Here is a 57,671-nt window from a genome sequence, read left to right as displayed (position 1 = left end):
TATAATCGAGAACAAGAGCTATAATCTGTTCCGCCGACACTTCCGGAGTCGTTTGCGCTTGTTCATCCTTCTTACCATGCATATAAGTCTGCAGCCAGCCAGGATGGAATACCATCACTTGACCGCCAAGCGTTGTTAGATGATTATGCATCAAGGAGGACTGCATATTCAGCGCTGCCTTCGACATACAATAGCCGTACATGTTGATACGCTTATTTCGGGCAATACTGCCCGCTTCCGAAGAAATATTGACGATTAATTTATCCTTGCTTTGCAGCAGCAGTCCCATCAGTGCATTGCTGACTCTTAACGCGCCAAGCGTATTTACATTATATATTTCTGCCATGGCTTCATCATCCAGCTCCACCAGCACAGTAGCATTATCAGCAGAACGAATAATACCTGCATTATTAATAATAATATCGACATACCCAGTTTTACTGGCTATTACTCTTGCGGCCTGCTTTACACTGTCTTTATTGCTGATATCTAGGGGGATAAGCTCTAACTGTTCATGATATTGTTCTTTAAGCGCTTTCAAATCTTCTGATTCTTTCAAAAACTGTCCTGCAAATACTGAGAACTGTTTGGCCAGCAACGAACGTACAAGCGACAGTCCGAGCCCGCGATCAGCTCCAGTTACACATGCAACTCTCTTCATTCTTCTGAACACTCCTATCTCGTAGCGATATGGTTAGGCATGTTGCTTCTTTTCACCTTAGCATGCTGTACTCTTTTTTTCAACGGGATTGGTTCCAGGTATAGCGCCCTCTTATGCAAGCTCTTCAGAATCCTTTTTGTTTTAATTTTGATATATGTTACAATCATGATTACAGGTTGTTAACAACACAATTGTTAGCAAAATAACGATCCCAGGAGGGTGATATCTATGTCTATTCAACAACTCCATACGCTGGAGGATCTTGAGCAATATGTAGCTAAGCCTGGCAAGAAGCTGCTGTTCAAACACAGTACGACCTGCCCGATTAGTGCTAAAGCTAATGAAGAGTTTCAGGCTTATCTGAAGGATGCGGATACTGCCGCTGCAGTGGTCTTAGTCATCGAGGATCGTCCCGTTTCCAATCAAATTGCTGAGGATTTCGGCATCAAACATGAATCTCCACAACTTTTCCTGCTTGAGGACAATGAGGTTCGCTGGAACACTTCCCACTGGAAGATCACAAGAGATGCTATCAAAGAGGCTGTGAACCAATGAGTGAGTCAGTGATTGTCTATTCAACCGCAGGATGCAGTGACTGTACTTTGGTTAAAAATTATCTTACGGAGCAGGGTGTCCCTTTTGAAGTAAGAGATGTTATGACCAGCACAGTCTATCAAGAGGAAGTTGAGAAGCTTGGATTCATGGGCGTTCCTGTCACCGTAGCAGGGGATCAAGCGATCAAGGGATTTAATCTTCCTGCGCTCAAAGCACTCATCGAAGCTGCCCAATAATTCACCCATTAAACTATTCAGTATCTGATGTAATTCATAGCTGCAAAAAAAGAGTATCCTCACAGCCGATCGGCTTGAGGATACTCTTTTCATTCGGCATAATCTATGGTTCCTCACGAATGAGATCCGCCACAACCAGTACATCCACGTTTCTGGCAGAACGTAGAATCTGCTTAGTAACATCCCCGCGTAGCCATTTACGCAGCCATGAGCGTTGAGACTGGCCGATAATAATCTGAGTGCTCTGTAAAGCCTGAGATCTCTCTAGCAGCAAGGACGCCACTCGTGCGGGAAGCCCGCTCTCAATCATCTTAAACGTTCCACCCAGTCGTTCCGTCAATTCTTTTAAATCATTTATACGTTTATCGTAAATGGGTCCATTCTGCTTAATTTCCTGCACATACGTGACATACCAGCAGGCTTTTAGACGATATGCAATCCGAAAACCACGCCGAATTAAGCGCTCCGCATGATCCCCCAAGGTGATACATACATAAATGACTTCCTGACGCCGCCACGGTCCCCGTAGCGAACCGACACGCTCCCAAGCTTCCAGCCGCTCATCCACATCATCAGCAATTTCCCGCAGTGCCAGCTCTCGAAGAGCGATCAAATTCCCGATTTTGAAAAAAGCCCCGAGCGCCTGATCCACCTTGGCCATGGCATAGATTTTCCCGTCCTTCATCCGCTCTTGAAGCATCTTGGGTGATACATCGATAAGCTCTACCTCATTAGCCCGCTGTAGAATACTGTCCGGAAAAGTCTCTCTTACTCTAACGCCTGTAATTTGCTCTACGGCATCATTCAGACTTTCTAAATGCTGAACGTTCACGGTAGAGATCACAGATATTCCCGCATCCAGCAGCTCCATAACATCCATATAACGCTTCTTATGTTTGCTGCCCGGCATATTGGTATGAGCAAGTTCATCCACTAGCACGACTTCAGGATTACGCTTAATAATAGCTGCCGTATCCATTTCCTCCAGGACGGTCCCGCGATACTCCATACGTAGACGCGGAAGGATCTCCAAATCACCGATTTGTTCAAGGGTTTCTTTACGGCCATGCGTTTCCAAGAGTCCGATCACGACATCGATCCCTCTCTTCAAGAGATCATTCCCTTCACGCAGCATCTTGTAAGTCTTGCCCACACCGGGCGCTGCCCCGATATATACCTTAAAGGTACCTCCGCGAATCGCATCGATTTTATCCTGTACTTCCTGATTGCTTAACCTGTGATAGACATCCGCTTTCCGTTCATTACGACTCTGCCGGGTTGGAAGTACACGTTCTCCCTCGCGGTCAGCACGGTCCGCCACGAAGAACACATCCACACCTCGAATTTGCTTCAGTAACGAATTGGCAATCGAGCCCTTCCATAATTCCTGCCAAGCGGTCTGCTTGGAGTGTCCCATAACGATTCGGGTTATATTGTGCCGGGTTGCGTATTTTACCAACAGACGAGGGATCTCCCGCTTCGAGCGATAGGTGATCTCCTCCATAGAGGCATCAATCTTTTCGGTCAGCTTCCAGAGAGATCGCTTAAAGGTGGCTGCTTCCTTAGAAAAGGTGAGACCCTGCTTCCAAAATGACACAACTGAAAGATCCCCATTTAACCTTTTGGCGATTTGCTGTCCACGGCGGATATGGATCGAGCCGTTCCAATAATACTGTGCAGAGACTAAGACTTTCTCGGCAATCCCTGACGCTCCCTGCAGCCCTTGCTCTTCCCGATGTTTCTCCAGCGAATCATTAACATCCTCAGCAACCATCCGAAGTGCCAGCTCCCGCAGCTTGCTTAAATTCCCCTTGTTAAAAAGCGATATCTGCTGGTGCTTACCTAAATGTCCGTCGGACAAGCGCTGAAGTATCTTTTCCGGTGTCACATCAATTAGAACAATATCATCGGCAAGCGTAAGCACTTCAGCTGGAAGGGAATGCTCAACCTCAATTCCGGTCCATTTCCGCGCCAGATCCGCGGCACCCTCTAGTTCATATACGTTTACAGTTGTGATGACACTGATCCCATTACTCAATAAATATTTGATATCGTCCAGCCTTCCTGACCTCTCTGCACCTTCGCGATTCTGGTGAGCCAAGCCATCAGTAAGCACTACTTCAGGATTACGTGCCACAATAGCTTCTACATCAAGATCCTTCTTTTCGATATCCTTCTGAAACCAATGAATACTTGGTATCCGTTCCAAATCGCCCAGCTGATCCCTTGTTTCAGGACTTTGGTTCGTCGAAACCGCACAGATCACGGCGTCAATTCCTTGCGCTTTAAGCGCTTGACCCTCACGCAGCATCTGATACGTTTTGCCCGACCCGCTGACCGGACCGATATAGATTTTCAGACGTCCCCGATGCAGCTCATAGATCGAGAGCAGCAGCTCCTCCGGCGTCTTCCTCCGGTATGTTCCCATCAAGACCACTCCTTAATAACCCCGATCATGCATGTACTCTTCTGTTCCAAGAAGAAACGACGTTGTCGTCCTTCAAAGATGACAGCCGTTTCCCGTAGAAATATAAGGATGATGTATAATGTGCAACTTATACTTTCTTATATTCTAGAAAGCAAGATATCCCTGCCCGATTCTAAGGAATCTGGCAGGGATTTTTGTTATATTTATTTGTTCGATAGTTTCAATAGATCCATGTTTAGCTTCAATACATTAACCCGTTCTTCACCGAACAGTCCCAAGTCACGGCCCTCAGTATGCTTATTCACTAGCTCTTCCAGCTGCGAAGCAGGAATACCCGTTAAATTGCTAATCCGAGGAATCTGCACGATAGCCGAGCCAGGTGTGATATGCGGATCCAGACCTGAACCTGAGTTGGTGATCAAATCGACTGGCAATTTGTTCACGGGCACATCCGGGTTATCGAGCTGCCACTGCGCAATGAAATCCTTGGTCCGCTGCAGCATATCCGGATTGGATGGAGCGTAGTTATTGGAGCCTGAAGCCTCTGCTTTATACTCAATACTCGACACACGTCCATGAAATAAAGCCGGGTTCGTAAAGTTCTGTCCGATAAGTTCCGAGCCTACAACTACTCCAGCATCGTTCTTAAGTAAGCTGCCGTTCGCTTGCGACGGCATCAGAACCTGGGCAAGCGCTGTAGTCGTCAGAGGATAGATCACTCCACAAAGAACAATAAATACTAGACTTAATCGTACAATAATAAAGAAATAAGAACTTTTCGATGATGACAACTGCTCATCAGTATCCTCCATGGAGTTTCCGTTATTCACGATGCTCTCACCCTTTCAATGATTAGTCAACACGTCATTAAATCCATACACTTACGATCATATCAATGAGCTTGATGCCAGCAAAAGGAACAACCACTCCGCCCAGCCCATAAATAAAAATATTGCGTCCGAGCAGCTTCGTAGAGCTCATAGCTTTATACGACACACCCTTCATAGCCAGAGGGATGAGCAGCGGAATAATAATCGCATTAAATATTAAAGCGGATATAATAGCTGAGCTTGGCGAGCCTAGTCCCATTACATTCAGGGCTTCCATTTCCGGTATGGCGAGCATGAACATCGCCGGAATAATGGCGAAATACTTCGCGATATCATTCGCGATACTAAAGGTTGTCAATGCGCCCCGCGTCATCAGTAGTTGTTTACCAATCGCAACAACCTCAATAATCTTCGAAGGGTCGGAGTCCAAGTCGACCATATTGGCCGCTTCCTTAGCGGCTGTCGTACCGCTGTTCATGGCTAAGCCCACATCAGCTTGGGCAAGGGCAGGGGCATCATTTGTACCATCCCCTGTCATGGCAACCAGCTTGCCCTCGTTCTGTTCGCGGCGAATGACTGCTATTTTATCCTCAGGTGTACTTTCCGCGATAAAATCATCTACACCCGCTTCGCGAGCAATTGTAGCTGCCGTCAGCGGATTGTCACCCGTACACATAATGGTCTTGATCCCCATTTTCCGCAGCTCATCAAACCGCTCTTTCATGCCCGGCTTAACCGTATCCTTCAAGTAAATAAGTCCATAGATCCGATTATCTACCGCAACCGCTAACGGTGTTCCCCCCATCCGAGCGATGGCATCAGAATTACTGTCGAGGTTGGCGGGAATGATTCCGCCTTTAGACTGTACCCATTTCTTCACGGAGTCTACCGCACCTTTACGTACACAGCGTCCATCTTGCAGATCAATACCACTCATCCGTGTTTCTGCCTTAAACTCTACGAATGCCCCACCTTCAGCAAGCTTACTGTCATAGCTGCGTTCCAGCTTCTTGGCCAGCTCAATAACAGATCGTCCTTCAGGTGTCTCATCCTTCAAGGAACTAATGGCCGCCCATGCTGTGAGCTCCGCTTCCGATTCATTTCCGACAGGTACAAATTCACTCGCCATCCGGTTTCCAAAGGTAATCGTACCGGTCTTATCTAAGATCATCGTATTAATATCACCGGCAGCCTCAACTGCCTTCCCCGACATCGCGAGTACATTAAACTGGGTCACTCGGTCCATACCCGCTATTCCGATTGCGGAGAGCAGTCCCCCGATTGTTGTTGGGATCAGACAGACCAACAAGGCGATCATGACGGGAATATCAAGATCAACACCTAGATACGTTGCAATCGGCCGCAAGGTCACTACTACAATCAGGAAAATCAGCGTCAGACTGATCAAGAGTGTATTTAGCGCGATTTCATTAGGTGTCTTCTGGCGTTTCGCCCCTTCCACAAGGGAGATCATTCGATCTAGAAACGACTCACCAGGATCACTTGTAATTCTTACTTTAATCTCATCACTGACGACCCGTGTACCGCCTGTAACGGAACCAAAGTCCCCACCGGCTTCCTTGATTACAGGTGCAGATTCACCTGTAATCGCTGATTCATCTACGGAAGCCAGCCCTTCAATCACTTCACCGTCTCCAGGGATGAGTTCTCCCTGACTGACGATGACGATATCTCCTTTACGCAGCTCGGAGGAGGATACTGTCTTCACCGACCCTCCAACGATTTTGTTTGCTGTGATATCTTGTTTTGTTTTCTTGAGTGAATCGGCTTGGGCTTTTCCGCGGCCTTCTGCCAGTGCTTCAGCAAAGTTCGCAAACAGCACTGTAAATAGCAGAATGAACAACACTGTGATATTGAAGCCTATCGATTGCTCTGCATTAAAATATCCAGGAGCCAGCACCATGAGGAGGACAATGATCGTACCGACCTCAACCACGAACATGACTGGATTTTTGATTAGCGTTACTGGGTTAAGCTTTATAAAACTATCCTTTACAGCGCTAAGGAGTATGGGTCCCGTTAGCAGCTTTTTTCTTTTTACAGTACTCATCTTATTCTCCCTCTTCCTACCGTAAGGTTAGATATTCTGCAATGGGGCCGAGTACAATGACCGGCAGGAACGTCAGCGCACCGATAATCACTACGGTACCAATCAGAATTCCCGTGAACAGACCATTGTCTGTGCGGAATGTACCAATGGTCTCAGGAACTGGCTTCTTCTGAAGTAAAGAACCTGCTACTGCCAGCATTGCGATGATCGAGACATAACGGCCTAGCAGCATGACAATCCCGGTTGTAACATTCCAAAAGGTTGTGTTGTCCGCAAGCCCCTCAAATCCTGAGCCATTGTTCGCGGCAGAAGAGACATATTCATATAACACTTGGCTGAGCCCATGGAATCCAGTGTTCGTAATCGCCCCTTGCCCCAAATCGGTCAGGAACGCAGCTGCGGTTGGCACTAGGATAATGAAAGGATGAACAAGGATCGCAATGGCAATCAGCTTCATCTCCTTGGCCTCTATCTTCCGTCCGAGAAACTCTGGTGTCCTGCCGACCATCAGACCGCACAGGAAGACACCCAGAATCGCATACATCAGCATATTGATCAGTCCGACACCTTTACCCCCAAAGACATTGTTGAGCATCATCAGTGCCAGAGGCGTGATACCTCCCAGAGGTGTCAGCGTATCATGCATATTGTTAACACTACCTGTCGTAGCTGCGGTTGTTACTGAAGTAAACAAGGAAGACTGCGGAATGCCGAAGCGGACCTCTTTACCTTCCATGCTGCCTTGCGAAGATTCGATTCCTAGTGCATTGATCGCCGGATTACCCTTTGATTCAGCATAATAGTTCAGTCCCAGCAGTAGTACGAACAAGGTCATCATTGCGGTAAAAATAACCCAGCCCTGACGTTTGTTCTTAGCAAACAGTCCGTACATATAAGGGAGCGAAGCTGGCAGCATCCACATAGAAAGAATCTCCAGCACGTTCGTAAGTGGATTAGGGTTCTCAAAAGGATGCGATGAATTGGCCCCGAAGAAGCCACCTCCGTTCGTGCCCAAATGCTTGATCGATTCCAGAGAAGCTACTGGACCGATAGCAATCTGTTGCGTTTGCCCCTCTAGTGTAGTGACTTCAAGTGATGGCTTGAGGGTTTGCGGCACATGTAGTCCTACCATTACCAATGAAACTAGCAGAGCCAGCGGAATGAACACACGAATATGTGCTTTGACGAAATCCTCGAAGAAGTTCCCGACTGATGTGCGTCCTGTGATCCCTCTGACAAAGGCAACCGCAACTGAAAATCCGCTCGCTGCAGACGTGAACATCATCATCGTGATGACAGCCATTTGTGAAAAATACGAAAGTCCCGTCTCCCCGCTGTAATGCTGCAGGTTCGTATTAGTCATAAAGCTGATCACCGTATTGAACGAAAGCGTCTGTTCCATATCCGCAATTCCATTCGGATTTAGCGGTAAACCCCGCTGCAATCGAAGAAAGATATAGCTGAAAGTAACCAGTACGATATTCGTTAAAACAAAGCTGAGCGCATACTTTTTCCAGGACATCCCTTCCCGTTTTTTCAGTCCGATCAGCTTATAAATCCCTTTTTCCACGCCTCCAAACCATCGATCCGTACGATTGGGTTCATTAGAAAATACATGATATAAATACGTGCCCATCGGCTTAACCAGCAAGATGAGAATGACGATTACAGCTACGATTTGCAAAATGCCCATGAATGCCCCTCCTTAAAATTTCTCCGGATGAATCAATGCGTAAACAAGATATAAAAACAGCAGTAGGGTAACAGCGATGACTAGAATCACAGCTTATCCCTCCCTGTATCCTCAACTACACCTGCGCACCAGCGCATAAATCCATAAAACAACCCGTAAATTACAGCTAACGAAGCCACCATATACAGATCCATCATATCTCCCGCACTCCTTCTTTTATCCTTGATGAGGTGATTTATCGATTAGAAAATCAGCATCACCACTGTGGGAATAGATTACATAACTTGCACCAAGTCTTTTATAGACCAATCTAGGATTTATTGAGCTTGTGATCACAAAAATCGGCTGCGTCGTCCAGGTGCGGCACATCTGAATGTAGCGGCAGCATAACGTAAAGCTGCTCTCGAACAGATATACCCGGCCTACCGGGAACGGGGGGCGAAACCAAGTATTCTGATGGCGGGTATCTACTAGAACGACTTTCTCAATCCCCATCTCTTCAAGTAGGGACTTCTCAGGCAAGTTGTTGGTCAATCCCGCCATCTTAATGCCTCTAAATTTTAGAAGCTTAATAAAATGTTCTCCTGCCTTCGTTGGCGCACATACCAGTACATATTCATTCTGATCTGTCATCTCTTATTCTCCTCAAATGCTTTGCTTGTAAGATCAGAGCTTGATCACCCTGGTCTTGAAAGAAAAGCTACCGCTAATGATGAATATAACGACCTCTTCGTGAGGTTTTCCATAAATGCTTTGCTTAAAAAAGCACAGCAAAAAGCCACAAAGGATTCTCCTCTGTGGCTCGCTAGCGGTCACATTGCACTCATCCTCTCTCCATACGCTTACGAGGTTAGCTGTCGGATTCGGGCGGTGAGAGTCGCCCTACCTGTATAGATGCGAGCTCACTCGTATCTTCTACAGGATTCACCCCATAACCGGCTTCCGACTCTCACATCGTCTGCCGATTGTTGGTTCCCCCGCTTTCCTTACCGGAAATTAAGCGGATCAAATATTCGATTGTTGTTGAAACAGGAGTAATCATACCCTTATGCAGGAAGTATTGTAAAACGTGATTGATGCCAAAATAATGCAAATTAAAAACTATTTTCGCATTGGATAGCGCTTACTTGATATTCAATCTCTCTATATCTCTTGTTTACTCGAATTTGAATCAATTAGCGAAAAGCGGACGGACTCTGTGATTTTATTCACCACAGCTGGAGAAATCACCAAAAATCGCCTATATAGGAAAGGAAACGAGAAGTCGAGATTAAACGAGGAAGAAGCTCGATAACACGCAATAAATACCTATTTGGCAGGATTTTTCGTCGTAGTCGGTAGGATATGGTTCAAATTGCGCTCAAAAGAACACTTTCTGCTTTTACAGAAACACCTTGAAAAGAGTATGATTCGGATTGAATCTATTTCACGAAATACAATCAACGCTGAGTTCCTGTATTTGCAGGGAACGGGGGAACCATCGGGCCACATGGCCTACTTGGGGTGAATCCGAAGGAGACTGTTCAAGTCTCACATAGGTAGGGCGACTCTCACCGTCCGAATCCGACAGCTAACCTCGTAAGCGTAAAGAGAGAGACCCTTGATCCGCCACGCTTTGGCACAGGTGTGTATGCCTGTATTCCAAAACCGCAGCAGAGGTCCTCCTCTTGCTGCGGTTTTTGCGTTACCTGAACCTACCCGGGTAATAGCATGCTGGACGGGGTGAAAGGAATGAAACACTATTATTGGGGAACTCAGCAAGGGCTGCTTGAGCCGATAAGTCTAAATTATGTTTGCTTTGGAGCGTTATGGTTCGAAGAGGATCATCACAGAACTATTGTCGGCTATGCATTTGGTCAGAACCAAATTGAATCCTTGCGCCATTTCAGCAGCCCTTCTACTTGTGAGTGCTGTATGGACCGAAGAATTATATACGAAATATATAAAAATATCAGAGAAAAGCAGCAGCTGCAGGATTGGTCGGCACACCAATGTTTTCCGTGGCTCGCCGCTTTTAAGAAACCTTGGAAGGACGTTGCTATTGGTTGGTACGTAATGAGATCCCGCAGCACCTTCCCCTTACATTTATCCATTATACGTAAACAGAAATTCCGACTATGGCTGGAGCATGCCGCAGTCTGTGAGAACGAAGCTGAAATGCTTGCCTGTATAGAGAAGGCTAACCTTACTCACCATGTTGAGCTTAAGCTTTTGGAAACCTAGGGAGGAGCAACTTGTCATGGACCAGCGAAGACTATCTCGCATTGAAGTATTCGTCTTTGATTCACCTGAGCCTATTCACTATGGAATGGAAGCTGATCCAGGCAGCCGGTATGGCATCCTGAAACTTACCTGTAAAGGGGGGAGCAGCTGGGGGGCATGTCTTATCTCAGCCAATACCAGAACCTTCGACCTTATTAAATGGAGTTCTTTTCTCAGAATGATATACCACTGCCGGCTTGAGGAAGCGATAGATAAAGTACGTACCCATGGTTCAGAGTGGGATCAGACTCAGTTTGAGCTAGTGCAAGATGCTTTACAGGATTTAAAAGCCAAGCTGCAGGGTAAATCATTGGCAGATCATATCCAGCAAGGTCGTCTGTACAGAGCTGTCGCCGGTGGAAGAGATTCCAGAGGGGGGCGGCTATACTATAAACCATCTAAGACCGTATCCAGTATTGCGCTTCAAAAGCATAGTTATCCAGAACCTGATACCGCCGAGCTTATCAACAAATCCATTTCTTACTTTTCTATATTATAGGTTCATCACATAACCCATTCTGAAAGGATCGTGTTTATCATGCCTGACCCCTTACCTGCCGAATCACCCCGTAGAACTATATTTGCAGAGTGTGTTCAAAAGAATACGAATGATATCTATGCGCTCAGTTCTATGTTGTTACAACAATCAGCAGAAGCCGAGAGAGTTACTATCCGTACTTTTAAAGAGCTTCATAAAATATTCCGTCAAAAAAGCTTCGACAGCCAGCTATTCTCTATCGAAGCTTACCGCTCTTGTATCCGACAATGCGCCGATTATTACGCACGCCGGTCTCTTCTGTCTGCCAAGGCACTGCCTTGGGAGGAACAGCTCGTAAAAGTGATGTGGTATGGCCTAAAGCTATCTTTACCTCAAATTAGCATTATCCTGCAAAAGAGCGTTCCTGTACTGAAAGATCAGCTTAGACATGTGCGGGAGCAAATGACTGCTCAAGAGGAATTGCTGCCTAGCGGTAATTTGTCTGTTGTATAGCCCTCGGAGCTCACTTTGGTCGAAAAGCTACCTAGCGTAGTTGGAGGGCTGACATTCAGCATTTCAACCCTCCCGTGGGAGTTACTTCATATATAATTGAATAAAATCTATGAGGGTATGACTAATGATTGGGACAAGGATATTATTATTTCGAGTATAAAGATAGACAAAATAAATATGCATAACCATCAATTGAATCATATACACCCAATTAGTAATTAAATAATCCATAAAGGTCATATTAACCATACTCATTTGAAAAGGAATATGCATCAACGCAAATAATAATCCAACCACTACAATGGCAAGATATTTATTCTTAATCAAGCCTGTAATTCGAGTCTGGATATAACCTCTGAACATTAATTCTTCGGGCAGTGCAGTGAAAATGAAGAGTATTAATAACTCTAACCACAGATTTGCTCCTTCCAATTGAATTTCTTTCTTATGTAGAATGAAGTCTAGAATAATTTGATAGGTAAAAGGAATGGCCCCAACAATACCTAGAAGAATAGACATCGCAGTATTGGAAGTAGTTAATCCAATGCTCTGCAGGCTCTCCTTCTTTGACCTCAATAAAAATAGCAGTGGCGCTAATTCAAGAATGAAAATAGAACTATAGATGGCTAATTTCAATAGATGTTCATTTGAAAAATGAAGCCCTGCTCGTTCTAAAAAATCGGTTTTATACATCAATAGACCAAATAAATAAATGATTAAGGCATTATAAACAAAAAAGATCAAAGCATAATAACCAGCTTTTTCACCACCGCTATCCGCCCTATAATTGTAGAATTCCACCTTAGTGAAATACCTCATCCTGCTCATTGAACCTCTCCCCTATATGCTTTCTCTAATAAACACGTTATTGCTCATTTAAATAAGAAGTTTTTTAAGAGACTAATCTTAGCTTATATCACCAATTCCTTTTTTGTACTTTTTTTCACTAAAATTACACAAATACCGAACTGAATTTTACTAACGCGATCATTTCGCTTTTCACTCTTTTCGAGCATATAAAAAAGCCACGGCATCTGCCGCGGCTTCCTTATTTCCTACTATTACGCTTTACTCTTACGTGCCTTACCGTACATCCACAATCCCGCAATCATCCCCACCATGGCAATACCAGTCAATACACCCTGAGTGAAATCCATCAAAGCGGACCCATTAGTCGAGAGCATTCTACTAACCGTAGCCAGAGATACCGAACTCATTAAAAGCATCATATTGTATTGTTCACTTTTAGTCATGATTACCACTCCTTAAAAGTTATATGAAGCCAATTAGATCTTGTAAGCCTTCATCGCTTTTCTGATCTCTTTAATACTTGGACGTTTGCCGTACATCAATACGCCTGTGCGATAGATCTTGGCAGCCAACCATCCAAAGATGAACGTGGTAACAAGCAAGATGGCTAATGATACAATAACTTGCCAGATCGCTACTTCACCAACACCAATTCGGAGCAACATGGTCAATGGAGAGGTGAAAGGCACATAACTCGCTACCTTAACCAGCAGAGTATCCGCATTGGAGATACTAAACAGCGGAACATAGAATGCTACGAAGCCTAACATCATAATCGGCATAACCGCTTGGCCAAGATCCTCTGTACGGCTGACAATCGAACCTACAGCCGCATACATCAAGGCATAGAGGAAATAACCTAGTACATAAAGAACAATCCCATAAAGCAACAAGTTAATATTAAGCTGGCCTAAATCCAGATCTAAATCTTTCAAAATCGTTGCATTATGCGGAAGCTTAAGATTGACAACTACCGCTGCGATAATGACGCCAATCTGTAATAATCCTACTAAGAAGACACCGATAACTTTACCGAACATTTGCGCTAAAGGTGAGGCACTTGTAATCAGAATCTCCATGATCCGTGAGCTCTTCTCTGAAGTAATCTCAGCCGCGATCATATTACCGGTCATCATGATAGACATGAAGAACAGCATAAGCATGGCGTATACAATGACGTAATTAATAGCTGGAGCGGATTCCCGCGACGCATCCTTATCTCCCGCAGTCCCATCAGGGTTGAGCTGCTGAGTAGCGATCTGTACCGGTGTTGACATAGCAGCAATCTGCTCCTGCGTCAGCTTGTCGCCAACGACGAACTGGGTGTTGGCCTGCTGAAGGGCATTTTGGAGATAGATTTGTACATCGCCCTTCAATTCACCATTCTCACTATAATAAGTAACGGGTGGAAGTCCTTCACCAGTCGGTTCTGCAAAAGTAACATACCCTTCTACAGTCCCTTCATCTAAAGCTTTCTTTAGCTCCGCATCATCGGCAGAAGTATACTGCACAACTTTTGCCTGCGGCATTCCCTCAGGTGAAGTATAGGCCTTCAACAACTCTGCCGCCTGATTTCCTTCTTCCGCGATCACAGCAATTTGAGTCTCTGCGTTTGTTGTAGAATCACCCTTAAACTGATCGATGATGTACGGAAGATTCATCCCAATACTGAGCAGCAACACTAGAATTAACGTAGTAATCATGAATGATTTCGTTCTTACTTTATTTTTAAAGGTAAAGCCAATAATTGTCCCCATCTTATTCATGAGATTCACCCACCGCTCTGATAAAGATTTGATTTAACGTTGGTTCCTTAATTTCAAAATGCTCCACTTCACCCTGCGCCATCGCCTGCTGTAGGATACGTTGTGCTGCGCCGATCTCACTGATTGACAACAGATAACCTCGCTCCTGTCGCTGTACTGCTGTTACACCTGCAATTGATTCTAGACCGGTCACTTCGTTATCCGTACGCAACAATACTTGTTCACGAGGATACCCACTCTTAATCGTACGAATATCGCCCTGTACGACAGTATTGGAACGATCCAAAATCGTAATATTACGGCAAAGCTCTTCAACATGCTCCATCCGGTGCGTTGAGAATAAGATACTCGTTCCTTGATCACGCAATTCTTTTACCGTATCTTTCAGTAGTTCCACGTTAACAGGGTCCAAACCACTGAAGGCTTCATCAAGGATAAGAATTTGCGGCTTATGAACAACTGCGGCGATAAAGCCCATTTTCTGCTGATTCCCTTTGGAGAGCTCTTCAATCTTCTTATTGTAATAATCCGGAACCTCAAACCGATCGAGCCAGTAGCGAAGGCTCTTATCCGCATCACTAGCCGACATCCCGCGAAGACGTGCCAAGTAGACGATTTGATCGCTTACCTTTACCTTTGGATATAATCCTCTTTCTTCGGGTAGATAGCCCATGATTTGCTGAAGTTCGCTGTTATACGGCTTTCCATTATACAAAATATTCCCGCCATCAGGGTAAATTAGGCCAAGCACCATGCGCATTGTGGTTGTTTTTCCTGCACCGTTTGCCCCCAGTAATCCGTAAATTTCCCCCTTGCCTACCGTTAGGTTAATTCCGTTTACAGCGGTTTTTTCTCCATATTGCTTCATTACACTTTCCAGCTTTAAGGCTTCCATTTCTCTAGTCCCCTCTCTTGTGATCAATCAGGATAGGACGGTGTCCCTGTGTCCATAAGCCTAATATTTCGTCCAATTCCAAACTGCGACTCTTGATAACCTTTACGCCCAAGTCCTGAATGCGTTTCTCGTTCTTAGAAAATTGTTCTATGATAAAAGAAGCTACACCCGGTGTATCCATGGTAAAGTTTATGCCACCCGGTAATTCCGCTGATAACTCAGCAAGCTCCTCTTCATCTGCAACATGTACCCACACCTCGGTCCAAGCACCGAATAGACTGTCTTTTTCGGCCATACCCAGCAGTTCACCCCTATGTATAAGCACGATATAATCTGCCAGCCGCCGTACCTCTTCCACAATGTGTGTAGAGATAATCATCGTTGCATTATTCTCTTCCATATACTTACGTAGCGTCTCCATCATAATCTTCCAGGCAAAAGGATCAAGCCCAGAAGAGGGTTCATCCAGTAACAACAGACGTGGACGAGACGCAAGGGCTGCAGCAATTTCAAATTTTCGACGCTCTCCCTTAGACATCTTCGAAAGTTTCATATGATACGGGACTTCAAATCGATCCATCAGCTCTTGAAAAAACGACTCATCCCAGTTCGGATACCAATGCTTTCGAAATCGGGCCGCTTGTTCCGCATTCCAGTGATTTTCTTCCGAAATCGAATTCTCAGGAACGTATGCAATAGACTGTCGAAGCTCTAGTGGCAGCTCGCTATCGTACTTATTTTCAAACCAATAAATATCGCCTTCCTCTGGGTTCGTCAGCTGGAGCAGTAGATTCAGTAGCGTGCTTTTGCCAGATCCATTCTGACCTACCAAAGCTGTAATATAACCTTGAGGCAGATTCAGGTTTAGCGGTCCAATTGTCTTGCTACGCCGCTGTTTGCGTACATTCCGCAATTCTATCGCCATCTGTACCATGTGAGTTAGCGCCCGCCTTTCATTCCTGTACCCTATATTTAAGTTCTACAATTTCCTGAAAAATCTCCTCAAGCTCTTCCTTGCTGCAATGTACCGATTTGCCGATGTCGACTGCGCTCTCGAGGGCTTTGCTGATCGCTTCCCGCTTATATTCCTCCATTGCAGAGGCACCTACATGGGATACAAAGGTACCTGTTCCTTGTCTTGTTCGTAGCAACCCTTCGTTCTCTAGATCCTGATACACGCGTCGTACCGTAATCACACTACATTTCAGATCTCCAGCGAATTCACGAATGGAGGGTAGCAGCGTTCCTTCTGTAATGACCCCACTAATGATTAATGATCTAAGCTGAGTCTCTATTTGATGGTAGAGGGGTTCAGCACTATTTTCGTTGATTTGTACAGGTATCCACATGTTTACACCTCGCCTTCCACTCTAGCTTGCTAGAGCGCCGTCCTTGCCATTTCACATTCTTCATACGAGATCGCGACTCTTCAGTCGATGGATAGTCCATTTAGAGAATAATTGCACAGATATTGTACCTAGCAGAAGCGTTCCCCACATGATCGGAGATAGCAGCCCCCACTCCTTGGAAACGGAGATGCTATACAAGAATAGGTTGCCTCCCCCTAGCAAAACCAGGAACGATATTCCCCAAGATATCACTACGATTAGCACTGTTAGCCCTAGATAAGCTTTACCGCTAAATAAATATTCAATGAAAATATACAGTCCTGAAACAATGAGTCCGACACCGATCCAAGTTATAGCAAAAGCAATAAACGCGGGTAATGCCATCTCCTTGCGGTAATTCTCACCGAGCATATAGACAATTCCGAAGAACAATACACCATTAACAGTAAAGGAGCCTATTGCCTGAAACTTTCTACGAGTTAATACCACATTCAGAGGAATCGGTAAAGATCGTAAGTAAGCCAGCATTCTCGTGTAGGAGTCTTCACTCCAATATTTCATAGAACGACGGGAGAATGTGACTCCGAGTAACGGCATTAATGAGAGAAGTAAAAAATCCGCTATCATTGTCCGATCTTGATCAGCTAGCAAGTCATTTGTTACCAAACTAGTCATCCCTGCCAGATAGCCCATAAAAATAATTGTAGTTACGAACGTTCCTAATACTTTTAATTTGTCTCCTCGAAAATCAGAGCACACAATAAACCACGAATCCTTTATTGTTCTCATTAATGCTAACCTCGCTTTACAATGTCTTCAGCGTCTTGCGGAAGCAGGTGTTCATATCCCTGTGCTTACTGTATATATCTATATACACAGTATATGTCCTTAATTTACCATTGTCAATCCTGTAAATGGAAAATATTCAAGTGTATTAGGAGGTGTAATTTTCCAAGCCTTTGGAGCTCGCTTTGCCTGTGAGTTACTGAATCATTATTGGGATTAACTAATCAGAGGATTAAATGATGTGTGTGCCGAGGTAGTATGAGAGCGAAGCCACAATGGCGATTCTCATTGTGGCTTCGCTAATGTGCGGTATGTGTAGGGTGCGGGAGGCTGAGCGTATATCGCTCAATGTGTTGCGAAGGCTCGGTGGGTACTATGGCTGGATGGAATGCAAATGCTCGGTGGATGTGAATGCTCAGTTAGGTGCTACTGCTGGATGGAAGCGAATGCTCGGTGGGTGCTACTGAGGTATGACATCATATGAAGTAGAATCAACAATTAGGGAAAATCTCCCTCAAATTTCTTTGATTTAGCCTGAAATCAACGTTTTTAGGGAAATCCTCCCTAAAAACCAGCCATTTCTGCGTTTTAGCGCTAAAATAGTTAAAAAACAGGGAGGAATTCCCTAATTATTGTTTTCCGAACACAAAGCTCACCTTTTTCAGGGATGTTTTCCCTAAAAGTAAGCAAATAGATTACTTTTGAGTACTATTCTTCTCGCTTCCCCTTCTTGTTTTTCCTTCTCAACTCTTCCAGACTCCATTTGCTCGGCTTCTACCAGTTCCATCTCTTCCAGACTCCATTTCGCTCGCATTTCCTACCAAGTTCCATACTCCACTCCATCGACTCTTTTAACTGGTACCATCCTCCACTTTTCTGTTCTCCCCACTGTGCCGCTCCAAGCACTAATCCAATCACGAGTGGTTTCACAATACAATTTACGATTTCAGACAAAGGTATCCCAATTCCAGTAACAAAAATAAGCCCGTCATCCACTATCCCTATTAAGGGAAACGCAGATACACAGGCTTATTCATTCCTATTCACACATATCAGATACAATTCGCATGACATATTCACACGCATATTCACATGCTCTACTCACACTACCAATTTACATGCCCTTTTCACGCAACTAACCTACGCGCCTAAAATAACTTCCCACACCGGCTTAGTGTGTCCGCCTGGATATAGAACATAAAGCAGCACATACACCATAACGCCAGTAATCGCAGTAATGAACCAAATGATAGATGTCACTCTGCCCCACTTACGGTGCTTGGAGTACTTCGCCTTAAATCCAAGAGTTAACGTAGTAAGTCCGAATACCGCTGCTACTGTTGCCAGCACGATATGGAAGATCAGAAACACTTGATAAATCGTCTGCAGTTCATCGGGTCCGCCCCATGAGGTGTTTCCCACGAACAACGTTCTAGATACGTAAACAATAAAAAACAGGAGCGCGGCGATTGCGGCAGCAATCATCGTCTTCTTGTGCGCCTCGCGTTTGCCCTTAATGATGAGCCACCAGCCAATAGCTACGAGCACCGCACTGAGTACGATGAACGATGTGCTAATAGTTGGAAACACCGTAAAAATATCCATGATTCTCCTCCTTGGCAGTCTACCAGTTATGCACGGGTCAAGGTACTCTCCTCAAGTGCAGAGGAGGGCGTCGATAATTCATCGTCGTCTTGTCCGTTCTCTTTTTTATACCAATGATAGAACACATAAGCAAGCATAGAGGCAAAAATAAATTCCTGAATGAACTTCATCGCAATGCCTCCCACCTGCTGATCCACCTTTGGTGACAACAACTCAAAGAACGCAGGACCCCCGAAATTCTGTAGTAAGGCAGAAGGATCACCCGATATGCAATAGCCCATGGCAAGTGCCCAAGTCTCCGGATCACTGTAAGTGGCATAGAGCGGTTGATCTGCAAAAATAATCAGTCCGCATGCCGGGGTTAGCAATACCATATTTAGAAAAATAAACCCAATCTTGCCCAGTCCACTCGCCATTCGGCGCTCCGGTAGTGGATTAATCAGCGTCCACCACATTAAGGCGGCTGTTAGGAACAAAACAATATAGTAGATCCGGTGAACGGTAAAATGCAGCATCACATAATCATGGATAACAGGAATATGGTACAAGGAAAATAGTCCGTTAAACATTAGAGCAGCTACCACCGGTCGAGCTAAAAAAGACAGCCTACGAAATGGATTTACTTTCAATATACTCCGCCAGATAAAATCTGGAATCCCCAGCATAATCAGCGGCACCGCCACCAGATATGACAAGGCCATACTAACCATGTGGAAGGAAAACATTATATGCCCTAATAGACTAACGGGGCCCCCTTGTGCCAGATAAAGCGCAAGCATTCCGCACACAAATAGCGCTCTCCGCCAGAATGGAACCGGAACTGCATCGGCATAACGTCCGGCAATCGGACCAATCCAAACGAAATACCCCGCCGTCAGCAGCAGCATAACCGCCAGAAAAAGTGGGCTCCATAGTTCAGCAAAGCTAAAGTATTGTAATCCCAGCATAACCCTAACCCCCTAATGCAGGATCTATTAGAACATCAAAAAGAGGGGGCATCTCAGCCCACCTCTTCTTTATTGTCCGTTAATTCCACCAAACCCAATACAGCGACATGATAATACAGGTACCAGCGATAAAGAATCCACCCAGCATAAAGATAATCGGCATTAGATGTCCTTTATCCTTCAGATGCATCCAGAAACCCATCTGTACAATGACCTGAATGACTGCCATTACCAGTAGAAGAATAACCGCAAAGGTGGCATTCACCCCTCCAGCCGCAACAGCGGCGAAAGCAATTAAGGTCAAGACAATGGACAATATAAAGACAACAATATGTCTCTGTGGTCCTTCATGCCGATGACGATGCTTATACCCACCGTTCTCTGGCACATGCTGATCTGTCGTCATAGTGTCTAGCCCACCTTTCCAAGTAGGTATACAACCGTAAAGATGAAGACCCATACCACATCGATAAAATGCCAGTACATAGCTGACACATATACCTTCGGTGCAGTAACTACGGTTAATCCTTTACGCATAAGTTGCCCAATCAGGATGGAGATCCATGCAATCCCGAAGGCTACGTGCGCACCGTGAAATCCTACTAGTGTATAGAATGCCGAACTAAATGCGCTTGTAGTCATTCCGAATTCTTCGTGTCTTACATATTGAGTAAACTCATAGATCTCTAGAATTAGGAAGCTTAGCCCTAAGGCTACAGTCACCAAAAGCCAGTTACGAAGCACTGCCGGACGGTTTCTATGCATCGCCTGGATAGCGAATACACTGGTCAGACTGCTTGCCAGGAGGAGGAATGTTGCAGCAGCTACAAGCGGCAGGTGAAACAGCTCATTCGCTGAAGGTCCCTCATTCGTTTGGTTGCGCAGTGCAAGAAACGTAGCGAACAACGTGCCGAACAGCACCGCTTCTCCGCCGAGAAATAACCAAAAGGCAAGTACCTTGTTTCGGCCTTCGAGCGTAGCTTTTTCCGGTTCGTGCGGAAGGGTGTCCTTAGAAGCTTCTGCATGTGCCGTTGTCATGTCCGCTCACTTCCTTCCAGCTCTTCGGGTTCAATATGCCATCCGTGATCATCATACAGTGAACGTATCAGCATAGATCCAAATGTAATAATAAGACCAATCGCAGTAACGATATAATTATTAAATAAAAAGCTCATAAAGGCGTTGCCGAAGTCATCCCGGCTAAACATAAAGCCAAGTCCAGCGATGAATATCCCAACAGACATAGTAAACGGCAATATGGTTGCAGACGGCATATGGATCGAGCCTACCGGTTCTGCTGGAGTCATACCTTTATTTCCTGCCATTTTTTCTTTCCAGAATGCATCAATACCACGGATAAGCGGCGTTTGCTTGAAGTTATATTCCGGTGGTGGCGAAGGAATCGTCCATTCCAGTGTACGTCCATCCTCCCACGGATCATCCGCTGCATCTGCTGGCTTTCTTGAAGTTATGAAGCAATTCACTAAGAAAATAATCGTACCGACACCCATCAGCCCAGCACCGATTGTACTGACTAAATTCAGCAAATCAAATTGCTGATTCGGCAAATAAGTGAATACGCGGCGCTGCATCCCCATAAGTCCAAGGAAATGCTGTACAAAGAAGGTCAGATGGAATCCGATGATAAATGTCCAGAAGGTCCATTTGCCCAGCTTCTCACTTAGCATCTTACCGAACATCTTCGGCCACCAATAATGCAGACCTGCAAACAAGCCAAGCACCAAGCCGCCGACAATAACATAGTGGAAATGCGCTACAACAAAATACGTGTCATGGAACTGAAAGTCAGCAGGCGCCGATGCCAGCATGACACCAGTTACACCACCCATTGTAAAGGTAGGAATGAATCCTGCCGCGAACAGGTTCGGTGTCGTGAAACGCACTTGCCCGCCCCACATCGTGAACAGCCAGTTAAAAATCTTAATTCCGGTCGGAACTGCAATGAGCATCGTCGAAACAGAGAACAACGCGTTGGCTACAGGCCCAAGTCCGGTAGTGAACATATGGTGAGCCCAAACCATGAAGCCCAGGAAGGCAATCAGGATGGTAGCGAACACCATCGAGCTATACCCGAACAGTCGCTTACGCGAAAAAGTCGGGATGACCTCCGATATAATTCCGAAGGCAGGTAGAATGAGGATATATACTTCCGGATGACCAAATATCCAGAAGATATGTTGCCATAGCACCGGATTACCCCCAGCTCCAACCTCGAAGAAATTGGCTCCAAGAATCCGATCGAATGTCAGCAGTACTAAACCTACTGTAATTGCAGGAAATGCAAACAAAATAATTGCGGAAGTAATAAAAGTAGTCCAAGCAAACATCGGCATCCGCATGTAAGTCATTCCCGGCGCACGCATCGTAATGATCGTGGCTAGAAAGTTAATCCCCCCGATAAGGGTACCTAATCCGGCAATTTGAAGACCGATCGTATAAAAGTCTACACCATGTGTAGTGCTGTATGTACTCGTAGATAGTGGGGTGTAGGAGGTCCATCCGGCATCAGGAGCGCCACCCATTACCCAGCTGAGATTCAGTAGAATTCCGCCGAACAGGAAGGTCCAGAAGCCAAGAGCATTTAGAAAAGGAAAGGCTACGTCACGCGCACCAATCTGTAGCGGTATGACGGCATTCATTAAGGCGAAGATGACTGGCATGACGCCGAGGAAGATCATCGTCGTACCATGCATAGTAATGAGTTCATTAAACGTTTGGGCATCCAAAAAGTCATTCATTGGTTTGATGAGTTGCCAGCGAATCAGAAGTGCTTCAATCCCGCCGATACCAAAAAATAATCCTCCGGCCCATAGGTACAAAATTGCGATTTTTTTATGATCGACGGTTGTTAGCCAATCCATAAGTCCTGTATGGCGCTTCACACTGTGGCCATGCCCCAGAGGCTTGGATGAATTCAAGGTATGCGCTGCTTGAGCCAAAGTTCGTACCCCCTTTTTCGAAAGTTCCGCCCGCCTTTAGGCTAAGGCATTAGTCCAGCTTATAGTTGGCCAGATACTCAGCAATGCCGTCAATCTCCGCATCACTTAGGCCTAGATCTTTGGGGTTAGGCATCAGATTGCCCGGTTTTACCGATTGTGGATCATGCAGCCATGTTTTGAGATTTTCCTCAATTGGCGCACCATCTTCCCTCGTATCATCGTTGAGCAGGATCCCTGCTATTGACTCCCGAGAACCAATTCCGGTCAAGTTCGGCGCATTATTAATCCCTTGATCACCTACAGCATGGCAAGTCAGACACGCTGCTTTGAATTTCTCAGCTAAAGCAGGATCCTCCGGCAGCACAGCTACAGGTGCTTTCATGGAATCTATCCACTTCTGAAAATCTTGTTCACTAACCGATTTCACCTTAAATTCCATGAATCCATGAGACGGTCCGCATAGCTCCGCACATTTTCCGCGGTAAACGCCTTCATTAGGTGCACTGAAGCTGAAGCGGTTAATCGTTCCGGCTGGGTTAGTGTCGATTTTACCGGAAAGGGAAGGGACCCAGAAGGAGTGCAGCACGTCTTTAGTTTCCAGTTCAAAAGCAATGTCCTTGCCTACTGGAATAATTAGATCCTGCGCTGTAGTCACCTTGTAATCGGTATACTCAAACTCCCACCAATATTGGTGGCCGGTTACTTTAACCTTAATCGCATCCTTGTCATTGGCATGATCATCTCCTGCGGCAAATACTGCCTTCACCGTCGGAACTGCCAGTACCACTACGAGGATAAGCGGAATGACCGTCCAGAGAATCTCAAGCTTGATGCTACCCTCAACCTGCTCAGGGATTTCATTCTGACCCGGCTTTCGACGGAAACGGATCAGTACATAAGCTGCAATCGTAAAGACAATCAGCAACACGACGATCATAATACTGATCGACAGCCCCATTAATCCATAAGACATTTCCGCCTGAGGCCCCTGTGGTCTGAGCACTGACAAGTCCTCACGGCCGCACCCGGCAAGAAAGAGACCAAACATAGCGGTCATGGGAAGGAGTCGCTTTACAGCCTGCCACGTTTTCATCATTGATCTACCCCGCTTTTCCCGATTTCGTAGGTTCCTGTTTTTTTCTGTCAATTATAACAATCACTATTAATATAAGTTTAAGGGAAAGTTTTGTCAATCGTTCACAACTAGTTCACATTGTAATTTTCGACATAATAATCCCTTGTCCCGCCTGCATTTATGCGTTTTCTTTGAAAACGCAATCAAATAAAAAATGATCATTAAAGCGCATTCATTGTGAAATGTGTCTATTAATTCATTTGACTATTTTATGAGAGACAATATTTCTTATTCATAAATGTATATACAAAAAAAACCGATTCCTGCAACAAACGTTGCTCGGGCACGGTTTATAAGAATCCTCGTGGATGTTATTACTCAAAATGATGTCAAAAGTAAGTAAGTGACACTCGTATCTGTTAGCTAGGAGACGGATGAATTCATCTTTACCAGCTCATGCTCCACGACCATGGTCAGTTCTTCTTCATAGCCTCCGGTAATCCGATATTTTCGGACGTACTCCTTTACGAATTTCTTGGGATCTTTGGGCCGGAAAATGCGTGTCATTTCCCGTAAACTTTCCTTGACTTCGTTATGACCTTTACTTGCCATGATCAGTTCCCTCCCAAAACATTGAAAATGAATGCTCCGTTGTAGAGAATGCATGATGAAAAGTACGCCGTAACCTCGAATGCAAGTGAAGTAACCATTACACATACGTGGCTTGCATTATCCGCCAAAACGTAAAATTCAAAGCTTCAAAGCCTTGAGATACTGGTTCGCCGGTGAAGCAGGTTCGTCGTGATTTGGGCTGAGAGTAAGGACGCCTGATGAACGATAGCTCCTTGACACTTTTATTACCCGAAGAGCCACTTACTGAATCACCCCTTTCGGGCCTTATCGTTATATTGTATCATATTCCGGTCCAACTTCCACCTTTCCTTGTAAAATGTGCTAATTGGAAAATTTTTATTTTTTATAATGATCATCGTAAGTCATATTCGTCGTGTCGGGTTAAAATACAATATGCTCTATAGCTGGCCACACCTATTACTTACCACAGCAAGAAAAGGAGAACTCTATGGGCCAACCTACGCCATTACTGACTTCAGCTTATAACATAGTTCCCGCGATGACCATCGCGCTACCAGAGGAAACTGCAACGCGTCGGGAAGGTCTTGAACAGGCTCATTGTGTAATTCAAAAGGAATATCCAAAGATGCATAGTATGCTTATTGCCCGCCACGGTAAGCTAATCTTCGAACGATACTACGGCAACCATCATGCCGGGACATTAAATGATCTTAGATCTGCTACCAAAAGCTTTATCAGCGCAATTACCGGAATTGCTATCGATCGGGGAGATATCCCCGATATCGATATTTCGGTTTCCAAGGTACTACGTAAACATGTTCCATACCTTCACTCCCCTCATTTATCCAAAATCACTCTCCGTCATCTGCTCACCATGACTTCCGGATTTAGCTGGATCACGGGCAAAAAGCTAGGAGAGCCTTTCGTCCGGAATCTCCATCGTAGTCGACGCTGGGGTTCCTTTGCCCTTAGTATGAACATAATTCCGGAACATATCGGTCAATTTCAATACCGTAGTATTGACTCCCATCTGATTTCGATGATTCTTAGTGAAAGTACAGGTCTCGATGCGTTCACCTATGCAGCTGAGCATTTATTTAGCCCTCTCCGAATGACTCACACCGCTTGGTTACCAAGTCCTGAGGGACACAGTATGGGACATATTGGTCTATACTTGAACTCAAGAGATATGACTAAATTCGGAATTTGTTTACTTAATGACGGTGTATATGCAGAGCAGCAGATCATTCCAAATCATTGGTTGCAAGAAGCGCTAACCGCACAGACTACGGGATATCCGGCTTTTGGAGATTATGGATATCAGTTCTGGATGGGTACAATGAGCGGTCAACCCTACAAGCTTGCGCATGGGCATGGCGGACAGCAAATCCTTCTCCTGCCAAAGTTAGATGCGGTTGTGGTCTTTACAGCAGAGAGCAAGACAAACAATTGGAAGAGCCCTCGTAAACTGTTGGAAAAATATATTATACCCTCAATGAGCTAAACATACTTTTTCCTGACAAGTCATAGGCTTTAAGGAAGAAGGGTTGGCTAACCAACCCCATCCCTTCTTGTCCAAGTAGAAGGAGAGTGAACCCTTTGTCCCCTTTCAAATCATCCACCGGACTGCCTGATAATATTGCAGGCGCGCTGTGCTATTTTTTTCCTTTTATTGGCGGTGTGGTCTTTCTCGCTCTGGAGAAACGCAACCGCTTCGTGCTGTTCCACGCTTTGCAATCCCTGCTAACGTTCGGCGTGCTTATGATACTCCATGTTCTAACCGGATTTATTCCTTTCCTCGGCTCCCTGATGAGTGCAATCCTTTCTCTTTGCAGCTTTGCTATATGGCTACTTATGATCTATCAGGCTTTGAGCAGCAGATGGTATAAGCTTCCTTGGGTGGGGGATATCGCGGAAAGTCAGATTCGACATCTATAAGTACCACTGAACTAACACCTCTTATCGCTGAAAAGTATTCCCTTTTGCCCATCCACTCCTTACAATGGAAAGACGGGCATCAACGGAATTCTACAGGCTGGAGGAATTTAAATGTATCTATTCATCATAAACCCACGTTCCGGCGGGGGCGCAGGCGGGCGGACCTGGCATACTGTAGAGGCGCTCATGAAAGAGCGGATGCTGCCATATATGACCTTGTTTACGCATAGCGCAGAGGGTGCAGAAGCTCTCGTTCTAAATACACTTAAACACCGTGAGGACTGGAAAGCCGCGATTATAATCGGCGGCGATGGCACGTTGCACAGCATTTTGGGTGCCCTTCGCGGCAAAGATATTCCCATGGCGATCATTCCAGCCGGCTCCGGCAACGACTCCGCACGCGGCTTCGGCATTCCGCTTTCGACAGAAGCTGCACTGGAAGCCGCACTTAGCGAGCGATATATCGAAGCTGATCTGATCTCAGGTGCAAATGGACTGACTTTAACAGCCGTTGCCAACGGCTTTGATGCACAGGTGGCCGAGAATGTGAATGCCAGCCGTTACAAACGGCTGTGCAACGCCATTGGCGCAGGCCAACTGGCTTATATCATCGGCATATTACATACGCTGATGACGTTTAAGCCATGCCGGGTGAGTGTTGCGTGCGACGGGACGGAGCACGTCTTTGAGAAGGCATGGCTGGTCTCGGTTTGCAACCTGCCCAGCTACGGCGGCGGGCTCTTGATTTGCCCGCAGGCGAAGGCCGATGACGGCCAGCTCGACGTCTGCGTCGTACATGGGTGCAGCCGAGGGCAACTGCTGCGGCTGTTCCCAACAGTACTGAAGGGCAAGCATATAGCGCTGCCCTTCGTGTCCATGCTGCGTGGACGTAGCGTAGCCGTCAACTTTGCAGAGGCCCGGCCGGCGATCGGCGATGGCGAGAGCTTCGGCAACGGGCCGCTTGCCGCACGCTGCGAGCCAGGGGCGCTGCGGGTGCTCTCGCCGCTGGCGGCGGTTAGCGCGCAGCGCCACGCCGATCCTGCAGCGGCATGCGGTGGCAACGGGTAAGCCATACCCGTTGCATAACACAAAAAAACAGCAAGAGACAGGCTTATAAACCTGTCTCTTGCTGTTTTAATGTTTACTTCCTTCGAATTTACACTAAAGAGTCTCAGCTAAGCAGCCCTTCCTCTTCTTCCACGAAAGAAATTCTTCCGTCCTCCAGCGAAGCGATTCGCACGAGCGATTCTACCCGGTAGCCAGCTTCCTGCAGAAGCCGATTCCCCGGCTGAAATGCTTTTTCGATCACAATACCAATCCCAACCACGCTTCCCCCTGCCTGCTCAACAATACGAGCAAGCCCGAAGGCGGCTTCGCCATTCGCCAAGAAATCATCGACAATCAGAACTCGCTCTCCCGGAGCAATGAACTTCTTGGAAACGGTAATTTCATTCGTTTCTTTCTTCGTGAAGGAGTAAACCTTTTCTACATAAATGTCCTCTGTCAGCGTCAACGATTTCTGCTTACGGGCAAAAATCAGCGGAACCTCCAGCTCTAATGCCGTCATAATCCCCGGAGCAATCCCCGAAGATTCAATCGTCAGTACCTTCGTAATCTCTTCGCCGGAAAAACGGCGGGTAAACTCACGGCCAACCTCACGCATTAGAAAGGGGTCCATCTGATGATTCAGAAAAGAATCTACCTTGAGCACGCCTTGCCCGAGTACAATACCTTCTTTCAACACCTTTTGTCTCAACAGCTCCATAGTGCTCCTCCTTCTCCCATCAATGAATCCTTTCTCCCCACTTTAAAGACCTGTCGGTTTTTGTGGCAATAAATTTCCAACGATAGATTTTAAATTATGATCATCTTTGCTCTTTTCTTGCCCGTTATCATAACCCGTAATTCGAATCTCCACGAAATCGCCCGGATTTACCGGCTTAAAGATCAATTTCTCGCGGTCTTCCAGTCTCACGTTAAATTTCATGTCCTTGAACATTTCAACTAGCTCTGCTTCTCCGGGACTTGCTCCTTTATCCAGAAACAGCAGTCCACGCAATTTTTTAGGACCATCCTCATGCACCACTTCAAAATGTACGATACATTCCATGCTTTTCACCTCCCTGTAATAGCTACTGCGCCTGTTCTTCCCCATCATCGCCTGGATCATACATTACATATTTACTGTGAATTTTGCTGTAACGTTCACCATAACGTTCTTCTAATTCGGCGCCCATATCCTGTTCCAGCTCGAACAATACCATTTCCTGTGAAAAATGATTCAATAGCAGATCCACTAACACCGGGTGCTCGGTTACAACCGCTTGCGCTGATCCATCTTCATAGCGCATCCCGAGCATACACCAGCTCCGATCGATCACGAATGAGAACTTCCGTCCATCTTGTCGCTGCGGATCTCTTCCGAGAGGCGGCCATACCGGATAAGAGGCCGGAGCAGCATTGCCTCCGTCAAACGCCCATAAGAGTCTAACGCCACGCAACTCCGCCTGTTCAAGTTCACTCCGCAGAAGTGACGCTTCCTCACGCCACATATCCACTACGATCTCTTGCTCAGCCATATTAAGTTGGCGAATAAGAGCGCCCAATACATTGCGGTCCCCTTCCACATTATAAAACGAAGGGCTAACAGGTCCACCGCGAGGCATCTCACTTTCCATATATGCCAGTGAAGCTTGCACCCGTCCCGAGATCATGGTCGCGAGCTCCTCTGGATTGAGAACACTGTACCGCGCAGGTTCTCCTTCGCCACATCGTACATATCCCTGCTGCGTAAGGCGTTGTAGCGCCGCGTACACATTCGATCTTGAAACTCCGAGCTGTTTGGCAACCTCATAGCCAGAAGCCTGGCCTTTTGTCGCAAGCTCTACCATAATTTTGGACTCCATCTCCGTGAAGCCCAGATTGCGCAGATGCAGCAGCAGCTGTTCCATCTTGTTGTCCCCCTAAGCTGACTGAAATCCGTTCTATATTTGCTCTGATCCACATCTCGGACACCATAAGGAGCCCTTAGGTAATTCATTCCGACAAATTTGGCACTGGATCATATCTCGCACACCGTTATCTTCAGTGACTGCAGATTCCTCCTGATGCTCATTCTTGTGCCATTCCCCAAACCGGCGATCCAGCTCAAGTTGTCTTTTTCTTTCACGTTCCAGCTGCTCAGCTTGTTTACGTTCCCGCTCGATATCTTGTTCACTCGCCTTATATTCTTCGAGTGGCAGCTCATCATCCGGGTGCTGAACTTCAGCATACACCACACTCTGCGGGTGCAGCTTCATCGCAATCTCCTTCTCTTCATCCGTAAGCTCATCCGCACCATAATATTGATCTTCATCATCTTCATTCACAGATTGAACAAATACCGGTGTAGAAGGCACCCTTCTTGAAGCGGACAACGGCTCCAGCTTACTTCCGCATTTTGGACAAAAGTTAGCATCAAGCGCCACAATATGACCACATGAACATAGCCGCTCATTTTTCAGCTCAGCAATTCGTGTCCGCAGAACTTCGATTTTTTCCTGAAGCTTGGAACAGTTACGGGACAGCTCCACCATTTTACCTTCAGCTACCGACATATCCTTTGAACGATATCCTTCGTAAAAAAGCTTGCCCATTTTCGTAAATTCAACTTCCATTTCTTGTTCAACATCGGAAATAAGTCCGTTCAGCTTGCCGATCTCTACTGAGTTTTGGGCTTTTTCGGTAACCCGGCTCGCGCTATCTTTAATTTTTTTGATAAAACTCATTACAGTTCCTCCCTCTCCAGCGATACGTGTTTCTATCATACCAAATGTATCGAGTAGATTCATTAATGTGCTTTAATACGCGATTTAGAGGAGAATGTTCCTATAAAATCCAGACTAATTGAATTAAGCCACTTCCCCCTTACACTTATGGGTTATATTTCCTGATTTTGAATGTAATTTTGCGTCAGAGGTTCTACATCGGTTAAAATAGAATTATCACAAATAACGAAATCGGGAGAGTTTCAGTGGAAGAACATGAGAGCACACAGCTTACGCTTAGTCAGCTACAGGTACACGTTAAGGATCTGCAACAGTGGCAAGGTAACAGCAACGAGGATTTCGCCAAACTGGTAAACGAGTTCGAAGCTTTGCCGGCCCTTTATCGTCACGCGTTAAATGATCTTCAGAATAAAATCGATGTAATCAAGACGGAATGGCAATCCCGCGACGGCTTCAGTCCCATCGAACATGTCAAATGCCGAATCAAAGAACCCAAGAGTATTCTTCAAAAGATGGAGCGCAAAGGCTACGGTTTCAGCTTGGAAAATATGGAGCAATATATTCACGATATTGCCGGAATGCGGATTGTATGTGCCTTTGTTAAAGATATATACCGTTTAGTAGACCATCTTAGTACACGCGAAGACATCCGCGTGCTTGAGATTAAAGATTATATAGCTCATCCTAAACCAAACGGATATCAAAGCCTTCATCTTATAGTGGGAATCCCGCTCGTCCTGCTGGAAGGAACACGCTGGGTCAAGGCTGAGATACAGCTGCGCACCCTGGCTATGGACTTCTGGGCAAGCATGGAGCATATTTTGTATTATAAATTCGATAAACAGCTTCCTTCCCATGTTGCCGAGGAACTAAAAGAAGCCGCGCGCGCCGCTGATGAACTAGATCAGAAAATGCTGCGTCTTCGCCGTGAGATTCTAGAACTTTCCGAGGGTGATTCTCCCTCCAGTGAACAGCATTAGAATGATTAAAAGCCGCATTCTCATCAGAGATGCGGCTTTCGTATGTCCAGCTACTTCCTAATCAGACCCTTATTGGCCCGACGTGCAGACGCTTCTGCAACCCGCTGCATAATCAAAGTTAATCCCTCAATAGCTTTAGGTGTCTGCGGTAGCAACGTTCCCCAGTCTTCTGTAACTTCAGCTACAACTACCGGCGAAGGAAACGGTCTAGCTGCAATCTCATGGAACTGTGGCCCAGGCTGATGTAGCGAACCTTCAGCAGCCGCTTCTGCCAGCCATTCTCCAGAGGAAATAGCCGGACCCTTGCGTTCAAGCCGAGCCAATTCCGTAGAAAGATCACTAAATGAGACTTCTTCTTCCTCTGTTTCAGCTTCGTCGCTGGAAATATCCCCTTCAGCCCAAAGGGCAAAAATCCCGTCCAAGAGCTCTCCTTTAGTAAATCCTCTCAGCGAAAGCGCCAGTAACGGCTCTTCAGCAAGACGTTCTTTAATAAGCCTCAGCGTCTCCGCCTTATGCTCCACTTCCTCACCCTCAAAAAGGGCTTGCTCCAGCTCTCTATCTGTAGGCAAAAGCTCAAGTTCAGCCAGCTCACCCGTCAAACGCCCTTGCAGCAAGGCAAATACTTCTCCCGGACTTAGTGCCAGACTTCGCAATATTTCTTTTCTTCGGGAAGCATGCCATACCGGAACCTTCAGAGAGAGAGGTTGATTTGCTTGTTGTTCCTGAGCAGGAGCGCCGGTATTCGATTCACCTTTTGACCGTGAGCCTCCCGTCACTTTCCCAGGTAGCACCGTCCATGCTGCTTTTACTAATCCAGGCACAACTTCCAGCCGCATCTCTAAACGTTCACTCATTGTTTGATCCCTCCGTAAAACTCATATCTGTCTTACATCCAGTCCTGATCCTGCAGTTCAATAAGCTCCTTCAGCTCATGATTAGACATCTCAGTCAACCATGTTTCGCCAGAGCCTACAACTTGCTCGGAAAGATTTTTCTTACGCTCAATCAATTCATCAATGCGTTCTTCCAACGTACCTTGGCAAATCAGCTTATGCACTTGAACATTTTTATCCTGACCAATTCGGAACGCCCGGTCTGTCGCCTGATTCTCAACTGCCGGATTCCACCAACGGTCGTAATGGATAACATGGTTAGCCCTTGTAAGGTTCAGCCCTACCCCACCCGCTTTAAGCGAAAGTACGAAGAAGGATGGACCTTTCCCCTCTTGAAAATCATGGACCATCTCGTCGCGCTCTCGTTTTGGAATTCCGCCGTGCAAGAACAATGGTGCCGTTCCATAACGTTTAGTCAGCTTGCTAACCAAGAGCTCACCCATTGCTACATATTGAGTAAAAATCAACGCAGATTCTCCGACTTCCGCAATGCTGTCCAGAATCTCGAACATGACCTCCATTTTACCGGAATGTTCATTTCGCGGACCCCGCCCTTCTTCTTTGCGGAAGAGCTGTGGATGATTACAAATCTGCTTCAACTTCGTCAGAGAAGACAATACGAGTCCTCTGCGAGCCATCCCACTGCTCTCTCCAATTACACCAAGCATTTCATCCACAACACCCTGATACAGGGCTGCCTGTGTCTCCGTCAGCGGACAATAAGACTTCAGCTCCAGCTTCTCCGGTAAATCTTTAGAGATATCCGGATCACTCTTCAAGCGCCGTAACAAGAATGGGGACACCAAGCGATGCAATTCCCGCAGTCGTTCTCCCCCCTCACCAGACACATAACGCTGCCGGAAGGAATGGTAGGTCCCTAAATAGCCCGGATTTAAAAAGTGAAAAATAGACCATAATTCCCCTAGTCTGTTCTCTACCGGAGTCCCTGTCATAGCTATGCGATGCGGCGCTGATAGCTTCATCACACTTTGTGCCTGTTTCGTCCGATGATTCTTAATATACTGAGCTTCATCCAGCACCACAGTGGACCAGTGAACATTCGCTAAATCCTCACTATCACGACCCGCTAAGTGATAGGTCGTCAATACGATATCATGACTGGCAGCCAGTTCTAAAAAGCTGTCCCCCCGCACACGGCGTCCACCATGATGAATGTGAACCTTGAGCGAAGGTGCAAAGCGCTGTAATTCCCGTTGCCAGTTCCCCAGAAGTGATGTTGGACATAGAATCAGCACAGGCTCTTGCTTCTCTTCAGGTGGAGCACTTAATGCCCGATCCAGCAGGCAGGTGATGACCTGCACCGTCTTCCCGAGACCCATGTCATCAGCCAGACACACTCCAAAGCCCAGACCACTAAGGACTGAAAGCCACTGATAACCGCGCTCCTGATAAGGTCTTAGCGTTCCATGCAGACCTTCAGGCACCGGGCGGACCGGAAGATTACGCAAAATGTCTCCCCGCATCAGCGATGACAATAGCCCGGATGTTTCCATCCCCGTGACCGACATCCCTTTCCAGAGTCGCTCATCGCCATCCTCAGCCTCTAGCCGCATCCAATCGGCTGCGGTCATTTCCCCATTTTCGTGTCGTTTCATATATCTAAGAACCTGGCGAATCTCTTTAGGGTCTACTTCAATCCATTCCCCGCGGAAACGTACAAAAGGTACGCCAGCTTCCACTAATGCGTTCAATTCTTCTTCGCTGATTGTACTCTCCCCAAGCGAAGCTTCAATGCGGAATGAAATCAGCTCTTCCATCCCAAGAGCCACAGGTGCAGGACTATCAATTCCACTAACATTCGGCTGCATTTTCATCTTCATGCCGATCCGGCGGCGTCCCTCACGGCTCCAGCGCGATGGCATCTGCACGGTTATTCCCCGCTCACGCAGCTGCTGAACCGTCTCCTTCAAAAAGAAATAAAGACGCTCTGGTTCCAAATCCGCTCCCGTGGGTGCAGGCTTATCAAGAGCGCGCTGAATATCAGGAGAGATTCTTGCTGCTCGCCCCAGCGCTATAAGAAGCTGCTGCTGTATATTGCGATAGCGTTTGCCCCATAACGTAAACTCTCGCTCCTTACTGCTCCAGATGGATTTCGCCGGAATCCAGAATTCGCCCTCTTCCTTGTTCTCTGCCCAGAAGGTTAACCGCCAGATTTCGTCATTATCTCCAGGTGGCTCGAGACGTAGCCCAAGACCCAGCTGACCGCTCCGCGCTTCTTCAGGTTCAGATTGCGGCACATCGCTTCCAGCGGTCTCATTCACGGTAGCCAGAAGATCTGTCACCTCTGCTTGAGTTCCCTGAACAGGTATATCCCTGCTTCCTGTAAGAAGGCTATTCCACCATAACTCCGTTAAAGGGGAATAACCGCGGCGATAGTTGGCTTTGTAAGGTGTAAGTTCACTTTCAATGCCCGCAATCACTTTCTTTATCTCTGCAGTCATTACTGCCTGCATAAAGGAGTACAACACATAGGCGCCAGCCTCTTCCCGCGAGGATAAATCCCCCGCCTCAGCGATATGCGTCCCTAGAGCCAACACCGGCATGGATGCTGCCAGCTGCAGAAAGATCTCCTTATCCTCCTGCTTTCGAAAAGCCGGAGACCAGCAGACTGTTGCTGCCTGTTCACCACCACGTCGACGCGAACCTACCGGACGCGGTGGCAAGGCTCCTGGCGTAACTCCCCCAGTACCCATCAGCTCCAGCGCAAAGCGGGCTGCCGCTGCCCAATAGCGCAATTCGCCGCCAGGCTCCACTCCCTGATCTCGGCACAACGTCTCATCCCATGCCAGAAGCAGTTCAAATGCATCGCTAGGGACTAAGGCAAGCCCTTCGAATGTCCGTCCGGGCAATCCACGTCGTGCTGGCTTTCCCTCTACAGGAGGAGCCGGATATTTCACTTCTGCCAACCGCAGAGCAGCACTCGCAAAGGGGCGCACTCCTCCCTGCAGCTCCAGCCGCTTCACCACTCGGGTCCAAGCGTCAACCTTAGGCTCCGAAGTTTCGCCAGAGAAGCAAAATAACACATCCCCCAACCATATTGCATAAAGGTGCTTAGTCATCGGTGATCTCCTGTCTTTTAAGCAAGCAAAAAAAGAACCAGTCGCCACCTTTTGGTGGTAACTGCAACCTTTTCCGCGAGAAATAAATTTTGAAGCTATACAAGTAGAAGTAGTTTCTCCATCCTTTTAGAGATGAGATACGCTCCTGTAAGAAATATAAGGATAAAGAACTAGGATAAAACTAATCTGCTCTTGAATCTTCATCTCTTCATCTTATACGAAAAAGCGCTGATTTAAAAACGTTTCTGCATTTTTTCTGCAGATTTTTATGCAAATAAAGTTGAAGTACATAGAAACACCCATAAATTTGATTCATTTCAGCATATTTTCAATCAATGTTCTAGCCACTATCGTAAAATACCCTGCACCACTACCATGCTATCCATGAATATTGTGACTCACAAGTCATTTATTTTCTCTTTATAGTCTTAATTGTGCTGAAAGCGGGTATATTTTAAGTAGGTATTACCCTATTAAAAAAAGCTAGGGAGTGAATTCTTTGAGACGTTATAATCCTTATAAGTGGTGGAATCTTCTGTTCTTTCTAGGTGTGATCATTGTCAATGTACTCTCAGTGACCTTGCCATTAGGCGGAAACAGCACCGGTGAAATTTCCGACAAATATCATACCTACTTGACCCCTGCTGGTTACGCTTTCTCCATCTGGTCACTAATTTATCTACTCTTAGCCGGCTTCGTCATTTATCAATTCCGACCAAATACAAGCACTCGGGATTCTATACAAGCCATTGGTATATGGTTTGTTCTGAGCTGTATTTTTAATATGAGCTGGCTCTTCCTCTGGCAATATTTATACATTGAGCTCTCTCTGGTCGCTATGGTGCTCATGTTAATCACACTGATTGTCATTTATAGAAAAACACGCCTGATCGCAAATCCTACTTCAGGCGAGAATTGGCTGGTGAAGTTACCCTTCAGTATATACCTTGGCTGGATCTCTGTGGCCACTATCGTGAACGTCAGCGTTGTTCTGGAGAAGAATCATTGGGAAGGTTGGGGTCTTAGCGGTAGCACTTGGGCCGTTATCATGCTCTGCGTGGGGACTCTGCTTGCGGTTGTGGTCAGCTATCCTTACCGAGATAGCATCTATCCACTCGTATTCGTATGGGCTTTCATCGCGATTGCCTTGGAACAAAAAGAGGCCAGCAATGTCTATATCACTGGTCTGATTACAGCAGGGCTCCTGCTGCTTTACAGCATCTGGCTACTGCTTACACCGCGTCGTAATAGGTATAACAGATACAGAAGTCACTGATCCTAATATAACAATGGCAGGCTAAGGTTACCCACCTTAGCCTGCCATTGTTAAAAATAATAAAAGTGCAAAAGATAACGCCTTATTTCTTCCGAGCTACCGCTTCAATCTCAACAAGTCCATCTTTAGGCAGACGCGCAACTTCAATGGCACTGCGAGCAGGATAAGGTTCTTTAAAGAAGGTGCTATACACCTCATTAACAGCCGCGAAATCATTCATATCCTTTAAGAAAACAGTTGTCTTTACTACATGGTCCAGCGTTGCACCAGCTTCTTCAAGAATAGCTTGTACATTGCTAAGCGCTTGACGCGCTTGTTCTTGTACGCCCTCCGCCAAATTTCCCGTTTCCGGATTCAGACCAAGTTGTCCAGAAGTGTATACCCAGCTACCCGTGGTGATGGCCTGACTATAAGGACCAATTGCTCCGGGTGCTTTTGTTGTAGCTACTTGTTTTTTGCTCATTTTACTACCCCTTTCCATTATGCGCTGATCATTTATTGTTCATTGTAAGTCCTGTTCTCGTCTTAATGCAAATTTATTAGAGCCCCTGAGAGCTTAGCGTTTCCCAATCACATGAATTACTTCATTCATATAAATATGTAATCCATGGGTATCTGCAGACGCAATGTTCACCATAGCTCTTGCTACTGTTGTGCCAGGTATGGCACGATATTGAGCTGCTTTGCCCACCATTACGGGATCCAGCACTTTCATCAATCCAGCTCCGACTCTTTCTCCTAATCTGAATTCTTCACGTTGGCCCAATAACAAGGAAGGACGAAATATATGCAAGCCTTGAAATCCAATAGCGGTTAACCCTTCTTCCGCCCTTCCCTTAGTCCGACTGTAGAAATTACGCGATTTCGCATTTGCTCCTATCGAAGAGACGATCAAAAACTGTTTAACACCCTGTTCTCTCGCTATGGCTGCAGCATCAAGAGGATAATGTAGATCGACTCGTTCAAATTTTTCTTGTGAACCCGCCTTCTTTATCGTGGTCCCTAAACAACAGAAGATGGAATGTACCCCGTCGAACGATTCTGTATAGTTCCTTAGGTTTTCCCAATCTACAACGATTTGCTTAAGCTTGGGATGTTCTATGGCCAACGGTGTCCGTACAAGCATCCTCACTTCTTCCCAACCATCGCGATTTAATAATTCCTCCGTAACCGCTTTGCCTACCAATCCGGTGGCGCCTAATACCATTGCTATTCTTAACAAGGAATAACCCCCTTTACTTCTTATTCAGTCCTTTAGAATACGACGACCTAGCAGAAACGCAAGAGCAATCATCAGCGTTCCTACCACCAGCTGCATACCGTATACTTGAGTCCATTGCGGCCAGTGCGCAATTCTTTCATATAGTTGCCCCCCAATAAGCGGACCAAAAAAGGATGATAAACCCGTAAGCGCCGCATATGTAGCCATATACATCGGACGCTCTTTTTTCGGCGTGTCTCCAATAATAAAATTAAAGGCCAGCTGGTTGAAACCGCCTACACCAACACCAAAAACAATATGAGCCGCAAATAACACCGGCAGCATCGGCATCACCGATAAGAGTCCCCACATCAATGAAGACAACGCAATAATAGGCAAAGTAAAAAACAGCAGTCGCTTATTGCTGTATTTCGCATTTAGATTACCCCAAACGTAGAAGCTAGCCATCATAAACACAGTCTGGGACACATTAAGCAATGACAACGTTTCATAATTAATATGAAGTAACTGCAACATGACATAAGAATATAGCGGAACCGTTAGGTTCTGCAACAACAGCCAGGCAGCCAGAAACAAGGTTGATTTCATAAATAATGTATCTTTAAGCGGTTTCTTAAACATAGGCAAAAACTTATGCTCTTCCGATTTCTCGAAAGGCACATCCGGATAAAAAAAGAACACTACGACATTAGATAACGAGAAGATCCAGACAACAATATAAAGAATCAGAAAACCATGACCACCGGGATAACGATCCAGAATAATACCGCCGCCATACATAACCAAACTTCCAAGTGCATTCAGGACCGTGTTGCGAATTCCAAAATAACGTCCACGTACACGCGCTGGAACCAGATCGCTAATCACTGAGCTCCACAGCACACCACCAGCGGTATTGGCAATAAAAGCAGTCGTGTATAAAGCAATAAATGCGATAACCCAATATTCTTTAGGAAAAATAAACGGGATCAGTCCCGTAGAACCCCAAAGTATCCTATGCAGACCGATAAAAGTAACCATGGCCCATTTGCGACTTGGCAACTTCTGAATTAAAAAAGCTACACCGATCTGCGCCACGTTAACTAATGTAGTAAGCGCTAGCACAAATCCGATTTGACTAGAGGAGGCTCCTAAATATAGAAGGAATCCTGTTAGAAACTGCCCTTGCAGCAGTACCTGAAAGATAGTTGAAGGCACACCTTCCAATGTTGCTATACGCAGATTTCTGCGATGTACTGAGGGTTTACGAGTACGTTTTGAAACCGTAACCTGATGTTTATTTTCCATGTTGTCCATAGAGGCGGTAACACTCCTTTGATGCGGCATTGGCTTCATTCTACTCCGCATCAATCTACTGTCAATACGCCAAATCACCAAATAATATTGGAGCTTTACTCACTATCCGTTTCAAGGGGCAAATAAAGTGAAAATGTACTTCCCTTCTCTTCCTCACTCTCCATAGAAATGAACCCGCCGAGCAATCTGGCCAAATCATTACTAATAGAAAGTCCTAGTCCTGTTCCACCATATTTCCGGTTAGTAGTTCTGTCTGCCTGTTGAAAGGCTTCAAAGATCATGTCATGCTTCTCCGGCGGGATTCCTATACCACTATCCTCCACATCAAATACAAGCCAACGCTGAAGGGTATCCCCTTCCCCACCTTCCTGCTTGTGGATTTGCAGCGATACGTAACCTGTCTTTGTAAATTTAATAGCATTAGAGAGCAAGTTACGCAGAATCTGCTGCACTCGATGTGGATCGGAATGAATCATTGTAGGGACATTCTCATCCATAGAGATATGAAATTCCAGTCCTTTTTGCTTGGCCGTCACAGCGAACTGCATAGCCAGCAACTCTGGAATCTCGCTAACATTTAATTCTTCATTTATAATATCCAGTCGTCCCGCCTCCACCTTGGACAGATCCAGAATATCGTTGATGATCATCAACAATTCATCCCCCGAACGATGGATAATGGCCGCATACTCCTTTATTTCTTCTTCAGTAAGTGAATCATCATTTTCTTCAATTAATTGCGATAAATTTATGATGCTATTCAGTGGAGTTCTAAGCTCATGCGACATGTTTGCGAGAAATTCCGATTTGAATTGAGATGCCATCATTAACTGATTAGCACGTTCTTCAAGTACAAGCTTATTCTTATGCAATTCTTCAGTCTGAGCAGACAGCTGTTCGTTAGCACGCTGGATCTGCTCATTCCTTAAGAGACCAAGTTGAAAATCACGGATAATTAATGAAAATAAAATGCTTAGAATTAACCCTGCAGGGAACGTAATTGGCATAATCTCTTTTATGTACTCTTCCACTGGGATAACGCCTAATATCATAATGTTTATTGCATTCATTAGATTTATGATCAGAATAACGATCAAACCCTGATTCACTATACTGAGGGTTGAACGTCTAACCCAGTAACTAAGTGCGGCGCAAATAAATCCCAAAATAAACAAATTAATCATCCCTGCCACCGCTGCCTCGTTCACCCCAAAGGTTAACCTTGTAAGTCCCGTTCCTATACCAATCAACACAAGAGTAATAGGCCTAGGATACGCCAGCGTCGAGATAATTAGAGGTACAAAACGCAAATCAAAGATCACATGGTCGTCCAGATTATAACCAAAAAGAGTACTGACCCAACCGGCAAAAATCGCCAGGATCACCCAGCTTACCTTCTTTATTCCTACCGTTGCATTTGAAATTGTATGTTTATATATCAGATTAGCCAAATAGGCCACGGCTATAAGAATTGCGGTATTCCCGAAAAATATTTTAAGATACCCCATAGATTCGCTCCCGGTAGCACAAGATAAATTACAGATTTCATCTCATAATAATACCATAGCTTAACCTCCGTTCGTCTAATTGTTGCATAGGAAGAGCGCAAATCGTATACGATTTGCGCTCTTCCTATAACATTATATATTTAGGTATTTATAGCATTAGCTAATTTACTTAATCACGATAGGAACGTCCCCAGCTTTGATACTCTTTTTCCGCTTCATCTTTCGAATGACCATAACGTTCTTGCAGTTTCCCTACCAATTTATCCTTCTCACCATCAATCACATCAAGATCGTCATCAGTAAGCTTGCCCCATTGCTTCTTGGCCTCGCCTTTGAGCTGTTTCCATTTTCCTTTAAACACGTTGTTATCCATTATATGCTCATCTCCTTAGCTGAATTAATTAGGGTACTGTGTTATCGTTACATTACCCTGTCCTATTCCCCCTGAATCTGACCCGTTCTAAAATAAGTCACATCCTGTCAAATAATAGTTTAAAAAAAGGTATTCAAATCCTTTAAAATTTGATATAATCCAGATATAAATTAAACATTTAATTTTTTAAGTGATTTTTTTCACATGAGTTATCTGCTCTATGTGCTAGAATGCCCTCGGAGCTGAAACAACATCGTTAAATTTTTTTCTATTGTATGCCGATATATGTCATGACACTGTTAGAGTTTGGCACTTCACCCCATGATTAAAGTGACAAATATCATTTATAAAGTGATTTTTATCACTTCGCATTACTATTAAAATGTTTTACATTTTAATATATATATTTTAAACTATATTTTTGGAGGTCATAACAAATGAAAAAAACATCAGTAATCTTGTCGACTGCCCTTATCCTAGGTAGTTTGCTCGCAGGTTGTGGAAACAACACAGACAACACCCCGGCAGCTACTAATGCTCCAACAGAAAACAGTACAGCTACTAATTCCACTAACACAGGAACTGAAGCAGCTAAGTACAAAGACGGAACTTACTATGCTACTGCCGATGTTGATGCTAAAACTGGCTGGCAATATTTCGCACTCTTAACTGTAGAAGGTGGAAAGATCACTAAAGCTGATTGGGATGCATTTAACGTAAACACCGCTGGCGACATGAAGAAAAAACTTTCCGAAGATGGTAAATATGGCATGAAAGCTGGTGGTGCTTCTTCTGAATGGCACGAGCAAGCAGCAAAAGCTGAAGCTTTCCTGATTGAAAAACAAGATCCAGCAGCTATAACTTTTGACGCTGAGGGGAAAACTGATGCTATCTCCGGCGTATCTGTACACGTATCTGACTTTGTGAAGGCTGCTCAAGCTGCTTTGGCTGCTGGACCTGTTGAACCTGGTCAATACAAAGACGGAGGCTACCATGCTGAAGGCGAAATGGATAAAGACTCTGGTTGGAAATCCACTGTTGACTTGACTGTTGCTAACGGTAACGTTGTTGCTGTTAAATTCAGTGGTGTAAATGCTGCTGGCGACGACAAGAAACAATTCTCCATCGATGGTAAATACGGTATGAAAGCTGGCGGTGCTTCCGCTGAATGGCATGAAGAGATCGCTAAAGTTGAGCAATACTTCCTTGAAAAAGGTGCTGCTCCAGAACTTACAGCTGAAGGTAAAACTGATGCAATTTCCGGCGTGAGTATTCATGTTGGTGAATATTTTACACTTGCTGAAAAAGCACTCGAAGGCGCGAAATAATTTCGCATAACCTTCTGCAGTTAATCAGACGAATGAGGTGAATTTCTTTTGAAAAAAATAGTCATTTTGGGCGGCGGCTACGGCGGCGTACTCACGGCTAAGAAACTGGCAAAGAAATTTAAGAAAAACAAAGATGTTGAAATTACTCTGATCGACCGGAATCCATATCACACTCTATTGACTGAGCTGCATGAGGTTGCCGCGAACCGTGCTCCAGAGGATTCAATCAAGATCGATCTTAAGAAAATCTTTGCTGGTCTTAAAGTGAATGTTGTTCTTGACGAAATCAGCAATATTGATTTCAAGGGTAAGAAACTCAAATCTAACAAAACTACCTATGCGTACGATTACCTTGTAATCGGTACAGGTAGCAAACCAACTTTCTTCGGTATTCCAGGTGCAGAAGAGAATACCTTCTCCTTCTGGTCTTACGATGATGCGGTAGCATTGAAGCGTCAAATCCGCGACATGTATACCAAAGCAGCTATGGAGAAAAATCCAGAAGTACGCCGTGCAATGCTAACTTTTGTTATCATTGGTGCCGGCTTCACTGGTGTCGAGCTAGTTGGGGAAATGGCTGAGCAACGCGAGGAACTATGCAAGGAGTTCTATATCGACCCATCCGAAGTAAGATTGATTGTGGCTGATATGGCTCCGAAGATTCTGCCTATCCTTCCAGATAAGCTGATTCAAAAAGCCGAAGCTCACCTACGCAAGCTGAACGTGGAAATTGTTACAGGCGCTAAGATCACTGAAGTAGGCGAAGGTAGTGTTGCCCTTGGTGAGAAAAACGTCGTTGCTTCACAAACTATTGTTTGGACTGCAGGTGTTGAAGGTTCCGAAATCGTAGGTGGACTTGAAGTACAACAACAAGGCCGCAAACGTATTGTTACGAATGAGAACCTTGAAAGTGTAGATCATAAGAACGTATATGTAGTAGGGGACAACATTTTCTTCATTCCTGAAGGTGAAACTCGTCCTGTACCACAAATGGTTGAGAATGCTGAACAAGCAGCTCCGATCGTTGCTGGTAACATTGCAGCTGACATTCAGAACACTGCTAAAAAAGCATACAAACCAGGTTTCCACGGTACCATGGTATCCATCGGTAGCCGCTACGGTGTAGCAAACGTTGGTTTGCCAGGCAAGTTCTTTATGCTTACTGGATTTATGGCAATGCTATCCAAACACTTTATCAATATGTTCTACCTGTCTCAGGTTGTAGGCTTCAATAAAGTTTGGACTTACATGATGCATGAGTTCTTCCATGTTGAGAACCGTAAGAGCTTCTTGGGCGGACACTTCTCCAAGCGTTCACCTAACTTCTGGCTCGTTCCGCTTCGCATGCTGCTTGGTGGAATGTGGTTATATGAAGGTATAGATAAGCTACGGAAAATTTGGGTAGATCCGAACAAGATATTCCTGATTCCAGCCGCTCCTTTTGCAACGGATGCTTCATCAGCAGCCAGCGTAGCGGTGGATGCAGTTAAAACAACAGTAGACGCACAATCTGCAGCTTCAGCAGTATCCACTGCAAAAGAAGCGGTTGAAGCATTACCAGTTCCTGGATTCGTATATAATATTACGAACTGGTTCATGGACTTGATGTTCTACAACAACGACGGAAGTTATACTTTCCTCGCGAAATGGTTCCAAATCGGTATGGTATGTGCAGAAATCGTGTTCGGTATTATGCTCATCGTGGGTCTGTTCACAGCTATTGCTTCTATAGCGACGATAGCCATGTCCGTCATGATCTGGTCGACCAAAATGGCTTCTACAGAAATGTTATGGTATGTTGGTGCGGGTATCGCCTGCATCGGCGGATCGGGCAGCACATTTGGCCTAGATTACTATGTACTTCCTTGGCTTAAGAAACATTGGAAGAGAGTTCCGCTCGTCAGACGATGGTATCTATACACCGACTGATTATAATGCCCTGAATTCGTGTAATTTATTTTAAAACAAATATGTAGATTACATGTCAGTATAGTTAAATATGGATGTACTTCAGAGTAATGTGTCCCTAGGACACATTACTCTCCTTATTTACAAGAAGGAAATAATCCTCCTAATATCAGGAAATGGTTTATTTCTTTTTTAATGAATGGTTTTGTAGGGATGATCAGGGGTATGGTTTCTTCCGGCAAAACCGACAAGAAGGAGAGAATCTTGTGAACAAACAACTCATAGAAGATACCCTCCGGTTGTTGCATACTGAAATGTCACCTATTGCCGGAATCCAGCTTCAGCCCTCTCCGGCGGCATGTGAACAGCTACTCTCGGTACTGGAACGCCATGATCTGGAATACAACCGCAAAGTCAATTTGCTGGGTATTTACACTATTCTCACTTTGGCAGCAGAGCGCCATATGGAATGTATCCCACATCATCCCGACCTTACCCGCAACATTTTGGATGGAGATTATTTGTATAGCTTTTATCTGCAGTTTGCGGTGAAATGCCGTGAGCTCGACCTAGTTGCTTACCTGGCTCCTTCGATCAAAAAAATGCAGATTAGACGGTCAAATGGAGACTTCGCGGAACAAGATCCGGCGGCTGGAATCGAACAGTTCTTGATTCAAGAGTGCAGACAGCGCAGTCGCACTAGTAAAGCCATTTGACAGGTGGGATTTCATAAAATGAAGCTTCATGAAGCCTTAAATATAGACATAAATGAAATCAATCGCGAAATCGTAAACCTTGTAGCACGTGATAAAGATGTTCCTAAGAAATCTCAGCTCGCGCAGAGTGTTCTTGAACTTATAAATTCAGGTGGTAAACGCCTCCGCCCTCTTATGGTCATTGTTGGCAGCCGATTCGGCCTAAAGGATACAGGTCGTAGAGCACTTCAATTAGCTGCTGCCGCTGAATTTATTCATGTTGCCTCATTAATTCATGATGATATCATTGACGGTTCTGAGTTACGGCGGGGCGGTCCCGCCTTACATATGAAGACGGGGACATTGCCAGCTGTTCATATCGGCAATTATATGTCTGCACGAGTCATTGAACTTCTAAGTAAATATACCGGTGACAAAAATAAGTACGTCCATGACTTATCCTCGGTAGCTACCGCACAGCTATGTCTGGGTGAATATCAGCAGATGGAACATGCTTTTGATTATGACATTACCATGGAGCAGTACTTGGAGAAATCCTTAAACAAAACTGCCCTACTTATGGCTACCTGCTTACGTGTTGGTGCGTTATCTACTGAAAGCACCGAGGAAGTTGCCAACCTCCTTTATACCTTCGGAGAAGCCTTAGGGATGTCTTTTCAAATCCAAGATGACTTGCTCGATTTCACACAGTCTGAGGCTGTACTCGGTAAGCCAGCCGGTAGCGACCTTCGCCATGGTCAGGTAACCTTGCCTGTACTCTTTGCATTACGGGACCCACAGCTATCACCTGTGATCCGTGCAATCGGCCCTGACTCTTCAGACGCAGAGGTAGCTCATGTGCTCGCCCTTATTAACAGTAGCGATGCCCTATCACGCTCTGAAAAGGTTAGCCAGAGCTATCTGGATCAAGCCGCAGCTATTGTTCAGCAGCTTTCCTCTTATCCGGCGCATGCCGATCTGGATACGCTGCTGCAATATTTTGCTGGCCGCGATCGCTAAGCAGATGCTATTAAAGCAATCGAAAATGGATACCAAAACGGATATCTCCCTTTCACTTGGGCAGGTATCCGTTTTTTTCGATTAAATAAGCGTTTCTTGTAATAATATTTACTTCAGACTATTATTTCTTTGCTTAAGAAGCATTACTGAATAAAATACTGCAGCATACCCCGGAACAAGCTCTATTAGCTTAGCTCCTGAAATCAAACTCGTACCTAAACCAACCACACACAGTCCTACGGCAATTGCGAAAGTAATCTTATTATTCAGTCAGATCCCTCCATTCCCTAACTATCTTTATCATTTCACATTAACCCATTTTTATCCATATAATATTGTACCTTTTTTCACTACTAATATTCCCACTACGTTGTATCACTAAACAAGCCCGAACGCAGCGCAGCGGGACGTGAGCGTGTTTAGCAGTTCTTGGAGATTTGTCTCTCAGGGACTAATTAGGGAAAACCTCCCTATAATTAGCTAATAATCGCTTGAAATGCTCGTTATTAGGGAATTACTCCCTAATAAAACTTAATTTAGCATGGTTTATGGACTAATTAGCTAAATTTTAGGGAGAAATTCCCTAAATAAGCCCCTAACAGCGATAAACTGAGAAAAATTAGGGAGGTTTTCCCTAAACTTCTGCCTTGATTAAGTTCACCTCCTTGCATTGATCTAGCAATCCTTCGCTGATCACAAAAAACAAAAAAAGAAAGCCAGCATAAGCCAGCTTTCCGATTTCCTTTACCTACCCCCTGTTGGGTAGGCTTTTGTCTTTTGTTGTTAGCTTGGAGGCAATGCGCCAATGGTTAAGACTTCACTGCGTGGAATTTTGGGACTGTAGAAGCATAGCGCTCACCCGAAAGTCCAACATTCCACGCAGTGCAGCTTCCTAACCGGCCGACTCACCAACGCAAGCTCCCTAGCTAACATAAAAAAAATCAATCAGCGCACACAATAATATCACCATGCTGATCACCTGATTCAGATTATAAGAAGCCACCTTCATCAGCTTACGATTCGATGGTTTAATAATCTTATGCTCAGTCATCAACAGCAGCGTCGCAATGCCAATGCCCACCAGATACATCCAGCCGAGATCACGCCATAGATATAGGAACAATAGCAGCATAATCATGATGAAATGTAGACCTTTTGCAATACGCAGGGCATTCTCCAGTCCGAAGAAGCTAGGAATCGACCATAGCCCATGCCGCCGATCAAATTCGATATCCTGCGTGCCGTAAATAATATCAAAGCCGGCAATCCATAACATAACCACTGTTCCGATAACAAACGGTGTAAAAGCGATATTTCCGGTTACAGCAAACCATGCACCAATCGGTGCAGAAGCAATAACAAAACCTAAATATAAATGACTGAGAAAGGTAAACCGCTTCGTGTAAGAATAGGTTGATATCAATACGATAGCCACCGGCGATAAGATCAAGCAGAGCAAATTAAGCATGCCTGAAGCCACAATGAAAATGGCATAGTTAACAATAACAAAGACAACAACTTCTTTTTCCGCCAGTAAGCGTTGAGGCAGATGTCGATGTGCCGTACGGGGATTCTGTTCATCGAACGTGCGGTCCGCCAGCCGATTGAATGCATTGGCGCCATTACGGGCGCCTATTAATGCAATCAGTCCCCAGATCATCACATGTCCTGATGGCCAGCCCCCTGCGGCCCATACCATCGATATAATAGCAAATGGTAGCGAAAAAAGCGTATGAGAGAACATTACCAGTTCACTGAACATTTTAAGTTTTAGACCTGCAGTTTTACATATGTTTAGAATCGCCATTCGTGCATTCCTCTTTCTTCACTACTGTGTTTAAGTCCATTAATCATTATGGTCTGCAAGGACTTCATTCAGGACGTTAAGCATCCCGTCAATATCCTCTTCCGTAATAATCATCGGTGGTTGGAAGGCTAGCACATTGCGCCCTATACCATTTTTGCCGATTAGATAACCTCGGTCCTTCATCGCCTCCAGCACTTGATCTGTAAGCGCCGCTGCGCCTTCAGCATCTGCACCAGCTAGCTCCGCCCCCAACATAAGGCCAGTTCCCCGTACATCAACAATCAACGAAGGATAACGAGCTTGCAAATCCTTCAGACCTGCTTTCAGTCGTTCTCCTAGCTGTACCGAGCGTTCAGGAAGCCGTTCATCCCGAATATAATCAAGCACAGCCAAGGCTGTTGCAGCAGATACCGGATTGCCCCCAAACGTGGAAGCAGAAGGGCGGTTCAAGGCAAGGGCAATCTCATCGGTGGTAGCGAAGGCTGCAACTGGAATTCCGTTACCGAGTGCTTTGGCCATACTTATAATATCGGGTACAACATCAAAATGCTCCATAGCAAACATTTTGCCAGTACGTCCAAAACCAGTTTGGATTTCATCAGCGATTAGGAGTACACCGTATCTCTCTAACAATGCTTTTACATCACGGAAGTAGGTTCGGGTTGGCATAATCATTCCGCCGTTGCCTTGGATTGGCTCTATGATCATGGCAGCAATCGTATTCCCCTTCTCTTCAAGCACCCGCTCTAGTGATTCCAGGGATAACGATGCCGCTTCCTCCAGCGATAAATCCGGATGATAAGGGCGAGGAATAAACTCAACGTCATGATCCAAGTATTTATCGGTACGCCACATAGGCAGGCCGGTCACACTCATAGTTAGATTGGTACGGCCATGCAGGCCACTCTCCAGCGCAATAAACCCTTTACGTCCTGTATACATCCGAGCGAGCAGCAGAGCCCCCTCATTAGCCTCAGAGCCACTGTTAACAAAGAAGGTCCGACGCAGCCCACCCGGCATAACCTCTTCCAAACGTTCTGCCAAATCTACACTCGGTTGAGTCAGATAGATCGTTGTCGTATGCTGCAGCTGCTGCAGTTGTTCAATTGTACGTTCCGTTATAGCAGGATTACAGTGTCCACAAGCAACTACGGATACTCCCGCAAAGAAATCGGTATAAGACTTACCCTTCTCATCATAAATAAACTGCATTGAACCACGAACAAGCTGAGGAGCATCACGGTAAAAATGCTGTGTACAAGGATAGAAATATTGCTTGCGTTTGGATGCTACCGCTTCTCTTCCGATATAGTCTTGTTGTTCCATGAAGGCTTCTCTCTCCTTTTTGTGAAAATAGTAACTTATTCATAGAGTCCTGTGCACCACCCTATCATGCGGCGATAGCTAGTTCCCATAAAAATACACTTAATTGAACTGTAGTGAGCCCAATGTATAACCAGCAAAGACCGGCTTAAGGCCACCCAGCATATCATCCTTCATATCAGATCCGTTCAAAGCCTGTTGATAAGAAACAATAATTTCACGTAGCTGTTCGACGCTATAGGTTGCTCCTTCAATACGGAAGCTTGATATCCCTAGTCCACTCATCTCATTCAATAAAGGTAAATAACAAAGTTCTTTTGCGAATAAAAGATGGCAACGGCCGTGCTGATCACGATATACCGGATTCTCACCTTTGTCTGTCTTTAGAACCAAGACATTATTGTGCACATACTGATTATCCTCTTCAGCAACAGGCTCCATTAACTCCGTATTCTCATAAAGATCATGCTCCATATACATTAGTGCAGGTGTGCCATGAACAACAACCTCCAAAGGTGTTTCACAACGAGAGGCAAAGGTAGCAAAATGCTCTAACGTCATTTCCGGTGAAACTGAAAGCTGAGTCAAACCTAATTTAGCATATAATTGCGCTGAAAGATGATTGTATACATTTAAATTACTATCCCCAATTAGCGGATATCCTGTGGAGTTGTAACGACGAATGGCTCCCAAATTTGTAACGATAAGACCGTCAATCGGCAAGCGTTCTCCGCCCAGCAATTGATCATATTGGTCAAAATGCAGCTCGGTCATCATACGTGGCAAACCCAAGTAGATTTTGCTATCGCCCTTCAGATCACCAAGTTCCTTGATGTCGCGCTTTGTAAAAGGTCTATCCGGTTCAAAAACGTCCCCCGGCAAGTACAGGTTATCCACACCAAGCTCTAAGACCATCCGTGCCTGTTCCATATTATTCACACGTACAGCTAACTTAGCTTTTGTCTTCTGCGGCTGCTCGACCTCAGCCAATCTCTCCCGCAACTGCTCAACACGTTTCTCTGACAGATCACGCTCTGCAGTTGGTGTACTAAATACTTTTCCAGTGCTATAGAATTTGCCCGTACCTTCATAACGACGGTTAATGTTAGCTAATCCTGGTTTACCAAAAGCATAAGCTGTGGAAAAGTCACGTTTACGGTTGTTATAGAGCTCTTTCGTATCGACCGTGCGATCAAAACCTATCGGATCATCGATATAGCGGTCAATGGCTTCGCCGTAGCTATTCGCCAGCATCACCATAAATTCCTTATCCCGCATACGGCCTTCTATTTTGAAGGAGGTAATACCGGATTCAATCAATTCCGGAAGATGCTCATACATGAACATATCTTTTACAGCCAGCGGGTATTCAGCCGGATATACATACCCGTCTTTTTTAACCCGATAATCCCAGCGGCAAGGCTTCATACATTTCCCACGGTTACTGCTCATACCGAATACATGGGAGCTGAAGTAACAATTCGCACCGTGAACCGAGCACATATCCCCGTGAATAAAATACTCCAGTTCCATCCCACTCCGCTGACCAAGCAGCTTAGCCGTTTGCAGATCCATTTCCCGCGAAGTAACCACACGACTTACACCCAGATCACGCAGCGCGTAGATCATCTCCAGATTGTGAACATTCATCATTACCGAAGAGTGAATAGGCAGATTAAGTTCCATCTCGCGAATTAGCTCCAGCACGGCCATATCCTGAACAATTAAGGCGTCCGGACGGGCTCCGTCAAGGAAACGCAGATACTCTCTAGCCTCTTCCACATCTTCTTCACTAAATAGATTATTTACAGTGATATATACTTTTTTATCTAGGCGGTGAGCGATCTCTATAGCCTCTACGATCTCCTCGTGAGACAGATTATATCCTTTACGCATCATTCTCATATTCAGTACGGGTCCGCCAAAATAAACTGCATCACACCCCGACTGGATCACTTCCTTGAAAATCTCAAACGTTCCTGCGGGTGCTAATAATTCAATTTCTCTACCGTTAAAATAACGTGCCATTCAAGTTCCCTCCCAAGTTGATACTCATCATACAGGTTGTACTTTACACCAAAGCTACTGCAATCCCCATTACAATAAACATACTAATAAAAACAGTATCGAATATGCCCCACCTCAGGCGGTGATACTGACTACGCGGAGCATCCATACGAAAGCCACGGGCTTCCATGGAATACACCAGATCCTGTGCACGCCTAAACGCACTGGCAATAATCGGAACAAGCAAGGAGACTAACATCCGTCCCTTTTCCTTCAAAGGCAGCTCTTTCAGATCAGCACCCCGCGAGGCCTGTGCTTTCATGATAATCTGCGACTCGTCTAGAATCGTAGGAATGAAACGGAGTGAAATGCTGATCATCAGCGTAATCCGGTCAGGCTTCAAGCCGAGCTTTTTGAAAGGAGTCAATATCCCTTCTAGCCCTTGATTCAGCTTCCCCGGCGTTGTGGTGAATGTAAGCAGCGCCGTGAAAGTGATCAGAAAAAACATGCGTATGACCGAAAATGCGCCTAATCTTAGCCCTCCCTCATAGATAGACCACGAACCAAGCGTCAGCACCGCTTCCCCTGTCTTCACAGACAGCAGCTGTACGATAAAGATAAATAGCATTAAATAGCGTAAAGGCTTAGCTGCTTTCAGGAAGTATTTAAGCGGAATCCGAGTGGAAGCCATAACGGCTATTGAGAAAATAGCCAGCAGTGCCATGGCCATCCACGAACGGGAGAGCAGAATAACAGCTACGTATAATAGCATTCCGGTGATTTTGGCACGAGCATCCAGCTTGTGTACCCATGAACCGGTCTCAATACTGCGTCCTATGATTAGCTTCTCATTCATGGTCATCCCTCTTTCCTGCATAGCGCTCGCCTGCGCTGCCTGATCCTGGTGACAGCGAAGCGATCAGCTCTGCTAAGCCCTCTGCCGTTAAACGAGGTGCTTCATCCGTAAGACCAAAACGATCAGCCACTGCACGCCAGTAACGAAGGGATTGCGGAACCGTCAAGCCACACTCTTCCAGAATCGAAGGGTTATCTGCCAGCGCCTTTACGCTGCCCTGAAACGCCGTGCTGCCCTCTTTAAGTACAAGCCAGTTGTCCGCGTAAGGCAACAGCTCATCCATCCGATGCGTGACGACAATGATCGTTCTGCCCTGCTCACGGCATAACCGCTCCAGCAAGCGGATTAGCTCTGCACGGCTAATGGGATCAAGCGTAGCCGTAGGTTCATCCAGAACGATGACCTCAGGGTCCATAGCTAGCACAGATGCGATAGCTGCCTTACGCATTTGTCCACCGCTCAATTTAAAAGGATTCCGTTCTAACAGCGCCAGATCCAGACCCATATCCAGCATGGCTTGTCTTGCACGTGCCTTTGCCTCTTCTAGGCTCATGCCAAAGTTAAGGGGGCCGAAGATGAGATCCTTTTCGACCGTATCTTCAAACATTTGCTGCTCCGGAAATTGAAATACCAATCCGACTCTACGGCGCAGCGGCATCAGCTTAGGTGATTTCTCACCCGCCTGGATGGTTACATCGAGTACTTTTACCGTACCCTCCGTTGGTTTCAGTATCCCGTTAAACAACTGCAGCAGCGTCGATTTACCAGAGCCTGTCGCCCCGGCAATCCCAACCATAGAGCCAAGTGGAACACTGAGGTTAATGTCGCGGAGCGCCGTCAGCTTCCATAGGCTTCGGTCAGCATAAGAGTAGCTTACTTGCTGTAATTCTATGGCCATAACGTGTCTATAAGCTCCTTTTCACTGGCGGGAACATCCACATGAATGCCCTGATTCTGCAGTTCACGTGCAAGACGCCAAGGGTACGGCTCACACAGATGGCATTTTTGCAGAAGCTCCTCGTTCCGGAATAGCTCCGCCGGTGTAACATCAGCAGCCAGACCACCTCCATGCAACGCAAGCACCCGATCCGATGCCAGAATCTCATCTGCATCATGCGTAATCATAAGGATCGTATACTTTCCCTCCGCTCGCATATCCTGCAAAATGCCAAGAAGATCATTTCTGCTACCCTCATCCAACATAGAAGAGGCCTCGTCAAAAATGACGATGCCTGGTTCCATAGCCAAAATGGAGGCGATAGCGACACGCTGCTTCTGACCTCCAGACAGCTCACTCGGGTGTTTGGATAACAGATGATTTATTCCCAGCCTCGTCGTATATGAGTGCAGCCGTTCAGCCATCTCTGTGTACGACAAACAAAGCCCTTCCAGGCCGAATAAGATATCTTCCTCTACAGTGGCTCCAATAAACTGATTATCTGGATTTTGGAACACCATACCGATGCATTGCCGAATGCTGCCGATCGTTTCCTCACTCAGCTGCATACCACTAACCACAATTTCGCCAGCACTCTTAGGCAGCAATGCATTTAGTAGCTTAACTAGCGTTGACTTCCCGCAGCCATTAGGACCAACCAAGCTAACCCATTGTCCCTGTGAAATAGATAACGTTATATTTTGAAGAATCGGATGCTCAGGATCGTAACCAAACGATACCCCATCCAGAGAGATGATAGCTTGTCCTTCTCCCTCTAATTCTTGACCTTCAAATGATTCATTCATGTTAGTCATCCTTCCGCTGATGTGACTAATCAGTCCAAAAACTCTTCAAACAACGATATTTTTGACAATGAAGCCACCAAATAACGGACTGCATAGCCCACGGCAATTCCTGTTACTACTCCAGTGATCAGCAGCATGGGAAGATAATAAAAAATACTAAGGGATGAGAATACCATTGAAGCTGCCAGCAGCTGACCGATATTATGTGCAATCCCACCAGCTATACTAATTCCGATCAAACTTATACTCTTACCTTTGCCGCTAATCAGCATTAATACGAACATTACAACAAAGCTAAAAAGCGAACCGAATAAACTGAACAGTAAGCTTGAAAAAGTACCTAGCAGAAATGCAGTGAGCAGTGTTTTGAGGATGACAAGCAGGAATGCGTCCCGTCCACGTAAAAAGTAAATACAAGTCAAAATCATGATGTTGGCTAATCCTAGTTTAGCACCCGGTACCAGTCCCATTCCTGACAACGGAATCTGTGCCTCTATTAGACTAAGCACTACCGCCACCGCGGCGAAAATCGCAATAATTACCGTTCTTTTTAAAGCTGTTGCAGATTCACTACTGGACATAGGCATCTATATCATCCTCCCCCGACGCACTCGTGATTTCCACTAATACTCTATGCGGTAGACAGACAATCGTCTGTTTGGGCAGGGTAATAAAACCGAAACCTAGGCACACTTGATCCGGGCAGTCAGCATCATACATTTCAATCCCGTAATCATGCACCTTCAAGATGTTATAACCACGGTCGGTACGGACCTCAATGGTTTGTTCTTCTTTTGTAAGCTTTACCGTTTTAAATAACTCGCCGTCCACTGTCACATTGGCTACGAGATTTTTACCGGCCCCACCTTTATCATCATTGTCCGAAAACCATCTCGGTACGAGAAAAGCGAGCGCAGCAATTAACACGATGGAAATCAACCACACATCTGCGCGTTTCATAAAAATCTCCCTTATTTTTTAATTAAAATCCAGACTTATTAATTATAACGGTCTACCCTCAATCCTTCAATCAATGTTGGGGTTTAATGTAAGTTTTAGAGAGTAGTTCACAAAATAGGCACGCAAAATAGCCCCCGTAGTCCCATTCCCTCTGGCTTACTAGCTTTTCCGAATTAATCCGCAAATAATCCGGCATAAGTTATATTCGAATCAATCGCTCTATCTTGCTCTACTTGTTCCCCTCCTAAATAAAACTACCCTTATCTTGGAATTGATTATTATATTTGTCTTTTTAACAATACTGTGTTATATTTATATCGTATTTGTTTTTCGATATATTGAATATCCCCATCAAGAAGATGTCAGGCCGACTCATTTACACATCGGCATTTTGGACACAGAGGCTTTATGTTTTCTTGCAGAAACTTTCCTTTTTATGAGACTAAATTCGAAATATAGCATTCCGATTCACACTGGCGCGGTCAATGGAGCCGCAAGGGCAAAAGAGAGGTAGGGCTTTTGTCGTATTGGAAGGATTATTCTCGCCACACGGCTGCTGGAAATAACAAGGAATTAAGACACCCGTTACTCACGAACGGCGGGGGATGAATATAACGAAAAAGCATGGCTGTACGAACCTTACACAAGGACACATGCCATGTGTGGAAAAATATAGGCGCCCGATAACCGCTACTTAGCGGATATCGGGCGCTGTCTACGTTCAGGGCATCTAATTTACATAACGATTCACAAAAGCTGTTACTACGTTTATATACCCCGTCTTATCCATATCATAAGCTAACCCATGCCCCGCTTGCGGCACTACGAACTTCTCTTTGGGACTCTGACATGCTTCATACAATTCATTCATCATACTATACGGTACAAAATTATCCGCATCTCCATGAATAAAAAGAATCGGCACCTTCGCTTTCCGCACTTGCTTCAAGGCAGATGCCTCACTAAAGCTATACCCTGCCTTCAAACGAGTAATCAGACTCGCACTTTGGATAAAAGGGAAGCTTGGCAAGTGATACATACGCCGCAACTGGTAGGCTAATTGTGCTTTAACTGAGCTGTAAGCGCAGTCTGAGACAATAGCTTTGACCTGCGGTGGGAGATTTTCTCCTGAGGTCATCAGCACGGTAGCACCCCCCATAGAAACCCCATGGAGCACCAGTTGAGCACTGGACCCAATCTTTTTAATCATATATTCAATCCACTGCAAATAATCCTTGCGCTCATGCCAACCAAAACCAATATAATTCCCAGCGCTTTCCCCATGCCCCCTGGCATCGGGAATCAGGATATTAAAGCCCAGTCTCTCGTAATAGATTTTGGCGTACGCACCCATATCCTTCCCTTTTCCAGAATAACCGTGGGCTAGAATCGCTGTACGTCCCTCAGCATGATCCGAAAGGAGCAAGTATCCTCTTAGTTGCAGCCCGTCCTCAGATATAATCTCAACATTCTCAAAGCTCTGAGTGGAAACCCAATCCTTCCCCTCCCCCCAAGAAGCCCCGGCAACCGGGGGATCAGCCTTCAAATCACGATTATTACTCAGAAATTCCTTCGGTGCTCGTTTAATAGCAATACCATAAAAGAAAAAGCCCGCAAAGATCAGAGCCCCTATGACGATGATCGCACTAATGAAGAACCATACCAATTCATCTTCCCCGTCCTTTCCTCATATCCGTTGTAAATCAGTATAGCATCTGCTTAGATTGCTCCAAAATATAACAATCATTACAAAATAAAGCCGCTATCGGAATATGTCCCGAAAGCGGCTCTTTTCTGTTCTGGCATACCTTATGTTCTCGTTACAAATACCGTTTATTATTTCTTGTTAGAGAATCTATTTCTCATTAGCAATCCAATAAGTGCAAAACCTAGACCAGCTACATAATAAGGGACTGGACTTGATTCTCCCGTTTTCGGAAGTTCATCCACAGGTGGATTACCTAGCGGGATTGTATCATCCACCACGGCGATATCCTCTGGTGACGGTGTTGGCGTTACCTCCGTTACTGATCCTAATGGGATCTCGTCATCATCAACAAGCACCTCTGTACTACCCGACGGTGTTGGTGTTGGTACTGGTACTGGCGTCGATGAAGCTACAGGTCCAAGTGGCACAGGGTCATCATTAACGACGATAATGCCAATTACGGAGGATGGCGTTGGTGTTGGGAATACCGGAGCCACCGGTGACGGAGTCGGTGTTGGTGTTACCTCAGACGACGGAGTCGGCGTTGGTGTTGCCTCAGACGACGGAGTCGGTGTTGGTGTTGCCTCAGACGACGGAGTCGGCGTTGGTGTTGCTTCAGACGACGGAGTCGGCGTTGGTGTTGCCTCAGACGACGGAGTCGGCGTTGGTGTTGCCTCAGACGACGGAGTCGGCGTTGGTGTTGGCGTCACGTCCGGCGTTGGTGTTGGCGTTACGTCCGGCGTTGGTGTTGGCGTCACGTCCGGCGTTGGCGTTGGCGTCACAGTCGGCGTTGGTGTTGGCGTCACGTCCGGCGTTGGTGTTGGCGTCACAGTCGGCGTTGGTGTTGGCGTCACGTCCGGCGTTGGTGTTGGTGTCACGTCCGGCGTTGGTGTTGGCGTCACAGTCGGCTTTGGTGTTGGCGTCACAGTCGGCGTTGGTGTTGGCGTCACGTCCGGCGTTGGTGTTGGTGTCACAGTCGGCGTTGGTGTGTGTGTTGGTTTTGGTGTGTGCGTTGGTTTCGGCGTTGGTGTTGGCTTCGGCGTTGGTGTTGGTTTCGGCGTTGGTGTTGGTTTCGGCGTTGGTGTTGGTTTCGGCGTTGGTGTTGGCTTCGGCGTTGGTGTTGGTTTCGGCGTTGGTGTTGGTTTCGGCGTTGGTGTTGGTTTCGGCGTTGGTGTTGGTTTCGGCGTTGGTGTTGGTTTCGGCGTTGGTGTCACGGTCGGTGTTGGCGTCACGGTCGGCGTTGGTGTCACGCACGGCGTCGGTGTTGGTGTCACGGTCGGCGTTGGTGTTGGCGTCACAGTCGGCGTCGGTGTTGGCGTCACAGTCGGCGTCGGTGTTGGTGTCACAGTCGGTGTTGGTGTCACGGTCGGCGTCGGTGTTGGTGTCACGGTCGGCGTCGGTGTTGGTGTCACGGTCGGCGTCGGTGTTGGCGTCACAGTCGGCGTCGGTGTTGGCGTCGCAGTCGGCGT

Annotated in this window: 58 protein-coding genes and 2 riboswitches (2 of these 60 running past the window's edge); of the genes, 15 read left to right on the top strand and 43 right to left on the bottom strand. The window is 45.7% G+C overall.

What is annotated here, in order from left to right; translation table 11 throughout:
* A protein-coding gene (locus ACDZ28_RS11160; protein WP_375104688.1) for an SDR family NAD(P)-dependent oxidoreductase crosses the window boundary here: on the bottom strand, positions 1–661 show its 5' portion. The gene continues 62 nt to the left of window position 1, outside the view; the window shows 661 of its 723 coding nt (coding positions 1–661); it begins with the start codon at positions 659–661; its stop codon lies off the left edge, out of view.
* A gap of 228 nt (positions 662–889) precedes the next feature.
* Between ACDZ28_RS11160 and ytxJ the strand changes: the two genes are divergently transcribed.
* Complete coding sequence (gene ytxJ, locus ACDZ28_RS11155; protein ID WP_042123836.1) at positions 890–1,216, top strand: bacillithiol system redox-active protein YtxJ; 327 nt, start codon at positions 890–892, stop codon at positions 1,214–1,216.
* Complete coding sequence (locus ACDZ28_RS11150) at positions 1,213–1,452, top strand: glutaredoxin family protein (protein ID WP_375104687.1); 240 nt, start codon at positions 1,213–1,215, stop codon at positions 1,450–1,452. The genes ytxJ and ACDZ28_RS11150 overlap by 4 nt, the downstream gene beginning before the upstream one ends.
* 103 nt (positions 1,453–1,555) lie before the next feature.
* On the opposite strand, the gene ACDZ28_RS11145 is transcribed toward ACDZ28_RS11150, so the two are convergent.
* The 6 genes from ACDZ28_RS11145 to ACDZ28_RS11120 form a co-directional block, all read right to left on the bottom strand.
* Positions 1,556–3,880 (bottom strand): histidine kinase, encoded by a 2,325-nt coding sequence (locus ACDZ28_RS11145; protein WP_375104686.1) that lies wholly within the window; start codon positions 3,878–3,880, stop codon positions 1,556–1,558.
* Positions 3,881–4,083: 203 nt separating this feature from the next.
* Positions 4,084–4,692 (bottom strand): potassium-transporting ATPase subunit KdpC, encoded by a 609-nt coding sequence (kdpC, locus tag ACDZ28_RS11140; protein WP_375105337.1) that lies wholly within the window; start codon positions 4,690–4,692, stop codon positions 4,084–4,086.
* A gap of 55 nt (positions 4,693–4,747) precedes the next feature.
* Positions 4,748–6,781 carry a potassium-transporting ATPase subunit KdpB gene (gene kdpB / locus ACDZ28_RS11135; RefSeq protein ID WP_042123830.1) on the bottom strand — a complete coding sequence of 678 codons (2,034 nt, stop codon included), beginning with the start codon at positions 6,779–6,781 and terminating at the stop codon, positions 4,748–4,750.
* Between the two features lie 16 nt (positions 6,782–6,797).
* Entirely contained in the window at positions 6,798–8,474 is a 1,677-nt protein-coding gene (gene kdpA, locus ACDZ28_RS11130) for a potassium-transporting ATPase subunit KdpA (protein ID WP_375104685.1), read from the bottom strand.
* Positions 8,475–8,486: 12 nt separating this feature from the next.
* Positions 8,487–8,564: a K(+)-transporting ATPase subunit F gene (gene kdpF, locus ACDZ28_RS11125; protein WP_076116927.1), complete on the bottom strand. Its 78-nt coding sequence runs from the start codon at positions 8,562–8,564 to the stop codon at positions 8,487–8,489.
* 126 nt (positions 8,565–8,690) lie between these two features.
* Positions 8,691–9,107, bottom strand: a complete 417-nt coding sequence (locus ACDZ28_RS11120; RefSeq protein ID WP_042123826.1) for a hypothetical protein — start codon at positions 9,105–9,107, stop codon at positions 8,691–8,693.
* A 190-nt stretch (positions 9,108–9,297) separates the two neighbouring features.
* Positions 9,298–9,487, bottom strand: a riboswitch (cyclic di-AMP (ydaO/yuaA leader).
* A 420-nt stretch (positions 9,488–9,907) separates the two neighbouring features.
* A riboswitch (cyclic di-AMP (ydaO/yuaA leader) is annotated at positions 9,908–10,073 on the top strand.
* A gap of 132 nt (positions 10,074–10,205) precedes the next feature.
* Between ACDZ28_RS11120 and ACDZ28_RS11115 the strand changes: the two genes are divergently transcribed.
* Genes ACDZ28_RS11115 through ACDZ28_RS11105 form a run of 3 tightly spaced genes read left to right on the top strand, consistent with a single transcriptional unit; the run spans position 10,206 to position 11,727 of the window.
* The gene (locus ACDZ28_RS11115; protein ID WP_375104684.1) at positions 10,206–10,697 is read left to right on the top strand and encodes a hypothetical protein; all 492 of its coding nucleotides are present in this window, start codon (positions 10,206–10,208) and stop codon (positions 10,695–10,697) included.
* Positions 10,698–10,713: 16 nt separating this feature from the next.
* The gene (locus tag ACDZ28_RS11110; RefSeq protein WP_375104683.1) at positions 10,714–11,235 is read left to right on the top strand and encodes a hypothetical protein; all 522 of its coding nucleotides are present in this window, start codon (positions 10,714–10,716) and stop codon (positions 11,233–11,235) included.
* A 39-nt stretch (positions 11,236–11,274) separates the two neighbouring features.
* Positions 11,275–11,727: a hypothetical protein gene (locus tag ACDZ28_RS11105; protein ID WP_375104682.1), complete on the top strand. Its 453-nt coding sequence runs from the start codon at positions 11,275–11,277 to the stop codon at positions 11,725–11,727.
* Positions 11,728–11,808: 81 nt separating this feature from the next.
* On the opposite strand, the gene ACDZ28_RS11100 is transcribed toward ACDZ28_RS11105, so the two are convergent.
* From ACDZ28_RS11100 to ACDZ28_RS11070, 7 genes are all read right to left on the bottom strand, one after another.
* Positions 11,809–12,555: a lysostaphin resistance A-like protein gene (locus ACDZ28_RS11100; protein ID WP_375104681.1), complete on the bottom strand. Its 747-nt coding sequence runs from the start codon at positions 12,553–12,555 to the stop codon at positions 11,809–11,811.
* Between the two features lie 233 nt (positions 12,556–12,788).
* Entirely contained in the window at positions 12,789–12,980 is a 192-nt protein-coding gene (locus ACDZ28_RS11095) for a hypothetical protein (RefSeq protein WP_042123819.1), read from the bottom strand.
* A 33-nt stretch (positions 12,981–13,013) separates the two neighbouring features.
* Positions 13,014–14,303, bottom strand: a complete 1,290-nt coding sequence (locus ACDZ28_RS11090) for an ABC transporter permease (RefSeq protein WP_375104680.1) — start codon at positions 14,301–14,303, stop codon at positions 13,014–13,016.
* Complete coding sequence (locus ACDZ28_RS11085; RefSeq protein ID WP_042123817.1) at positions 14,296–15,198, bottom strand: ABC transporter ATP-binding protein; 903 nt, start codon at positions 15,196–15,198, stop codon at positions 14,296–14,298. Before ACDZ28_RS11085 ends, ACDZ28_RS11090 begins: the two co-directional genes overlap by 8 nt.
* A gap of 4 nt (positions 15,199–15,202) precedes the next feature.
* On the bottom strand, positions 15,203–16,132 hold the full coding sequence (locus ACDZ28_RS11080) for an ATP-binding cassette domain-containing protein (protein WP_076116698.1): 930 nt from the start codon (positions 16,130–16,132) through the stop codon (positions 15,203–15,205).
* Between the two features lie 19 nt (positions 16,133–16,151).
* On the bottom strand, positions 16,152–16,547 hold the full coding sequence (locus tag ACDZ28_RS11075) for a GntR family transcriptional regulator (RefSeq protein WP_375104679.1): 396 nt from the start codon (positions 16,545–16,547) through the stop codon (positions 16,152–16,154).
* 60 nt (positions 16,548–16,607) lie between these two features.
* Positions 16,608–17,336, bottom strand: coding sequence for a hypothetical protein (locus ACDZ28_RS11070; RefSeq protein ID WP_375104678.1), 729 nt, complete (start codon positions 17,334–17,336; stop codon positions 16,608–16,610).
* 272 nt (positions 17,337–17,608) lie between these two features.
* Here ACDZ28_RS11070 and ACDZ28_RS11065 point away from each other — a divergent pair, with 272 nt between their 5' ends.
* On the top strand, positions 17,609–17,800 hold the full coding sequence (locus tag ACDZ28_RS11065) for a hypothetical protein (RefSeq protein ID WP_375104677.1): 192 nt from the start codon (positions 17,609–17,611) through the stop codon (positions 17,798–17,800).
* A gap of 307 nt (positions 17,801–18,107) precedes the next feature.
* Here ACDZ28_RS11065 and ACDZ28_RS11060 read toward each other — a convergent pair whose 3' ends face one another.
* The 8 genes from ACDZ28_RS11060 to ACDZ28_RS11025 all read right to left on the bottom strand — a co-directional run bounded on the left by ACDZ28_RS11060 (position 18,108) and on the right by ACDZ28_RS11025 (position 24,532).
* Complete coding sequence (locus ACDZ28_RS11060; RefSeq protein WP_375104676.1) at positions 18,108–18,287, bottom strand: hypothetical protein; 180 nt, start codon at positions 18,285–18,287, stop codon at positions 18,108–18,110.
* A gap of 186 nt (positions 18,288–18,473) precedes the next feature.
* Positions 18,474–18,938, bottom strand: coding sequence for a DUF420 domain-containing protein (locus tag ACDZ28_RS11055; protein ID WP_042123812.1), 465 nt, complete (start codon positions 18,936–18,938; stop codon positions 18,474–18,476).
* 26 nt (positions 18,939–18,964) lie between these two features.
* Positions 18,965–19,885, bottom strand: coding sequence for a cytochrome c oxidase assembly factor CtaG (ctaG, locus tag ACDZ28_RS11050; protein WP_375104675.1), 921 nt, complete (start codon positions 19,883–19,885; stop codon positions 18,965–18,967).
* A gap of 79 nt (positions 19,886–19,964) precedes the next feature.
* Positions 19,965–20,291 carry a cytochrome C oxidase subunit IV family protein gene (locus tag ACDZ28_RS11045; RefSeq protein ID WP_042123808.1) on the bottom strand — a complete coding sequence of 109 codons (327 nt, stop codon included), beginning with the start codon at positions 20,289–20,291 and terminating at the stop codon, positions 19,965–19,967.
* Positions 20,292–20,296: 5 nt separating this feature from the next.
* A complete protein-coding gene (locus tag ACDZ28_RS11040) occupies positions 20,297–20,923 on the bottom strand; it encodes a cytochrome (ubi)quinol oxidase subunit III (RefSeq protein WP_375104674.1) in 627 nt (208 codons plus the stop codon).
* Positions 20,920–22,767 (bottom strand): cytochrome c oxidase subunit I, encoded by a 1,848-nt coding sequence (gene ctaD / locus ACDZ28_RS11035; protein ID WP_375105336.1) that lies wholly within the window; start codon positions 22,765–22,767, stop codon positions 20,920–20,922. Before ctaD ends, ACDZ28_RS11040 begins: the two co-directional genes overlap by 4 nt.
* 127 nt (positions 22,768–22,894) lie before the next feature.
* Positions 22,895–23,941, bottom strand: coding sequence for a cytochrome c oxidase subunit II (gene coxB, locus ACDZ28_RS11030; protein WP_375104673.1), 1,047 nt, complete (start codon positions 23,939–23,941; stop codon positions 22,895–22,897).
* A gap of 402 nt (positions 23,942–24,343) precedes the next feature.
* Entirely contained in the window at positions 24,344–24,532 is a 189-nt protein-coding gene (locus ACDZ28_RS11025) for a hypothetical protein (protein WP_042123803.1), read from the bottom strand.
* Between the two features lie 469 nt (positions 24,533–25,001).
* On the opposite strand from ACDZ28_RS11025, the gene ACDZ28_RS11020 reads away from it, so the two are divergent.
* The 3 genes from ACDZ28_RS11020 (at position 25,002) to ACDZ28_RS11010 (ending at position 27,520) form a co-directional block, all read left to right on the top strand.
* On the top strand, positions 25,002–26,018 hold the full coding sequence (locus ACDZ28_RS11020) for a serine hydrolase domain-containing protein (protein ID WP_375104672.1): 1,017 nt from the start codon (positions 25,002–25,004) through the stop codon (positions 26,016–26,018).
* A gap of 95 nt (positions 26,019–26,113) precedes the next feature.
* Entirely contained in the window at positions 26,114–26,452 is a 339-nt protein-coding gene (locus ACDZ28_RS11015) for a DUF4870 domain-containing protein (protein WP_076116693.1), read from the top strand.
* Positions 26,453–26,563: 111 nt separating this feature from the next.
* Positions 26,564–27,520, top strand: coding sequence for a diacylglycerol/lipid kinase family protein (locus tag ACDZ28_RS11010; protein WP_375104671.1), 957 nt, complete (start codon positions 26,564–26,566; stop codon positions 27,518–27,520).
* Between the two features lie 103 nt (positions 27,521–27,623).
* Here the strand turns inward: ACDZ28_RS11010 and ACDZ28_RS11005 are convergent, their stop codons facing one another.
* Genes ACDZ28_RS11005 through ACDZ28_RS10990 form a run of 4 tightly spaced genes read right to left on the bottom strand, consistent with a single transcriptional unit; the run spans position 27,624 to position 30,219 of the window.
* Entirely contained in the window at positions 27,624–28,217 is a 594-nt protein-coding gene (locus ACDZ28_RS11005; protein ID WP_042123794.1) for a xanthine phosphoribosyltransferase, read from the bottom strand.
* Between the two features lie 42 nt (positions 28,218–28,259).
* Complete coding sequence (locus ACDZ28_RS11000; RefSeq protein WP_042184527.1) at positions 28,260–28,562, bottom strand: hypothetical protein; 303 nt, start codon at positions 28,560–28,562, stop codon at positions 28,260–28,262.
* 22 nt (positions 28,563–28,584) lie between these two features.
* Positions 28,585–29,403 carry a TrmB family transcriptional regulator gene (locus ACDZ28_RS10995; RefSeq protein WP_076116690.1) on the bottom strand — a complete coding sequence of 273 codons (819 nt, stop codon included), beginning with the start codon at positions 29,401–29,403 and terminating at the stop codon, positions 28,585–28,587.
* Positions 29,404–29,436: 33 nt separating this feature from the next.
* Entirely contained in the window at positions 29,437–30,219 is a 783-nt protein-coding gene (locus ACDZ28_RS10990; protein ID WP_341110269.1) for a zinc ribbon domain-containing protein, read from the bottom strand.
* A 305-nt stretch (positions 30,220–30,524) separates the two neighbouring features.
* Between ACDZ28_RS10990 and ACDZ28_RS10985 the strand changes: the two genes are divergently transcribed.
* Positions 30,525–31,199: a GTP pyrophosphokinase family protein gene (locus tag ACDZ28_RS10985; protein WP_076116925.1), complete on the top strand. Its 675-nt coding sequence runs from the start codon at positions 30,525–30,527 to the stop codon at positions 31,197–31,199.
* A gap of 50 nt (positions 31,200–31,249) precedes the next feature.
* Here the strand turns inward: ACDZ28_RS10985 and ACDZ28_RS10980 are convergent, their stop codons facing one another.
* Together ACDZ28_RS10980 and ACDZ28_RS10975 are read right to left on the bottom strand one after the other, a co-directional pair.
* Positions 31,250–32,053, bottom strand: a complete 804-nt coding sequence (locus ACDZ28_RS10980; protein WP_375104670.1) for a hypothetical protein — start codon at positions 32,051–32,053, stop codon at positions 31,250–31,252.
* Positions 32,054–32,085: 32 nt separating this feature from the next.
* Positions 32,086–35,172: a DEAD/DEAH box helicase gene (locus ACDZ28_RS10975; RefSeq protein ID WP_042123786.1), complete on the bottom strand. Its 3,087-nt coding sequence runs from the start codon at positions 35,170–35,172 to the stop codon at positions 32,086–32,088.
* A 499-nt stretch (positions 35,173–35,671) separates the two neighbouring features.
* Here ACDZ28_RS10975 and ACDZ28_RS10970 point away from each other — a divergent pair, with 499 nt between their 5' ends.
* Positions 35,672–36,448, top strand: a complete 777-nt coding sequence (locus ACDZ28_RS10970; RefSeq protein WP_375104669.1) for a TspO/MBR family protein — start codon at positions 35,672–35,674, stop codon at positions 36,446–36,448.
* A gap of 82 nt (positions 36,449–36,530) precedes the next feature.
* On the opposite strand, the gene ACDZ28_RS10965 is transcribed toward ACDZ28_RS10970, so the two are convergent.
* The 5 genes from ACDZ28_RS10965 to ACDZ28_RS10945 all read right to left on the bottom strand — a co-directional run bounded on the left by ACDZ28_RS10965 (position 36,531) and on the right by ACDZ28_RS10945 (position 40,847).
* Complete coding sequence (locus ACDZ28_RS10965) at positions 36,531–36,911, bottom strand: RidA family protein (RefSeq protein WP_042123782.1); 381 nt, start codon at positions 36,909–36,911, stop codon at positions 36,531–36,533.
* Positions 36,912–37,004: 93 nt separating this feature from the next.
* Entirely contained in the window at positions 37,005–37,670 is a 666-nt protein-coding gene (locus ACDZ28_RS10960) for an oxidoreductase (protein WP_375104668.1), read from the bottom strand.
* Positions 37,671–37,694: 24 nt separating this feature from the next.
* A complete protein-coding gene (locus tag ACDZ28_RS10955) occupies positions 37,695–38,966 on the bottom strand; it encodes an MFS transporter (protein ID WP_042123781.1) in 1,272 nt (423 codons plus the stop codon).
* A gap of 95 nt (positions 38,967–39,061) precedes the next feature.
* Positions 39,062–40,474 carry an ATP-binding protein gene (locus ACDZ28_RS10950; protein ID WP_375104667.1) on the bottom strand — a complete coding sequence of 471 codons (1,413 nt, stop codon included), beginning with the start codon at positions 40,472–40,474 and terminating at the stop codon, positions 39,062–39,064.
* Positions 40,475–40,643: 169 nt separating this feature from the next.
* A complete protein-coding gene (locus tag ACDZ28_RS10945; protein ID WP_042123776.1) occupies positions 40,644–40,847 on the bottom strand; it encodes a CsbD family protein in 204 nt (67 codons plus the stop codon).
* A 437-nt stretch (positions 40,848–41,284) separates the two neighbouring features.
* Between ACDZ28_RS10945 and ACDZ28_RS10940 the strand changes: the two genes are divergently transcribed.
* From ACDZ28_RS10940 to ACDZ28_RS10925, 4 genes are all read left to right on the top strand, one after another.
* Positions 41,285–42,175, top strand: coding sequence for an FMN-binding protein (locus ACDZ28_RS10940; RefSeq protein ID WP_341110263.1), 891 nt, complete (start codon positions 41,285–41,287; stop codon positions 42,173–42,175).
* 48 nt (positions 42,176–42,223) lie between these two features.
* The gene (locus ACDZ28_RS10935) at positions 42,224–44,104 is read left to right on the top strand and encodes an FAD-dependent oxidoreductase (RefSeq protein ID WP_042123773.1); all 1,881 of its coding nucleotides are present in this window, start codon (positions 42,224–42,226) and stop codon (positions 44,102–44,104) included.
* Between the two features lie 245 nt (positions 44,105–44,349).
* Complete coding sequence (locus ACDZ28_RS10930) at positions 44,350–44,799, top strand: hypothetical protein (RefSeq protein ID WP_042123771.1); 450 nt, start codon at positions 44,350–44,352, stop codon at positions 44,797–44,799.
* Between the two features lie 18 nt (positions 44,800–44,817).
* Entirely contained in the window at positions 44,818–45,798 is a 981-nt protein-coding gene (locus ACDZ28_RS10925; RefSeq protein ID WP_375104666.1) for a polyprenyl synthetase family protein, read from the top strand.
* 922 nt (positions 45,799–46,720) lie between these two features.
* Here the strand turns inward: ACDZ28_RS10925 and ACDZ28_RS10920 are convergent.
* The 10 genes from ACDZ28_RS10920 to ACDZ28_RS10875 form a co-directional block, all read right to left on the bottom strand.
* Entirely contained in the window at positions 46,721–47,605 is an 885-nt protein-coding gene (locus ACDZ28_RS10920; RefSeq protein ID WP_375104665.1) for a UbiA-like polyprenyltransferase, read from the bottom strand.
* 39 nt (positions 47,606–47,644) lie between these two features.
* On the bottom strand, positions 47,645–48,931 hold the full coding sequence (locus tag ACDZ28_RS10915) for an aspartate aminotransferase family protein (protein ID WP_375104664.1): 1,287 nt from the start codon (positions 48,929–48,931) through the stop codon (positions 47,645–47,647).
* 99 nt (positions 48,932–49,030) lie between these two features.
* Complete coding sequence (locus tag ACDZ28_RS10910) at positions 49,031–50,956, bottom strand: peptidase U32 family protein (RefSeq protein WP_375104663.1); 1,926 nt, start codon at positions 50,954–50,956, stop codon at positions 49,031–49,033.
* A gap of 43 nt (positions 50,957–50,999) precedes the next feature.
* On the bottom strand, positions 51,000–51,791 hold the full coding sequence (locus tag ACDZ28_RS10905; RefSeq protein ID WP_375104662.1) for an energy-coupling factor transporter transmembrane component T family protein: 792 nt from the start codon (positions 51,789–51,791) through the stop codon (positions 51,000–51,002).
* Positions 51,784–52,689, bottom strand: a complete 906-nt coding sequence (locus ACDZ28_RS10900; protein ID WP_375104661.1) for an ATP-binding cassette domain-containing protein — start codon at positions 52,687–52,689, stop codon at positions 51,784–51,786. Before ACDZ28_RS10900 ends, ACDZ28_RS10905 begins: the two co-directional genes overlap by 8 nt.
* Positions 52,680–53,534: an ATP-binding cassette domain-containing protein gene (locus ACDZ28_RS10895; protein ID WP_052414437.1), complete on the bottom strand. Its 855-nt coding sequence runs from the start codon at positions 53,532–53,534 to the stop codon at positions 52,680–52,682. The genes ACDZ28_RS10900 and ACDZ28_RS10895 overlap by 10 nt, the downstream gene beginning before the upstream one ends.
* Positions 53,535–53,563: 29 nt before the next feature.
* Positions 53,564–54,121 (bottom strand): Gx transporter family protein, encoded by a 558-nt coding sequence (locus ACDZ28_RS10890; RefSeq protein WP_042123757.1) that lies wholly within the window; start codon positions 54,119–54,121, stop codon positions 53,564–53,566.
* The gene (locus ACDZ28_RS10885; protein ID WP_076116678.1) at positions 54,105–54,494 is read right to left on the bottom strand and encodes a NusG domain II-containing protein; all 390 of its coding nucleotides are present in this window, start codon (positions 54,492–54,494) and stop codon (positions 54,105–54,107) included. The genes ACDZ28_RS10890 and ACDZ28_RS10885 overlap by 17 nt, the downstream gene beginning before the upstream one ends.
* 730 nt (positions 54,495–55,224) lie before the next feature.
* On the bottom strand, positions 55,225–56,160 hold the full coding sequence (locus ACDZ28_RS10880) for an alpha/beta hydrolase (protein ID WP_375104660.1): 936 nt from the start codon (positions 56,158–56,160) through the stop codon (positions 55,225–55,227).
* A 170-nt stretch (positions 56,161–56,330) separates the two neighbouring features.
* Positions 56,331–57,671 carry the 3' portion of a choice-of-anchor A family protein gene (locus tag ACDZ28_RS10875; RefSeq protein WP_375104659.1) on the bottom strand. It continues 882 nt past the right edge of the window, so the window shows 1,341 of its 2,223 coding nt (coding positions 883–2,223); its start codon lies beyond the right edge, outside the window; its stop codon occupies positions 56,331–56,333.

This window comes from Paenibacillus sp. RS8 (genome assembly GCF_041956825.1).
Taxonomy (GTDB): Bacteria; Bacillota; Bacilli; order Paenibacillales; family Paenibacillaceae; genus Paenibacillus_AQ.
Note: the sequence above shows the minus strand (reverse complement) of the source record. Positions and strands in the feature narration are given on the sequence as shown.

Bases quoted from the DNA above. Each gene is read 5' to 3' on its own strand.
- ytxJ (WP_042123836.1), top strand. From the start codon at position 890: ATGTCTATTCAACAACTCCATACGCTGGAGGATCTTGAGCAATATGTA.
- ACDZ28_RS11150 (WP_375104687.1), top strand. From the start codon at position 1,213: ATGAGTGAGTCAGTGATTGTCTATTCAACCGCAGGATGCAGTGACTGT.
- ACDZ28_RS11145 (WP_375104686.1), bottom strand. From the start codon at position 3,880: ATGGGAACATACCGGAGGAAGACGCCGGAGGAGCTGCTGCTCTCGATC.
- kdpC (WP_375105337.1), bottom strand. From the start codon at position 4,692: ATGGAGGATACTGATGAGCAGTTGTCATCATCGAAAAGTTCTTATTTC.
- kdpB (WP_042123830.1), bottom strand. From the start codon at position 6,781: ATGAGTACTGTAAAAAGAAAAAAGCTGCTAACGGGACCCATACTCCTT.
- kdpA (WP_375104685.1), bottom strand. From the start codon at position 8,474: ATGGGCATTTTGCAAATCGTAGCTGTAATCGTCATTCTCATCTTGCTG.
- ACDZ28_RS11120 (WP_042123826.1), bottom strand. From the start codon at position 9,107: ATGACAGATCAGAATGAATATGTACTGGTATGTGCGCCAACGAAGGCA.
- ACDZ28_RS11115 (WP_375104684.1), top strand. From the start codon at position 10,206: ATGAAACACTATTATTGGGGAACTCAGCAAGGGCTGCTTGAGCCGATA.
- ACDZ28_RS11110 (WP_375104683.1), top strand. From the start codon at position 10,714: ATGGACCAGCGAAGACTATCTCGCATTGAAGTATTCGTCTTTGATTCA.
- ACDZ28_RS11105 (WP_375104682.1), top strand. From the start codon at position 11,275: ATGCCTGACCCCTTACCTGCCGAATCACCCCGTAGAACTATATTTGCA.
- ACDZ28_RS11100 (WP_375104681.1), bottom strand. From the start codon at position 12,555: ATGAGCAGGATGAGGTATTTCACTAAGGTGGAATTCTACAATTATAGG.
- ACDZ28_RS11095 (WP_042123819.1), bottom strand. From the start codon at position 12,980: ATGACTAAAAGTGAACAATACAATATGATGCTTTTAATGAGTTCGGTA.
- ACDZ28_RS11090 (WP_375104680.1), bottom strand. From the start codon at position 14,303: ATGAATAAGATGGGGACAATTATTGGCTTTACCTTTAAAAATAAAGTA.
- ACDZ28_RS11085 (WP_042123817.1), bottom strand. From the start codon at position 15,198: ATGGAAGCCTTAAAGCTGGAAAGTGTAATGAAGCAATATGGAGAAAAA.
- ACDZ28_RS11080 (WP_076116698.1), bottom strand. From the start codon at position 16,132: ATGGTACAGATGGCGATAGAATTGCGGAATGTACGCAAACAGCGGCGT.
- ACDZ28_RS11075 (WP_375104679.1), bottom strand. From the start codon at position 16,547: ATGTGGATACCTGTACAAATCAACGAAAATAGTGCTGAACCCCTCTAC.
- ACDZ28_RS11070 (WP_375104678.1), bottom strand. From the start codon at position 17,336: ATGAGAACAATAAAGGATTCGTGGTTTATTGTGTGCTCTGATTTTCGA.
- ACDZ28_RS11065 (WP_375104677.1), top strand. From the start codon at position 17,609: ATGGCGATTCTCATTGTGGCTTCGCTAATGTGCGGTATGTGTAGGGTG.
- ACDZ28_RS11055 (WP_042123812.1), bottom strand. From the start codon at position 18,938: ATGGATATTTTTACGGTGTTTCCAACTATTAGCACATCGTTCATCGTA.
- ctaG (WP_375104675.1), bottom strand. From the start codon at position 19,885: ATGCTGGGATTACAATACTTTAGCTTTGCTGAACTATGGAGCCCACTT.
- ACDZ28_RS11045 (WP_042123808.1), bottom strand. From the start codon at position 20,291: ATGACGACAGATCAGCATGTGCCAGAGAACGGTGGGTATAAGCATCGT.
- ACDZ28_RS11040 (WP_375104674.1), bottom strand. From the start codon at position 20,923: ATGACAACGGCACATGCAGAAGCTTCTAAGGACACCCTTCCGCACGAA.
- ctaD (WP_375105336.1), bottom strand. From the start codon at position 22,767: ATGGATTGGCTAACAACCGTCGATCATAAAAAAATCGCAATTTTGTAC.
- coxB (WP_375104673.1), bottom strand. From the start codon at position 23,941: ATGATGAAAACGTGGCAGGCTGTAAAGCGACTCCTTCCCATGACCGCT.
- ACDZ28_RS11025 (WP_042123803.1), bottom strand. From the start codon at position 24,532: ATGGCAAGTAAAGGTCATAACGAAGTCAAGGAAAGTTTACGGGAAATG.
- ACDZ28_RS11020 (WP_375104672.1), top strand. From the start codon at position 25,002: ATGGGCCAACCTACGCCATTACTGACTTCAGCTTATAACATAGTTCCC.
- ACDZ28_RS11010 (WP_375104671.1), top strand. From the start codon at position 26,564: ATGTATCTATTCATCATAAACCCACGTTCCGGCGGGGGCGCAGGCGGG.
- ACDZ28_RS11005 (WP_042123794.1), bottom strand. From the start codon at position 28,217: ATGGAGCTGTTGAGACAAAAGGTGTTGAAAGAAGGTATTGTACTCGGG.
- ACDZ28_RS11000 (WP_042184527.1), bottom strand. From the start codon at position 28,562: ATGGAATGTATCGTACATTTTGAAGTGGTGCATGAGGATGGTCCTAAA.
- ACDZ28_RS10995 (WP_076116690.1), bottom strand. From the start codon at position 29,403: ATGGAACAGCTGCTGCTGCATCTGCGCAATCTGGGCTTCACGGAGATG.
- ACDZ28_RS10990 (WP_341110269.1), bottom strand. From the start codon at position 30,219: ATGAGTTTTATCAAAAAAATTAAAGATAGCGCGAGCCGGGTTACCGAA.
- ACDZ28_RS10980 (WP_375104670.1), bottom strand. From the start codon at position 32,053: ATGAGTGAACGTTTAGAGATGCGGCTGGAAGTTGTGCCTGGATTAGTA.
- ACDZ28_RS10975 (WP_042123786.1), bottom strand. From the start codon at position 35,172: ATGACTAAGCACCTTTATGCAATATGGTTGGGGGATGTGTTATTTTGC.
- ACDZ28_RS10965 (WP_042123782.1), bottom strand. From the start codon at position 36,911: ATGAGCAAAAAACAAGTAGCTACAACAAAAGCACCCGGAGCAATTGGT.
- ACDZ28_RS10955 (WP_042123781.1), bottom strand. From the start codon at position 38,966: ATGGACAACATGGAAAATAAACATCAGGTTACGGTTTCAAAACGTACT.
- ACDZ28_RS10950 (WP_375104667.1), bottom strand. From the start codon at position 40,474: ATGGGGTATCTTAAAATATTTTTCGGGAATACCGCAATTCTTATAGCC.
- ACDZ28_RS10945 (WP_042123776.1), bottom strand. From the start codon at position 40,847: ATGGATAACAACGTGTTTAAAGGAAAATGGAAACAGCTCAAAGGCGAG.
- ACDZ28_RS10940 (WP_341110263.1), top strand. From the start codon at position 41,285: ATGAAAAAAACATCAGTAATCTTGTCGACTGCCCTTATCCTAGGTAGT.
- ACDZ28_RS10925 (WP_375104666.1), top strand. From the start codon at position 44,818: ATGAAGCTTCATGAAGCCTTAAATATAGACATAAATGAAATCAATCGC.
- ACDZ28_RS10920 (WP_375104665.1), bottom strand. From the start codon at position 47,605: ATGGCGATTCTAAACATATGTAAAACTGCAGGTCTAAAACTTAAAATG.
- ACDZ28_RS10915 (WP_375104664.1), bottom strand. From the start codon at position 48,931: ATGGAACAACAAGACTATATCGGAAGAGAAGCGGTAGCATCCAAACGC.
- ACDZ28_RS10910 (WP_375104663.1), bottom strand. From the start codon at position 50,956: ATGGCACGTTATTTTAACGGTAGAGAAATTGAATTATTAGCACCCGCA.
- ACDZ28_RS10905 (WP_375104662.1), bottom strand. From the start codon at position 51,791: ATGAATGAGAAGCTAATCATAGGACGCAGTATTGAGACCGGTTCATGG.
- ACDZ28_RS10900 (WP_375104661.1), bottom strand. From the start codon at position 52,689: ATGGCCATAGAATTACAGCAAGTAAGCTACTCTTATGCTGACCGAAGC.
- ACDZ28_RS10895 (WP_052414437.1), bottom strand. From the start codon at position 53,534: ATGAATGAATCATTTGAAGGTCAAGAATTAGAGGGAGAAGGACAAGCT.
- ACDZ28_RS10890 (WP_042123757.1), bottom strand. From the start codon at position 54,121: ATGCCTATGTCCAGTAGTGAATCTGCAACAGCTTTAAAAAGAACGGTA.
- ACDZ28_RS10885 (WP_076116678.1), bottom strand. From the start codon at position 54,494: ATGAAACGCGCAGATGTGTGGTTGATTTCCATCGTGTTAATTGCTGCG.